Consider the following 57,671-nt stretch of genomic DNA (forward strand, 5'->3'; position numbering starts at 1 on the left):
TTAAGAGATTTTGCCTTGTTTCAGTCATTACTGCAACAAGGCAAATCAATTTATTTTGCGAACGGATGACGCAAAATAATCGTTTCTTTACGGTCGGGACCGGTTGAAATAATATCAACGGGCACTCCCGTTAGTGCCTCAATACGTGAAATATACGCAAGCGCTTGCGGTGGCAACTGATTATGTTCAGTAACGCCGACCGTGCTTTCCTGCCAGCCAGGCAATGTTTCATAGACCGGCTCTACCGCTTCATAGTCCTCGGCAGCCATTGGTGGGTATTCACTAATGGTTCCATCGGGTAGTTTGTAGCTGGTACAAATTTTTAATTCATCCAAACCATCTAACACGTCGAGTTTAGTTAGGCAGAATCCACTCACTGAATTGATTTGTACTGCGCGACGCATCGCGACCGCATCTAACCAGCCAGTACGACGCTTACGACCTGTCGTTGCACCAAACTCATGACCTTTAACGCCAAGATGCTGTCCCACGTCACAATCTAATTCAGTTGGAAATGGCCCGCTGCCTACACGTGTCGTATAGGCTTTAACAATACCCAGTACGTAGTCAATGTATCGAGGACCAAAGCCAGCGCCTGTCGCAACACCACCCGCTGTCGTGTTGGATGATGTCACGTAAGGGTAAGTACCGTGATCAATATCAAGAAGGGTGCCTTGAGCGCCCTCGAACATAATTTCTTCACCGCTCTTACGCGCTTTATCAAGCAATGCCGGTACGTCGGCAACCATCGGTTTTAACAGCTCGGCAAATTCTCTGCATTGCTTTAATACTGCATCAAAATCAATCGCAGGTTCATCGTAAAGTTTGGTGAGTGCAAAATTGTGGAAATCGGTTAATTCTTTAAGCTTGTCTTCTAAACGCGCAGCATTAAATAGGTCACCCACGCGCAAACCTCTACGAGCGACTTTGTCCTCATACGCGGGACCGATACCACGACCTGTGGTACCTATCGCTTCCTTACCTAGCGCACGCTCACGCGCTTGGTCTAAAGCGATGTGGAAAGGCAAGATTAATGGGCACGCCTCACTGATACGCAGACGTTCTTTTACTGGCACATTCCGCGCCTCTAACATCTCCATTTCTTCCATTAAGGCTTCAGGCGAAAGTACCACACCATTACCAATCACACATTGTACGTTGGTGCGTAGTATGCCCGACGGAATTAAGTGAAGTACGGTTTTTTCACCATCAATAACCAATGTATGACCGGCATTGTGACCCCCCTGATAACGCACCACGAGCGATGCTTTATCTGTCAGTAGATCAACAATTTTACCTTTACCCTCGTCACCCCATTGGGTGCCTAGAATCACGACGTTTTGACTCATGTTTGCCCCGCTTAAAAAAAATCGACGTAATTTTACCCTGTTGCGTTCGGTTTGTATATGGACATAAAAAAGCCCGCGATGACGCGGGCTTCAATTTGTTTGAGCTTACTCTTTCGGCTCGCCTTGAAGATCCTGAAGGTAGCGGAAGAAATCACTCTCCGCATCAAGCACCAGTACATCCGATCCCGAACTGAACGATTCGCTGTATGCTTGCATGCTACGAATGAATGCAAAGAACTCTGGATCTTGTTGATAAGAGTCCGCATAAATCTTCGCAGCTTGCGCATCACCTTCACCTCTTAGTTGGCGAGATTGACGCTTAGCATCCGCTAACATAACGGTTACGCGTGCATCCACATCAGCACGGATAATTTCCGCCTGCTCGCGACCCTCTGAACGGTGCTCAGTCGCAACAGCTTGACGCTCAGCGCGCATCCGCTGGTAAATAGACTGACTTACTTCATCTGGTAAGTTAATCTGCATCACTCGTACATCGACGACTTCGACACCCAGGTCAGACGCGCTTTCAGCCCCTTTAATAAGGGCTTCACGCATCAGTTCATCACGCTCACCAGACACGATATCGGAAATGGTGCGGCTACCAAATTCACTACGTAAGCCACTGTTAATCCGTCGAGTCAGCAAGGCCTCAGCCTGCATCTTATTACCACCATTGGTACTCAAGTAGAAAGTAGAAAAGTCATTGATGCGCCACATTACGTACGTATCAACGATCAAATCCTTTTTCTCACTGGTAACAAAACGGTCTGGATCACCATCAAGCGTTTGTAAGCGAGCATCTAAGCGTTTTACTTGCTCGATAAATGGTATTTTAAAGTGCAAGCCAGGTTCAAAAACCATCGCCTCGCCAGTCTCGGCATTACGCTCAACCTTACCAAATTGAATAAGAATGGCACGCTCACCCTCTTTAACAACATAAAGAGACGACAAACCCAAAGCGACGAGTACTACTACAATAATTGCGATTAAATTTTTCATAATTATCGACCCCCGCCACGCGTATTTGTACGACCCGAATCAGTCGAATTGCTCGAGCCATTTGCGCTGTTGCGCGATTGATTCATGTTTGAGTCGGTTGGTACACGCAAAGGCGATAGGTCATTGACCTTTCTTCCTTGCTTTTCAAGAATCTTGTCGAGCGGTAGGTACATCATGTTATTGCTACCCTCAACATCGACCAACACTTTCGGTGTTTTTGCGTAGAGGTCTTGCAAGGTATCTAAGTAGATACGCTCACGCGTTACCTGCGGCGCGTTTTCGTACTGCGGTAACAGTTCGTTAAAGCGAGCCACTTCACCTTGAGCCTCTAGGATGATCTGCTCTTTATACGCTTGCGCTTCTTGCAGCATACGACGTACTTGACCACGTGCCAAAGGCTCGACTTCACGTGCATACGCTTCCGCTTCACGGATAAAGCGTTCTTCATCCTCTTGCGCAGCGATTGCGTCATCAAATGCTTCTTTAACCTCTTCTGGCGGACGCGCTGGGAGCAGGTTAATATCTACGATTTGCAGACCCATTGAATACGGGTCGATGGTACGTTCAAGTAAGTCAAGCGTACGCGCACGAACATCCTCACGACCGCGTGTAAGGACTTCATCCATGGTCGTGTGACCCACCACGTAACGTAACGCACTGTCCGTCGCACGCGACAAGACTTGATCCGCGTTATCAACGTTGAACAAGTAGTTACGCGGATCGACGACACGGTACTGCACGTCCAGTTGTACTACCACGACGTTTTCGTCTTGGGTCAACATAAAGCCTTCGGTGCTATCAGAGCGAATGTTGTTAACGTCCACATGCTCGACTGTATCAACGAACACAGGGCGCCAATGCAGACCCGACTCGACAAGCGTATGGAAGTTGCCAAAACGCAATACAACGCCTCGATCAGCCTCTTTTACTGTATAAAAACCTGCAATAAACCAGATGATGACAGCGAGTACTGCGATAATGCCGATGCCCTTCGCTGGGATGCCCGACTTGCCACCACCACTGCCTTTATTTCCACCAAGACCTAACTTGGCAAAAAATTTTCGCAGCGCCTCATCAAGATCTGGGGGGCCCTGATCGTTCCCCCCTTGGTTTTTCCATGGGTCGCGGTCTTTGTTACCGCCATTCCCCGGTTGGTTCCATGCCATGGATGACTCCGTTAAAGTTAAAAAAATCGTTTACTGAATATAGTTATCGAGTCGATTGTCGTATTCTTTCTGTAATTTATTCCAATCAACTATCGACATTTTAATGTCGAGCTCTAATTCGCCTTGTTCATCTATTCGTTCTGCCGAAACGCTATTGAGTTGATACAGCGTACCACGCAGTTTACCCATAGATGGTGGCAATTTTAAGCTTAAATTGACCATTTGCGGTCCGAGTCGCTCTTTCAGAGCCTCGAAAATAAGCTCGGTGCCGATATTGTCTTGCGCTGAAACCCAGACTCTAACGGGCTTCCCTTCATCGTCTCTATCAATACGCGGCGCAGAGTCCTCCAGTTTATCAATTTTGTTGCAAATCATTAACTGCGGTACTTCACCTGCACCAATTTCATCCAGCACTTCACTCACTTGTTCAATATTGCTTTGTTGATGCTCATCGGCGACATCAACAACATGCAACAGAATATCCGCTTCCTGCGTTTCTTGCAGCGTTGCTTTAAACGCAGCGACTAAGTCGTGCGGTAAATGACGAATAAAGCCCACAGTGTCAGCAAGAATAATGCGCCCAACATCTTCTACTTCGAGCTTTCGTAACGTTGGATCGAGTGTGGCGAAGAGCTGATCCGCAGCATACACCCCCGACTCTGTCATGGTATTGAACAAGGTCGACTTACCTGCGTTAGTATAGCCAACAAGACTCACGGTTGGAATTTCTGCTCGTTGGCGCGCACGACGCCCCTGCTCTCGCTGCTTTTGTACCTTCTCAAGACGGCGCAAAATATTTTTAATACGCCCCCGGATGAGTCTTCGGTCAGTTTCTAGCTGCGTTTCACCGGGCCCTCTTAGCCCAATGCCACCTTTTTGTCTTTCTAAGTGTGTCCAACCACGTACTAGGCGAGTGGATATATGGCGCAGTTGCGCTAATTCAACCTGCAACTTACCTTCGTGAGTCCGCGCGCGTTGCGCAAAAATATCGAGTATTAAGCCGGTACGGTCTAAGACTCGACACTTACAAATTTTTTCGAGGTTTCGCTCTTGAGTGGGTGATAACGCGTGATTAAAAATGACAATATTGGCGTCCAACGCCTGCACCTGCTCAGCAATTTCTTCTGCTTTACCACTTCCCACGAAGTACTTAGGACTAGGCGCGCTGCGAGAGGCCGTCACCACTCCAAGCGGTTCGACACCTGCTGAGCTAGCTAAAAGATGAAGTTCAGAGAGGTCTTCTCTATCGACTTCGGCGGGCAAGTCCATATGGACCAATACGGCATAATCGCCACCTTCATATCTGTCGAACAACGTTTCTAGACCTCCTCAATATTGCTTATTCTTCAATGTCACCTTGGTTGTGCACACCTTGCTGAGGCAAATAGTTTTGCGGAATACGAGCAGGCACAACGGTTGATATTGCATGCTTATAAACCATTTGGCTCACCGTGTTTTTTAATAACACAACAAACTGATCAAACGACTCAATCTGACCTTGCAACTTGATTCCGTTTACAAGGTAAATTGAGACGGGTACTCTCTCGCGACGTAACGCGTTTAAAAACGGATCTTGAAGCGTTTGCCCTTTCGCCATGGCGGATTCCTTTTTTTGTTATTAATATCCAAGTCAATGGGGTGGCCAGTTAAATGGTAGAACCTATTAATCACCCTAGACCAACGGTAAAATTTTGCAACTTAAACATGCCATAACATACGCTGCATTCCCAGTCTTTGATCTTAGGGCGAATCTTTATTTTTCAATCTTTTACCGAAAACTTTTCGGTTGGCTGTTGCAACCGCGATCGAACCTGATCGAGTTTATCATGGGCGAAAGTATCCAGCCAGTGCACATCTGGCCAACCGCGTAGCCACGTTAACTGCCGCTTTGCAAGCTGTCGTGTCGCAATAATCCCGCGCTCTTTCATCGCCTGATAAGTCAATTCACCCGTTAAATAGTGCCACATTTGACGGTAACCCACACTGCGGATAGCGGGTAAATCCGGATGTAAGTCGTTACGCTTGAACAGCGCTTCTACTTCTTGCTGAAAGCCCTCCGCTAGCATTTGATCAAAACGCTGAGCAATGCGCTCGTGTAATAGTGCGCGCTGCTGTGGCGCAACCGCAAATTGGTAAATAGGATAATTTAAGGCACCTCGCCGTTGTTGAACTAGCTGCGTCATTGGTTTGGCAGACAACTGATAGACCTCTAAAGCACGCAATGTACGTTGCGGGTCATTGGGATGAATTCTCGCAGCCGCCTCAGGATCGACTTCGGCTAACCTTTGATGAAGTGTCGCTAAACCATGCGTATCGAGTTCAAACTGCAGTTGCTGGCGAACATTGGTATCGGATTCTGGCAAAGCCGACATGCCTTCCAACAGCGCTTTAAAATAAAGCATCGTGCCACCGACCAAAATAGGAGTGTGACCGCGTGCTAGAATCTTTTCGATTAAGCTCGTCGCATCTCGCTGGAACTCCGACGCTGAGTAAGTTTCTGCGGGATCACAAATATCAAGCAAATGATGTGGGATACCTTGCCTCTCGGCGAGACTGGGCTTTGCTGTGCCAATATCCATCCCGCGATAAATCAACGCTGAATCGACTGAAATAATCTCGCCGTCGAGTTGCTTTGCAAGTTCAATGGATAAGGCCGTCTTACCCGCGGCGGTTGGTCCGTATATGCATATCACGGCTGGACAGGTATTAAGTTTCATTGACTTCTGGCACCTTAATTTGTTGAAGCAATGTCGATGTGCTGTCTAACTGAGTCTGCCACTGCTGACACCAGTAATCCGCTTGTGACTTTGACAACATCGTGTCGACTGCAGCGTCAGCAAGAAACTCGATAATCGCCTGGTCGCTGAGTTTGCACTGTTCGAGTAACGACAGTACGCTGCTTGCAATATGCTTGCGTCGTAACATGGAGGGCACCTGAGTTACGATAAACGACGCGCCTTGCCAGTAGAAACTAACACCTGATTGAGCAAGTTCAGAACTGTACTGTGAGACCTGCTTTTTAGTCCACTCTGTTTCCGATAAGTTGATTTTTTGCTCGACAAGCAGCGGTTGCCCAGCCATGCCCTGCTGATATTGTTGCTTTATCTGTGGCTCGAGTAATCTTCTTTGAACATTAACTAAATCTAGCCAGGCTGGCTGTTCGTCGCGCCTAATGAGCGCAAAACGCCCATGGAATACATCAACAATTCGCCACTGTCGAGCGTCGACCGTAAGCTCCACCGCATTGGGTAGTATCGACGCGCCTAATCTTGACCGGTTCGCCGTATTGGATTGAGCGTGGGCACTATAGTCTCGAACAGATGGATTTGACGTTACGTGCTTTTTTGAACCACCCGTTTGGTATAAATGGCGCGGTTGCTGAGTTGCGTCTTCCACACGGTCCGACGCGCTATTCGTATCCTCTTGATGTTGGCCCAGTAATAATTGTTTGACGGTATTGAGAACGAAGTCATGCACTTGCCGTTGCTGATGAAAGCGAACCTCGTGTTTGGCGGGATGCACATTCACATCGACTTGATCCGCCGGTACCGTCAGATAAATTGCAAATGTGGGTACCCGCTCCGCCGTTAAAAACGAATCATAAGCTTGACGAATCGCATGATTGATAAGCTTATCTTTCATCATCCGCCCGTTTACAAAGCTGTACTGTACGTCGCCTTGATGTCGGCATTGTTCGGGCGCCGCAAGCCAACCCTCGATATGTATATCATGTGCGTGCTGTTGAAAGTACAACGCATCTTGAGCAAAGCCTGAGCCACAGACTTTTGCTAATCGGCGTCGCCAATGCAGTTGATCATGTTCGCTAACCGCAGGGTAGTATCGGACACGTTTGCCATTGTGATTGAGAGTAATATCAATATCCCAACGGCTCAATGCGATACGCTTAATGACTTCATCAATATGGCCAAATTCAGTTTTATCTGTACGCAAGAACTTTCGTCGAGCCGGTGTGTTGTAAAAGACATCTTGGATATCGACGGTCGTACCATCAGGGTGTGACGCAGGTTCGATGCGTACCTGCATATCTTTGCCTTCCGACCAGGCTTGCCACGCCGCCGACTGTTCGGCCGGTTTGGATACCAAGCGCAGCCGCGATACCGAGCTAATACTCGCCAACGCTTCACCGCGAAAACCTAAACTCGTAATCGCTTCTAAGTCATCAATGTCAGCTATTTTACTGGTGGCATGCCGACTGAGCGCAAGCGCTAACTCGTCACGCGGAATGCCGACACCATTATCTCTTATACGAATGCGCTTGGCGCCACCTGACTCAATATCAATGACTAATTCTGACGCCTTTGCATCGAGCGCGTTTTCAACCAGTTCTTTGACGATTGAAGCAGGACGCTCAACCACTTCACCTGCAGCAATTTGGTTGGCTAGTTCAACCGGTAATTGTTTAATTGGCATTAGTCTCTCGGAATCGTCAGCTTCTGCCCAATTCTAACCACGTCACTTCGCAACTGGTTTTCACGCTTGATAGCTTTAACCGTTGTTCCATAACGTTCAGCAATTTCAGATAGGGAGTCACCCGATTTCACGGTGTACTCCATCGATGCTTGCTGAGCCAACAACGTGTTTTCGATTGGGTTATTGATAAAGTAACGTCTAATGCCGTTATAAATTGCACGAGCTAGCTTTTGTTGATGAGCGTTGCTCAGTAGTAACCTTTCTTCACTTGGACTAGAAATGAACCCGGTCTCGACCAAGATGGAAGGTTTATCCGGCGACTTAAGTACTGCAAGGCTAGCGGCTTGAGGGGCTGTTTTGTGCATTTTTGTCACACTACCCATTTCATCAATAATATGGCGAGCCGCACTGTAGGCTCCGGCAATCGACCGGTCCATTGACATATCGAGTAACGTTTGTGCCAAAAAAGGCTCGTGGCTATTACTTTGAATGATGGCCTCAGCGCCGCCGAGCAATTCAGACTGACGCTCTCGCGACTCGAGCCAACGACCGATTTCTGAGTCTGCGCGACGTTTCGATAGCACCCAAACAGAGCCGCCTCTGGGTTGAGGTGTTCGAAACGCATCTGCATGCACCGATACAAAGAAATCCGCTTTTGCATCCCACGCTTTTTGGGGCCTATCGTTTAAACCTAAATAATAGTCCCCCGTTCGCACTAAATAGGCCTGCATACTCGGATCGTCATTAATCATTTTTGCAAGTGCTCGGGCAATTTTTAGCACTACGGTCTTCTCGTAGGTTCCGCTAGGTCCAATAGAGCCGGGATCATCGCCGCCATGTCCAGCATCGACGGCAATCGTAATTTTACGATCTTTAAGTTCCTCAATCGACTTAGCAGGGCCACTGCGCTCTATCGATTTACCTTTAATATCAACCACCAGACGATCGTTATAGCGGTCGTTAGCCGGCAACGGAAAAACCTCAAACTCTGCTTGCTTATTCAGTTCAATGACGATGCGCGTTGACTGCGAGTTTTTAGGGCTACTTGTGCGTACTTTGTCTACCAACAGTGATTCGTTGGCTAAGTTTTCTAACTCAGCATTGAGCTGAGTCGCGTTGAAATCGATCACAATTCGATAAGGTGTACCCTGGTACAACTTAAAGTAGCTATAATCCGGCGCTTGGCTTAAATCAAACACAATGCGCGTCTTATCCGGAGACGGCCAGACACGGACACTCTCAATTGCATTCTGACTCGCCCAGACCGGAGTTATTAGGCAAAAAAGTAAGACAGCAGTGATCGAACGATATAGCGTTTTTATCATTATTTTAGTTGCTTAACAATGTGTTCACCGATAGGCGTACGAGCAATACATTCAAGCTGGCGGCCCTCGTTTTCATAAGCTACATTAATCACAATATCGGCTTTCGGCAACCATCCCTCGCCACGTTCTGGCCATTCGATAAGACTCATACTTCGTTGTGAGAAATAATCACGAATGCCCATAAACTCGAGTTCTTCTGGATCAGCGAGTCGATATAAATCAAAATGATATACCGCAATGTCTCCCAGATCGTAAGGCTCTACCAGTGTGTAAGTCGGGCTTTTCACAGCGCCTGCATGTCCTAATGCTTGAATAAATCCTCGACTCAACGCCGTTTTACCCGCGCCAAGAGGACCATTTAAGTAAATCACCAAAGGCGCTTTCGCCAACTGTGCTAGACGTTTAGCCCACGTTTGCGTAGCGGCTTCATCAGCTAAGTATTGTGTTAATGTTTGATTCATGGTCTACGACTACTCCGGTATCCAACCGTTCACTAATTTACGAATAATTGGCATTAAGTCACTCGCTAAAGTACCCCGTGGCGCTTTTGAGCCGGCCACCTCTCCCGCGACGGCATGCCAGTATACTCCTGCGGTCAGCGCCTGTGCAGGTGCTAAACCTTGTGCGACTAAGGCACCTATTAATCCAGCCAAACAGTCTCCCATGCCGCCAGAGGCCATTGCCGGCGAGCCGCGGTCGATCAGCCAATTGCCCCGGGTTGAACTGATTAAACTGCCTGCGCCTTTTAATACGATCTGTGCATGATACTGATTATGCAGCGATAACGCATGTTCGAATCGGTTGGCCTCGATATCTCGCGTGTTGCATTTTAGTAAGCGCGCGGCTTCTCCAGGGTGAGGCGTTAGAATCAGCTGCGAACTATGCACAGGGTCTTGCGCCAACCAGTATAGCCCATCGGCATCAATAACTTTGCAGGTGTTGACGGCCATGCATGCTTGGTAAATTTTATACCCCCATTCATCACGCCCAAGTCCCGGGCCGACAACCAGCGAGGTTGCTGCGTTTAAAAGGTGGTTAAGTTGCTCTGGCGCTTCAACGCCGTGCACCATTGCTTCCGGTTGTTGACTCGCGATAATACCTACATTACTCGGATGACACGCAACTGACACTTTACCTGCGCCCGCTCGTAACGCCGCAACCATAGCTAGGATAGCCGCACCGGGCATACCAGGGCCGGCACCGACAATCAGCACATGACCATGCGTTCCCTTATGAGAGTGGGCAACACGATCACCTAACCAGCTGTACGGATTTTCTGTCACACGTCGCCACGCTGGCTGCTCTAATCGTTCAAAGTACTTACCAGCCCCCAAATCTGCTAACACAATTCGTCCGACGTGACCTGGGCTGGCGCCCGTAAAGAGCCCTCGTTTGTACGCAATCATTGTGACCGTAACCTGCGCGACAATTGCCTCACCCATAATACAGCCACTATCGGCATTAATGCCTGTTGGAACGTCAATCGCAAGTACTGGTACGCGAGACTTGTTAAGTGCTCTGACCCATTCCGCGAGCGCTCCTTCAACAGGTCGACTTAAACCAATGCCAAACACCGCATCGACAATCAGGTCGTAATCATTTGCTGTGCAATCAGTTAGCGGTCTTTCCTCAAGTCCCAGCTCACGACACGCGCGTCGCGCTTGCACAGCAGGCTCATGGCTAGTCTGCTTCAGCTCAGCTTTTGCATTCAATGCATACAGAGACACTTTGTAGCCTGCTTGATGGGCTAAACGCGCAACGATATAACCATCGCCACCGTTGTTGCCCTCTCCACAGCAGATTGCAATAGAAGCCCCAACGCTCACTATTCGCTCGAGTTCCTCAAACACAGAACGACCTGCCAGAGACATCAACTGCCCCAGGCTGTATCCTGCTAACTCGCCAGCGCGCGCTTCACTGCGTTGTAGCTGTTCTGCACAGTATAGATTCTGTGCTAAGCTGATGGATTGTGACGTTTCCATGCTAAAGCTCCCAACATCATGTCGAATTCTTCAATGTATTCTAGTTTGTCTTACACCGAACTTGAACAATTAGCCCAAAAAATCAAGCAATGGGGCCGAGAACTAGGCTTTCAGAAGGTCGGCATTGCCGATCTTGATTTACAAAAGCACGAGGCCACTCTACAGAACTGGTTAGATAAAGGCTATCACGGAGAAATGGGGTTTATGGAGCGCCACGGGATGCTACGCGCACGACCTGCTGAACTTCACCCAGGTTCTGTCAGAGCCATTTCAGTGCGTATGAACTATTTACCGGCCGAGGCAGGCTTTGCAAAAACACTCAATAATGACCGACTGGGCTATATTTCACGCTATGCGCTCGGCCGCGATTACCACAAATTACTACGAAAACGCCTCAAGCAATTAGGCGATAAAATAAAGGCAGAATTCGCTGACACAGATTTTCGTCCATTTGTCGATTCCGCACCCATAATGGAGCGCCCTCTCGCCGAAAAGGCGGGATTAGGCTGGACTGGCAAACACACTTTAATACTCGATAAAGACAGCGGTTCTTGGTTCTTCTTGGGGGAGCTATTAATCAACTTACCACTTCCCACTGATAGTCCAGTCGAGGAGGCGTGTGGTAGCTGTTCGGCGTGTATGACCATTTGCCCTACCCAAGCCATTGTCGCCCCTTATGAACTCGATGCTCGACGCTGTATTTCTTATTTAACTATCGAACTAAAAGGTAGCATTCCTGAGGATTTGCGCCCGCTGATGGGAAACCGTATCTACGGTTGTGATGATTGTCAGCTTATCTGCCCATGGAATCGCTACGCACAACTGACTGACGAAGCGGACTTTAATCCACGCCATTATCTGCACACACCGGAACTGCTTGCGCTGTGGCAGTGGGATGAGGAGACCTTTAACCAACGATTACAGGGGTCTCCGATTAGGCGTATCGGTCACGAATGTTGGTTACGTAACATTGCGGTTGCGCTGGGTAATGCGCAAGCAAACGCTGACGTTATTGAAGCGCTCGAATGGCGCAGTGGTCAAGTCTCGGAAATGGTACAAGAGCATATTGATTGGGCGCTCGACCGGCAACGCAGCGGCGCAGCGCAAGTGACACAACAACTTAAGCGTTTAGTGCGAGCCGTCAGTAAAGGACTACCTCGCGACGCTTAACTTACTCGGGCTTAAATACACCAATCACTTGATCGAATTCGCGCTCGCTCCCCGTGCCCTGCTGCTTGGGTTCACTAAAGCGGTGTTTACACTTCACGCACTCGACTTGTTCAACATCGTTCTCAATGAACAGCATCAAGGTGTCCATACTGTCGCACTTGGGACAGGTCGCACCGGCAATAAATCGTTTCTTTTGACGTGCCACGACAGCTCCTATGTCATAAACTACTCGGTCAATGTTACCATAGTTAAGTTGGTCAGCCCATGAAATTGGCAGACTCCCATTCACGCTCGCAGTTGAGGATTGAATAGACATTAACCATGATAAAAGCCAATCACATTTCATTAATGCGCGGCGGAAAAACGCTGCTTTCGGATACCAGTTTTACGATCTTTCCCCAACACCGGATCGGCCTGATTGGTAAAAATGGCTGTGGTAAATCCTCGCTATTTGCGCTTTTTCGTGACGAGTTACAACTTGAAGAGGGCGAGTTGCAACTACCCAACGAATGGCGAATCGCTAGCGTTGCTCAGGAAACCCCCGCCCTAGCGCGTTCAGCTATTGATTACGTGATGGACGGCGATCAAGGTTTTCGGGCGGCCGAGCAAGCTCTGCAAGCAGCCGAAGCTAAGGGAGATGGTCATGCCATTGCGCATAGTCATGAGCAATTGGCTCAACTCGGCGCGTACGATATTCGTTCGCGCGCAGCGATGTTGCTCGATGGCTTAGGCTTTCTACCAGAGCAGATTGAGCAGCCGGTAAGTGCCTTTTCAGGTGGTTGGCGCATGCGTCTGAACTTAGCGCAAGCGTTGATTGCGCCATCTGATTTGATGTTATTGGATGAACCTACCAACCACCTGGACGTTGATGCTATTTTTTGGCTCGAGTCATGGCTAAAGAGCTACTCAGGTACGTTGGTTATTATTTCTCACGATCGTGACTTTCTAGATAATGTCGCCACTGATATTCTCCATGTGGAAAATCAAGTCATCTCGAGTTACACCGGTAACTACTCACAGTTTGAACATCAGCGTGCCGAACACCTCATGCAACAGCAAAGTGCATACGAAAAAGCACAAGCCATTAAAAAACATATGCAGGCTTATGTAGACCGGTTTCGTTATAAAGCGAGTAAAGCCAAGCAAGCACAAAGCCGCTTAAAGGCGATTGAGAAGCTGTCAGTCCAAGCCCCCCTGCAGGCCGAGCGGGGTATTGACTTTGAATTTTTACCGCCGGCTAAATTACCTAACCCGTTGATCAATATGCGCGAAGTGAAAGCAGGTTATGGTGACACCGTCATTCTTGAGAACATTAAACTCAATCTAGTGCCTGGCACTCGAATGGGGTTGCTTGGGCGTAACGGAGCGGGTAAATCGACCTTAATTAAAACGCTATCTGGCGCGCTCGAACCGCTTGCAGGCGAGCGAACCCTCAGCCAGGGTGTCTCTATCGGCTATTTTGCCCAGCATCAACTCGAAGCACTTGATCCCGAAGCATCGCCTTTATTGCATTTACAGCGTTTGGATAGTCAAGCTACAGAACAACAATTGCGAGACTTTATTGGAGGCTTTGGTTTTTCAGGTGACCAAGCGCTAGCACCTGTCGCTCCCATGTCTGGAGGCGAAAAAGCAAGGTTAGCTCTGGCGCTTATCATTTATCAAAAGCCCAACCTTCTTTTACTCGATGAGCCCACCAACCATTTAGATATTGGTTTACGCGACGCGCTCGTTAACGCTTTGCAAGCGTTTGAGGGAGCACTTATTGTAGTATCGCATGATCGTCACCTACTCCGCACTACGGTCGACGAATTCTATCGCGTACACGATGGAAGCGTAGAGCCATTTCCAGGCGACTTAGACCAATACCACGAGTGGCTCGAGCAGCAAGCGAAACAACGACGTGAAAAAAGCACGAGTAACACGAGCACGCACAACGATACTAAGCTCGATCGCAAAGAACAAAAGCGACGCGACGCCGAGTTTCGCAAGGAGACAAAGCCCCTCCGAGACACTATCGCTCAATCTGAGAAACAGCTAGAAAAAATCGCTGAAGCATTGGCACAGGTTCATCAGTCACTCTCCGAGAGTACGATTTATGAGACCGAAAATAAGCATAAGTTAAACAAGTTACTTGATGAGCAACGTAATTTACAGACCGAACAAGACCGACTCGAATCGCGCTGGATGGAAGCTGAAGAAGCGCTTGCTGAAATGACTGAAAGGTTTGAACAGGACACGCACGGATGAGCACTATCGAATCATTTAACCCAAGTGCCTGGCTGCGACCGCCACATATTCAAACATTACTTCCTCGCTTGGTTTTCCGTTGCCGCCAATGGTACGGTCAATGGGAGACTTTTGCGCTCAACGATGGTGACTTCATCGAGTTGTGCTGGCATCCCCACGCAACCCCTGATAGCCAACGACCGCTGGTGGTGTTGTTTCACGGTCTCGAAGGGTCTGTAGACTCCCCCTATATTTGGCAAACGATGGAGGAGCTTGCGGAGCACGGCATCGACTCAGTTGTTATGCACTTCCGTGGGTGTGGTAAAACACCGATTAATCGCTTGCCGCGAGCTTATCACTCGGGTGATATCGGCGACCCAACAGCCGTCATCGTGGCATTGAGAGAGCGCTATCCTAACCGGTCAATACATACTATCGGTTTTAGCTTGGGCGGTAACATGCTTGTACAATTGATGAGTACCGAATTGGCTGATGTCCTGACCAGCGCTGCGGTGTGTTGTGCCCCACTTGACTTGATGAGCTGCTCAAAGCGAATTGATCGCGGTTTTTCACGGCTCTACCGAAAATACCTGCTGACTCCACTTAAACAGAAATTCACAATTAAACAGCAACGTGGCATGTTCAAGGATTGTACGCAGCTTAACAGCCTAGATGTGAACAAAATGACGAGCTTTCTGGAGTTTGATGATAAGGTGACGGCACCACTGCATGGATTTAGTGACGTTGAGGATTATTATCATCGCGCCAGCGGAAAACAGTTTCTTAAACAAATTAGGAAGCCGACATTGATTGTGCATGCCAATGACGATCCGTTTTTAGGTCCCGATGTCGTGCCTCATATAGACGAAATGAACCCGCACGTTACTTATGAAAAGCATCCACATGGCGGGCATATGGGGTTTATTAATTATCAACATCGGTTTTACAGTTGGCTTCCAACAAGATTAGTGAATTGGGTGAGTGAAAAAGAGGCAGAACAATTATGATGATACCGTGGCAGGAACTCGACGCCGAAACGCTCAACAACATTATTGAAGCCGTTATTTTGCGAGAAGGCACCGATTATGGTGAGCGCGAACTTAGCTTAGCAACCAAAGTTGAACAATTGCATTCGCGCCTAAAAGAAGGCCAAGCAGTACTGGTTTATTCAGAGCTTCATGAGACCGTAGACATTGTCGATAAAGACGCTGTCACCGGCGATCTCAACGAAAGTTAGGTGGGTGAGCTATAAACACAGCTTGCCAGTCCACCTCAGGATCGCCCAAAACGTAAAAGTTAGGGTTTAGTAAACTTTCAGTTTCGTTATAAGTAATCGGCTCGAAATTTTCATTTAATAAACTGCCTCCTGCCTCAGTTACAATGACTTGAGACGCAGCAGTATCCCACTCACCGGTGGGTCCTAACCGCAAAAAGCAGTCTGCTTTTCCCTCAGCAATAAAGCAGGCTTTTAATGAACAACTCCCTGTTGGCAAAGGCTGAATATCGCGTTCGGTTTGAACACGCGCCATCACTTTGTGTCGCGGCTGACGGCGGCTTATAGCTAATATCAGGGGATCATGTTGAGGATCGTTCAGCTTTCGGACCGAAATCGCCTGCTTTTGTCCCAGTGCATGCTTGTAGGCACCCTGCTCTCTTATTGCTGAGTAGAGTGTTTCACCTGGTGGCCAATAAATAACGCCAATGCTGGGCTGCCTTTCTTCAATGTAGGCAATGTTGACTGCAAAGTCTCCAGACCGAGCAATAAACTCTTGCGTCCCATCAATGGGGTCAATTAAAAAGTAAGAGGACCAGCCTGCCCGTGTACTGAGCTTCTCATGACGACTTTCTTCGGATAACACCGGAATATTTGGAAATGCCTTTTTGAGGGAGGCAACAATGAACTCGCTGGCTTTGATATCAGCAGTGGTAACGGGCGACTCATCGGCCTTTTCAGCCGTTGCAAATGCGCCGCTATCATAGAGTTCCATGACGAGTTTACCGGCATCACGAGCGACTTCGGCGAGTTTTTCAGCAATCTCAGTTAAACTAAATTGCACAGTTCGTACCTTTATTTTTTTAATTGGCGTAAAGTCATCAATAATGCCGCGACACTTCGCGCTTCTGTGAAATCCGGTTGTGCGAGGAGCTCATCTACGTTATCGAGTGACCAAACAATTTGCTCAAGGGGTTCCGGCTCGTCGCCAGCAAGCTGCTCAGGATAAAGTGAGCGTGCAGTAAACAACGTCATCTTAGCGGAAAAAAACTGAGGGGCCATGGTGACTTCGGCAAGTCGATTAAGTTCTTCACAGCCAAAACCAATCTCTTCTTTAAGCTCACGTTGAGCGGCTTGCTCAGGTGTCTCGCCGGGATCGATGAGTCCCTTCGGAAAGCCAAGTTGGTAATCATGCAGGCCGGCTGCGTATTCCCGAATGAGCATAATGTGCTGGTCGTCAACAAACGGTACAACCATGACAGCGCCACGCCCGCTCCCCTGCATGCGCTCGAATTGTCGCTGCTCACCATTGCTGAATTTAAGATCGACGGCTTCGATACGTAGCAAGCGACTTTGCGCAACTACTTCGCGTTTAAGTACTTTAGGAACTTGTCGTGATGCCATGTACTGCTCCTCCTATGCTCCCCCTACTATAACGCCTCAAAACGCTAACGCTAGTATTAAACCTGACAAAAATATTCACATTAGGCGCATAACTGCCGCTAATGTTATGATATGGAAAGCATTTCAAGCAGGATCAGCAGTGAGGTGGAAGGTGACTAAACATAAAGCAACCGAAGCAAATTTTGATGTTGCCGTTATCGGGACAGGTCCCGGCGGCGAAGGCGCTGCTATGCAGCTTGCCAAAAATGGTAAGAAAGTCGCGGTCATTGAACGTCACGATTCTATAGGTGGAGGCTGCACGCACTGGGGAACGATTCCCTCAAAGGCGCTACGGCACTCTGTAAGTCGGCTGATTGAATACAATAATAGCCCATTATTTACTGGTGTGGGTTGGCAAAGTGGCATGACATTCTCGCAGATTCTGCATTACGCATCGGGCGTCATTCGCAAACAAGTTAAATTGCGATCTTCGTTTTACGACCGCAACCATGTCACCGTTATTCACGGTAATGCATCGTTTATCGATCAAAATCGCCTTAAAGTGACCAAAAATGATGGCTCATTCGATTTTCTGAATGTTGACCAAATCGTCATTGCCACAGGCTCACGTCCTTATCATCCAACCGATATAGACTTTGACCATCCACGTATTTACGATTCCGACACTGTTTTAAGCCTTAACCATGATCCTAAAAATATTTTGATTTACGGTGCGGGTGTTATCGGAAGCGAATACGCAAGTATTTTCCGAGGCATGGGCGTTAAAGTTGATCTCATCAACCAACGTGAGCGCTTACTATCGTTCTTAGATGCCGAAATATCTGACGCATTAAGCTACCATTTACGGAATAACGGTGTGGTCATTCGTCATAACGAAGAGTATGAAAGTATTCGTGGGTATGACGATAAAGTTATTCTTAAAACAAAATCTGGCAAAGTCATGCAAGCCGACTGTTTGCTGTTTGCTAATGGCCGCTCCGGTAATATTGAGGCGCTCAATTGCGACGCCGTCGGGCTAAAACCGAACTATCGTGGACAACTTGAAGTGGATGAAAATTATCGCACTCAGGTCGATAATATATACGCCGTCGGCGATATAATTGGTTATCCTAGTCTGGCGAGTGCTGCCTATGATCAAGGTCGCATTTGCGCCACCGCGCTATTACACGGTAGCTGCGATAAGGCGTTAATATCGAACATCCCGACCGGCATTTATACGATCCCGGAGATCAGTTCCGTTGGAAAATCTGAAGAAGAACTTACAGAAGCCAAAGTACCTTACGAAGTCGGTAGAGCACAATTCAAACACCTCGCGCGTGCGCAAATATCTGGTAACGATGTCGGTTGTTTGAAAATTCTCTTCCATCGCGAATCCCGTGAGATTCTTGGTTTGCATTGTTTTGGCGAGCGCGCTTCAGAAATCATTCATATCGGTCAAGCCATTATGGAACAGAAGAACGGTGGTAACACTGTTGATTATTTCGTTAATACAACGTTTAACTACCCAACCATGGCAGAAGCATACCGGGTAGCAGCTTTGAATGGTATTAACCGCCTCGGAAACTAACCCGAAAGGGCTTTGCGTAGCGGCAAATCGATACGCACGCAGAGCCCGCCTTCATCTTGATTCCGCAGTGTAATACGACCATTGTGGCGGTCGACGATGCGCTTAATGATAGCCAAGCCTAGACCAGATCCCACTCCACCGCGTGCTTTATCACCTTGTGTAAAGGGTTGGAACAAGCTCTGTTGTTGCTCTTCAGGAATGCCCGGACCATCATCAGCGACCGAAAACCACACGGTTTTACTCTGCTTGTCGTATCCCGACCGCACACAGGCCCTGCTGCGCCCATAACGCTCTGCATTTTCTAACAAGTTCACGACCACTCGTTTTATCGATAGCGGACGTACCCAAACAAGAGGGCAATCGCCCAAATCAGCACTGAACGTTTTCTCCCAACTATCGGGCAAGTTTGCCAGCGTTTGCTCGAGCAACTCATTTAAAGATTCACGCGATGCCTTTTCTTGCTGATCAAGCCGCACATAGTCAATAAACTGATCGATGATATCATTCATATCATCGACATCCTCGACGATTCCTCGCGCCAAGTAATCTTCCGATTCGGGCATCATTTCTGCAGCTAAACGAATGCGTGTGAGGGGTGTTCTTAGATCGTGTGAGACCCCTGCCATCAACAGGTTACGATCATTTTCCAGCTCTTTAATCCCACGCGACATCTGGTTAAATGCCTTCGTCACTGACATGATTTCACTGGCGCCTTTCTCACTCAACTGCTCTGGGAACTCACCTCGCCCCACCTGTTGAGCCGCGTTTTCAAGCGCTTTGAGTGGTCGATTGAGCCAATTCGCAAACAGAATCCCGCCCAGAACGCTAAGTACACCAATTACGACAAGGTAAATAACTAGCGGTGAAAATTCGCCAGAGTGAAGACTTTCTAATGGCACTCTTACCCAATATCGCGGCGCTTGCGGTGGCTTTACCCAAATGAAAAATGCTTGCCCCTGCGAGACGCGTACCTCTGCCGGTCCATTTAAATGCTTTGACATTAAACTAGATAAGTAACCGTAATAAGTCGTCTTTTCTAAGCCTTCAACTTCTGCTTGTTCATCTGAAAAAACACGAATGCCCGTAGCATTGTAAAACGCTACAGCAAGTGACTCATTTTGACTCGATAGAACGCGATCGCTAATAAACATAGTGCGTATTTGTTTAGCGACCAATTGCGACATTTGCTCAATAGACGGCTTTACAACGTAGTTACTTACCATCAAATACGACACTATTTGATTCAGTAACAAGACCAGTGCAAGCAAACCTACCGTACGGGCAAATGCCGATTTAGGAAATAGCTTCATTAATTTTTAAGCTTTCCATCAGGCACGAATACATAGCCTAAACCCCATACCGTTTGGATGTAGCGGGGTTTAGCTGGATCCGTTTCGAGCATGCGGCGTAGACGAGATACTTGCACATCGATAGAGCGTTCGAGAGCACTGTAGTCTCTTCCGCGTGCTAAGTTCATTAGCTTATCGCGCGAGAGCGGTTCACGAGGATGACTAACGAGCGCTTTGAGTACGGCAAACTCACCACTGGTCAGTGGCATCGGTGTATCACCGTCAAACATTTCGCGAGTGCCGAGATTAAGTCGATAGGTTCCAAAGGTAATTTCTTGGTCATCTTGTGAAGGAGCACCTGGTGCTTCTACACCTCGACGCCGCAGCACAGCACGAATACGCGCCAGCAATTCGCGCGGATTGAACGGTTTTGCTAAATAATCATCCGCGCCGAGCTCCAGACCAATAATACGATCGACTTCATCACCTTTGGCTGTCAGCATAATCACTGGAATCGTGTTATTCGTCTGACGTAGACGTTTGCAAATTGATAAGCCATCTTCGCCCGGCAGCATTAAATCAAGTACTAATAAATGATAGTTTTCTCGCGTTAACAGGCGATCCATTTGTTCAGCATCCGATGCAACGCGTACCTGAAAACCTTGTTCATTTAAGTAGCGCTCTAAGAGCGAACGTAAACGTGCGTCGTCATCGACAACCAATATTTTAAACGTTTCCTGACCCATGATGTTCCCTGACTTAAACCTTTCTAGACTGTTAAGATAGCGCGAGATCCATCACTAATGAAGCTCGCGTGTGTTAACAAATGTGTCAATCTTGCGCCAAAGAGCGGCTGTCTGCAAGCCAAGGGTAGAGTGCATAATAAAGTAAAGGCACGACCACTAATGTCAGTAACGTTGATACAGCAAGTCCAAAGATGAGCGATATCGCTAGGCCATTAAAGATAGGGTCACTCAGGATAAAGTAAGCCCCCACCATGGCTGATATCGCTGTTAAAGCAATCGGCTTTAACCTTACAGCTCCTGCGAGCACAACCGCCTTTTCCAATGCCATACCGCGGGCAATACGCTGTCGAATAAAGACCACAATCAGAATTGAATTACGCACAATAATACCTGCTAACGCAATCATGCCAATCATTGATGTGGCGGTGAACTCTTTATCCAGTAACCAGTGACCCGGCAGAATTCCGACTAAAGTCAGTGGTATTGGAGACATAATCACCAAAGGCATCAAATAAGATCGGAATTGTGCCACGAGCAGAACAAAAATCATAAATATGCCAACACTGTAGGCGATGCCCATGTCGCGAAAGGTTTCATAGGTAATTTGCCATTCACCTTCCCATTTGATGGCGACTGGGCCTTCGGCACTCGGCTCATTAATAAAATATTGCTCGGGCGCGTTCTCCAGCTTAGACACCTGATCGGCGATGGCTAGCATACCGTAAATCGGCGAATCCGTTTCGCCAGCCATATTACCCTGCACATAAGTTACGGGTCGCAAATCTTTGTGGTAGATACTACCTTGCCATTGCTGCTGTTCAAATTGCGCAAAGCTACTCAGGGGAATCGAATCACCTGCTCGGCTGACAATAGGCAGGCTCAACCAGTCGTTTTGACTCGCTCGCATTTCCGATGGTAGTTGCAGCCAAATCGGTACGGCATACTTCGCGTAGGGATCATTTAAATAGCCGGCTGGTTTTCCGCCACTCAGCGTTTCTACCGTTTGCGCTGCGTTCGCTTGTGACAGCCCCACTTTGGCCGCGGCGTCACGATCAATCGTCAATTGCCATTTAGGAGCCGACTCAGTTATCGAACTATCGACATCAACAACACCCGGTACACCCTGCATCAACTGAGTCAGTTTTTCTGCCAGCGCCGCTTGAGCGGCCATCGTGCCACCGTAGATCTCCGCTACAATGGGTGCGAAAACCGGTGGCCCCGGTGGCACTTCGACCACTTTGACACGACCGCCATTATGCTCAGCAATCTCTGTCAACGTATTCCGGATAGCTAAGGCGATAGTATGTGAATCACGTTCACGGTCTGACTTATGCTGTAGCTGAACCTGTATATCACCTTGATAGGGTGCGCTGCGTAAATAATATTGGCGTACCAAACCATTGAAGTTGATAGGACTTGCGGTGCCAGCGTAGCGTTGCCAACCCTCGACTTCATCGACAGTATCTAAAAAATCTGTCATTTCGCCCAGTACTCGCTGAGTCTCAAGCGCTGAGCTTGACTCGGGCATATCTAATACAATCTGAAGTTCAGACTTATTGTCAAAGGGAAGCATCTTAAGGATCACCGCCTGATTGACAGGCAAAAGAATACTTCCTATTAACAGCCCGAAAATACCTAATCCCAAGAAAAAACGTCGTTTGCGATATTGCGAACCTATAAATGCACCTAACACGCGATTAAACACATTTAAAACTTTATCGGGTGCACCATCCTCTGGGTCGGACGTATTATTGTTGTCATGACGCTGGCTCTTTAACAGACGCAGTGCTAACCATGGTGCAACGATGAATGCCATCAACTGGGAGAAAACCATACCGGCGGATGCATTAATCGGTATCGGGCTCATATATGGACCCATCAACCCTGAAACAAACGCCATTGGTAATAACGCTGCAATGATCGTTAACGTTGCCATGATAGTTGGTGAGCCCACTTCATCTACAGCTTGTGGAATTAACGTCTTAGCCGGCTGTTTTGAAAGCCCCAAGCGACGGTGAATATTCTCGGTGATGACAATACCATCATCGACTAAAATGCCGATTGAGAATATCAGTGCGAACAAAGATACCCGGTTAAGAGTGAAGCCCCAAAACCAGCTAAAAACCAGAGTAAACAACAACGTCACTAGGACGACAACACCAACAATTAACGATTGGCGCCAGCCCATGGTCAATAGTACAAGCACAATCACTGAGACGGTTGCCGAAATAAGATCAGTAATCAGCTTAGTGGACTTTTCAGCTGCGGTTTGCCCATAGTTTCGGGTAATTTGTACATCGACATCTGCCGGAATCAGTCGGTTTTGCAACTTATCCAAACTTGATTTAACCGATTCTGCTACATCGATTGCATTTTCACCCGGTTTTTTGGCAACTGTGATTGTGACTGCGGGTGCATCGACCGACCCTCCTGAGCTCAGTACTGAATGATGGACTTGCACATCCGAGTCACTCACATCTGCAACATCACTCAAATATACGGGCGCATTATCATAAGTGGCGACAACAACCTGTTTTAAGTCTTCGATTGAACTCAGTGGCTGGCCTACTTGTAATGGAATCGACTGACCGTTGGCTACAATACGTTGCTCTACGCTGACCATATTGCTCTGCTGTAAGGCTTGCTGTAACGACTCAATCGATACCTTGTAGCGCGCTAACGCAGCAGGTTGAATGGTTAAGTTGACTGACCGGGCTACGCTGCCAAGCGTTCTTATGTCGCGAGTGCCAGGGATCTGCTTAAGCGCGATTTCAAGGCGGTGTGCGATTGCTGTTAATGATTGAGCGCTTTTTACCGAATCCTTCCCACGCAAAGTCAGCGTCATAATCGGCACGTCATCAATGCCTTTCGGTTTAATGATAGGTTGTCCAATACCTAACTGCGTAGGAAACCAATCGGCATTTGACTGCACTTTATTATACAAGCGCACTAAAGCTTGCTGTCGCGACAGTCCAACCTCAAATTGAACAGTCAGAATACCCATCCCCGGGCTAGCAACCGAGTAAACATGCTCGACATCGGACATTTCGCTGAGAACTTGTTCTCCAGGAGTGGTAATCAGACTCTCGACTTGCTGTCGACTCGCCCCCGGGAATGCCACCATGACATCCGCCATCGTCACATCAATCTGCGGTTCCTCCTCTTTCGGCGTCACCCAAACAGCGATAACGCCCAATACAACAGCTAATAAGATAATCAGTGGTGTCAGCTGAGAATGCTGAAAAATACGGGCTATATGGCCCGACGGACCGAGAGAATCAGCGTTACTCATAATGGATCTGACTCCAATCTTCTAGCACACGTTCGCCCGCCTTGAGCCCGGCTTGAATCTCAACCTGTTGCTGATCCACACGTCCAGTGTACACTTGTCTTAATTGAGGACCTTTTTCGCTATCCATTACGTAGACCGCTCGCAGCTCGCCGTCGATACGCACGGCCGACCGGGGAACTTCAATAACGGTGCGTTCACCTATTTTTAACCACACATCAACCGCAGAACCGGGTAATACACGCAGGCCTTGTGATGGCATCATCATACGTAGTCTAAAACTATGGCTAGGCAGTTCAGCGTAGGGAAAAAACGTCAATTGATTTGCGTCGATAAACGCGCCGTCGCCCAAGGCAATTTTAGCAGTCGAGAAATTTCTGGCTGTGGCATTAAACTGCTGAGGCACCTCAACCACGACACGGAGTTGTTCGAGTGATAAACCAGTGATCAAACGCTGCCCCGGTTGTACCGACTCGCCCAATTCAACCCAACGATCCGTCACGATGCCGGCATAGGGCGCTTTTACCCGAGTATAAGAGAGTTGTTTTTGCGCTTCTTCAACCGCTGCCTTAGCTTGCTTTACAGCTGATTGAGCTCGATCAAGTGCGGTTTTGGCCTGATCTAACTCCGAGGTGGACGCGACATTCTGCTCAAATAGTTGCTGCACACGTTCATATTGCTTCCGAGTCTGGCTCAGTGTCGCTTCAGCACTGGATAACCCGGCTTCACGTTGTTGCAAGCGCGCTCGTTGTTCTGAGTCCTCTAGTCGTACTATCAGCTCGCCTTGTGGCACCATATCGTCGACATCATAAGGCAGCTCTACAACAGTTCCCGCTGTTTGTGCAGAAACCGTGGAGCGCTGCGTCGCTTCGACAACGCCATTTAATTTTAGCCACTCGGGCTGCTGTGTTGCGATCGCTTCTATCGATTGCTGGGCGACAGTAGTGAAGCTCAAAAATAGCGTAGACACTATCAAGACGAAACGTAGGCTGGTCATTTCAACCTCTTACAATATGTTTTTAGATATAATGATAATATCAGTCTTTTCGCCAATGCGCTAGCGGCTCAGGTCGTCCTAGATAGTAACCTTGGAGTTGCTTACAGCCCATTGCCACGAGTCTTTGTTGCTGTGCTTTAGTTTCTACGCCTTCAGCAATAGTTTCTAAGCCTAGGCCATCTGCCAAAGCAATTACTGTCTTAACAATCGCCTCATCACTGCGATCTGACAAGAGATCTTTGACAAAACCTTGGTCAATTTTCAACCGTCTAAGCGGCAATAACTTGAGATAAATCAGAGAGGAATACCCCGTACCGAAGTCATCAAGAGCAAACTGAATACCGATTGACGATATCTCTCTCATCAGTTGAGCAATTCCATCAATATCCTCAATCAATACGCTTTCCGTAACTTCCAGTTCGAGATGACGAGCAAGTCGAGGTTCAGTAGCAACGCGGTGCTTCAGATCGCTTAAGAAATCACTCGCTCTTAACTGGCTTGCGCTCACATTTATCGCCACTATCCAATCATCATGATCAAAGCACGTCGACAGGTTATCCATGTCAGCCATCACTTGGTTCATAACAACAAAATGAAGCTGTGACATTAAGCCATTAGACTCCGCAAGCGGAATAAAATCAGCGGGAGATACTTGCCCATGCTCGTCGTCATACCACCTGAGTAAGGCTTCAAAACCAATACAACGTGCAGGTCCTTCACCGTTATGTAAATATTGGGGTTGGTAATGAAGGGTCAACTGCTCGTGTGTTATTGCGCTTTTTAACGCGTCAAGAAGCAACTGACGCTGATTAAACTCTTGCTGCATATCTTCATTAAAGAATCTAATACACGCTCCACCTGAAACTTTCGCATGCTGAACCGATAAATCAGCGGCTTTCATGGCCTCAATGTAGTCCTTGCAATCGGCCAGGCGAACAACTCCGAAACTAAAAGAGACAAAAAGTTGAGTGTCATCCACTACGAATGGCGCACCGAGTTTAACTTCAAGTTGATTGAGCCACTCATCAAACCCGCTTAGGCGAGATTGATGACCCAGCGTTTGGCTCAGGCAATAAAACTCATCGGCTCCTAAGCGACCAACAAATTCCCCAGCGCGGCAGTGAGACCTGATACGTTCACCTACTTGCTTTAATAGTTGGTCACCAATGTCGTGACCGTAACGGTCATTAAATGTCTTAAACTGATCAATATCAATGAACATGAGCCAGTCGGTAGATTTCGAAGAGTGTTTTGAATAACGGTCGGATAAATGCTCGATTAACGTTTGGCGATTGCCTAAATTGGTCAGAGCATCGAACTTCGCAAGCTTATTCACCTGTGATTTTAGCGCCTCGTACTCGGACACGTCGGTAGCGATACCACAAAGACCATTCAAATGTCCGTCAGGTCCGATAAGGGGCACTTTAACCGACCAGAGCAAGCGTTCTTCGCCGGTTTTTGGATCAACATGTTGCTCTTGATACGCGAGCCGTTTGCGTGTGCGAAGAACATGACGGTCCTTTTCAGTTAAAAAGTCTGCCAGCGGTTCTGCAAACAGCTCGTAATCATTGCATCCATAGATTTGCTCGACCGGGATCTGCAATAAATCGGCACAACGTTGGTTTGCGTATTGATATTTAAGATCAAGATCTTTGATAAAGATACAGCCATCAACACTATTGAGAATGACTTCAAGTCGCTTTTCACTCACCGCCAACTGACGTGTTTTGTCAGCGACGCGGCGTGTCAACATACGGTTGAAGATAATAAATCCGACCGTGGATAACAGGAGTGCGGCTATTATGTACCATATCCAGTTGGGTAACTTGATAAAGCTTGCCGTAGGCGCGTACTGATCCAGTATCTGATAGTACGCTGATTTACTATTCGCTTTTAACGATTTGAGTCTGCTGTCTATCACCCTCAGTACATCTCGGTGTTGACCTTTCGGTACAGCGTAGTAAAGCTCAGTCGGCATAAATACGATTGGCGTGCTATCGAGCGCCTTATCCATCACATAGTTGTCACCAAAAAATTGGTTGCTCGCCACCGCATCCACTTCTGCATTTAGTACCTGTTCAAAGCCTTTCTCGAAGCTTTCCACGGGTACTAAGATAAGCGGTGTATCAAACCCCGTAGCGATATCTGTCAAATAGCTTTGCTGAACCGAATCTTCTACGACGGCAATCCGTTTATTTTCGAGATCAAAAATATCGCGAATATTGGCACCCGACCGAGTGTATATTTTTGACCAACTAAGCAACGCGGGTTCGCTATGGGTCGAAATGAATTGATTACGTGACGGCGTCATCGCCACGTCAGGCAAAATATCAATGTGTCCGGCTTCAAGTAGCGCTAAGCAGTCGGCGAATCGACACCTCACAGGTGTCAATTGCCAGTCCTGTTGCTGACTAATCTGAACGAGTAAGTCACCCAAAATACCTGAGATGTTACCCTCTTCTGTTAGCATAAGCTTGGGCGGATTGTCGTACACCCCAACTTTCAGATGCTTTACGGAATCAGCAAAGACATCACTTGCCGGAACGTATAAACTGAGGCCAATAAGAAACGTAAGTACTCTGCGCAACTGATAGTCCTTTGCTAAAGATTAGGTCGGATGACAACACGCATCTACAGGCAGCGTGCATACTTATTAATCTATATATAACATTCATTAAATAATTATGAAAACCAATCTTATCACTCGACGTGGCTTTGATATGTTGCAACGTGAACTCAACCAACTATGGCGAGTAGAGCGGCGCGAAACTGTGGAAAAAGTGTCGTGGGCGGCAAGCCTTGGCGATCGAAGCGAAAACGCCGATTATAAATACAACAAACAAAAATTACGCCGGATAGACAGTCGTATTCGCTACCTGACAAAACGTCTTGACCAACTCAAAGTGGTTGACTATTCACCTCAACAAGACGGGCAAGTATTTTTTGGCGCATTTGTTGAGATAGAGGACGAGCAAGGTACAATCCGTCGTTTTCAGATCGTTGGTCCGGATGAAATCTATGATTCGAAAGACGTTGTGTCTATCGATGCGCCAATGGCAAGAGCACTTTTAAAAAAACATGTTGATGATGAAGTCACTGTTGTGACCCCGAAAGGCGAACAATGTTGGTTTATCAACAAAATACAATATCATGCCTTTGATGAGTCGTGCGGCGACAATAAAGCCCCGAACTAATAAAGGTCCGTTGGATTGAGAAGTAGAGCACCTTATGGAACGAATTAGTCTGCAAATCGCGCAAGAACTTAGTGTGCAACAAAAGCAAATTGCTGCCGTCATCAAATTACTTGATGAAGGCGCGACCATCCCGTTTATTGCGCGTTATCGGAAAGAGCTTACGGGTGGTCTCGACGACACTCAGTTACGCCAAGCGCATCAAAGGTTGAATTACCTAACAGAGCTTGAGGAACGTCGGGGCGTAATCCTTCGATCAGTCGAAGAGCAAGGAAAGCTCAGTAACGATCTGGCGGCAAAAATTAATGCCGCGGAAACCAAAACTGAACTTGAAGACCTGTATTTACCCTACAAACCGAAGCGTCGAACTAAAGGCCAAATTGCGATTGAAGCAGGCCTAGAGCCTCTAGCCGATAAACTTTGGCAGAATCCCGACTTAACGCCCGATGAGACCGCTACCGAGTTTCTTAATGCAGAACACAAAATTAATGACGCGAAAGACGCCTTAGATGGCGCGAGAGCCATTCTGATGGAACGGTTCTCGGAGCAAGCCGAATTGCTAAAGCAGCTCAGAAACCATCTTTGGACGCACGCTCATTTGCGCGCGCAAGTGGTTAAAGGCAAAGAGACTGAAGGCAGTAAGTTCAGAGACTATTTTGACTTTACTGAAGCCTTTAACCATATACCATCTCATCGCGCCCTTGCGTTATTTCGCGGACGCAATGAGGGTATCTTACAACTATCGTTAGATCCTGCACCCACGTTGGAAACACAAAAAGATGCTGAGGTTGAGCAGATGATTGCCGATTTTGTCGGCTTTTCTGATCAACGTCGCCCCGCTGATGCTTGGCGTGGTCAAGTCGTACAGTGGACATGGAAGGTCAAACTATCACTCCACTTAGAAACCGAACTCATGGCGCGCGTGCGTGAACAGGCCGAAACCGCGGCGATTCAAGTGTTTGCTAATAACTTAGCGGATCTACTCATGGCAGCACCCGCTGGAGCGAAACGCACCATGGGACTCGACCCAGGGGTTAGAACAGGTGTTAAAGTCGCTGTCGTCGATGAAACGGGCAAAGTGCTCGATACAAATACGGTGTTTCCTTTCCAGCCACAAAATCAAAAAGATAAAGCAATACGCACACTTGCTGGGCTATGCAAGCAACACAAAGTCGAACTGATCAGTATAGGTAACGGCACTCACTCTCGTGAGACCGATAGCTTAGTCGCAGAGATGCTAAAAGGGAACGCTGACGTGAAAGCGACTAAAGTGATGGTCAATGAGGCGGGCGCTTCCGTTTATTCTGCCTCCGAACTTGCTGCACAAGAGTTTCCTGAGATGGATGTTGCACTGCGTGGCGCTGTCTCGATCGCCCGCCGTTTACAAGACCCTCTTGCAGAGTTAGTAAAAATAGAGCCCAAATCAATTGGTGTTGGTCAGTATCAACATGACGTGAGCCAAGCTCAACTCGCGCAAAGTCTTGATGCCGTTGTAGAGGACTGCGTAAACGCTGTCGGCGTCGACGTTAACCGTGCTTCAGCAGCGTTGCTGCAACGTGTGGCAGGTCTGTCGAAAACGTTAGCGAAAAATATCGTCGAGTTTCGTGACATGCATGGTGCCTTTTCTTCTCGTAAAATTTTAATGGACGTACCTCGCATGGGCCCTAAAGCATTCGAACAGAGTGCCGGCTTCATGCGAATAAATGAAGGCGAGCATCTACTCGACGCCTCGGCTGTCCACCCAGAGTCTTATCACATTGTTGAGGCGATGGCTGACAAAGCAGGCATTGCACTTGACCAGCTCGTTGGTAACAAGTCAGCAATAGAGCAACTCGATCTAAATGCCTTTGTCACCGATACCGTGGGCTTACCAACGTTGCGGGATATCGTGCGTGAACTCGAAAAGCCGGGACGCGATCCTCGCCCTGAATTCAAAACAGCACAGTTCAAAGAAGGGGTTGAAAAGGTTTCAGATCTCGAGCCCGGCATGACGTTAGAGGGTGTTGTCACAAATGTCGCTAATTTTGGTGCGTTTGTTGACATCGGTGTGCATCAGGACGGTCTGGTACATATTTCTGCACTTGCTGATACCTTTGTCAGTGATCCACGAGATATCGTCAAAGCGGGTGACATTGTTACCGTGCGCGTCGTCGAAGTCGATATCGATAGAAAACGTATCGGCTTGAGCATGCGTAAGGATGACCAGCCTGCGCCCGTGAAAAAACCGACTTCAAAGAATAAGTCGGGTGCACCTTCTAAGCCGAAGAAAAAGCCTGTCGACAACGCATCCTCCGCAATGGGCAGTGCGTTTGCAGATGCCTTTGCCAAAGCAAAAAAAGGTTAGGCAACAACTTGAAAGCCCGAGTCTACACTCGGGCTCGTTGCTCTCTGATACTTAGCCTCAACCACACGTTGCGTTGTTTCAGACGCTGCAACTGATTTCTCTTTGTCAGAGTCTTTATCTTCTGCCTCTGTACTCGGCTCTGTTTGACGCGACGATTTAGGTTTTGAGTTTTGTTGATTCAATTCCGCGCGTGCTTGAGCCTCTTTTTGTGAAGCCTCAGCCGCAATAGCCCTATCAGCGCTAGACGGTTGTGCAGGTGCAAGTGCAGCACGCCTTACAACCGCCATTTTTTCGATGGTTGCTTGTGGGTCGCCTTCGACGACGCTGACATCAATCTGAACCTCTCCGGCGACAGCGTAGGACTTTCCATTACTGCCGCGCTCGTATTCATAGCTAGGGGCGCCAGCATAACGACCTCCTATGGCCGCATGCGCCTGCTCGTGCACTCGGACTTCTTGGTCTCGTCGCTCCAGTCGCTGCAGTTCTTCAAGCGCCTGAATCTCCTCATGACTTGAGCGTTGATTTACCCCTTGCTGGACATCATCACGCTTACCCTCAGCCTGTGGCTCGGTACCATGCTCACCTTGAGTCGGTTCAGGTTGAGTAACCGCGGGACGCTGTTGGTTGTCTCCTGCTAGTTGCTCTCTGGCTGGAGGAGATAAAGGAGGAAACGATGGCAGTGCAGGTGAGATATTCAAAAAATGATCACACCTTAGTGTCTATCATTGTACCCAACATTTCATCAGCGGTTTGCACACTTTTCGTGTTGGCTTCAAAGCTTTGCTGCCCTTGCTTTAGCGAGACGAGGGCATCGGTTGCCGTATTGGCGGGGACACTATTAAGTGTTTCACTCGCGGTTTCCGAACCAGACGCTACATCTGCGGCACTCTGTTGCCACCGCTGATTCGTTTGTTGGGGATCGGCAAGTTCAGCGCTTGCTTCAGTCACTTGCTGACTTGAACGTTGCATGCCTTGCATGCCAGCTGAAAGTACGTTGCTAATTTCCATGAGCACTCCTCGAAAAAACCCAAGCAGTGCTCATTATTGTTTACTTTTTACTCAATATCAAGCGTAACGCTTTATTTCTGATAATAGCGAACGCCAATGACGCTGTTGCTCATCAAGATTCTGTTTAAGCTCATCAATACGATCTTGTAAGCCGTCAAAATGTACCTGCTCTTTCAGTTGCTTAGCTTTAGCATCTAGCAACTTTTTGCGAGTTTGATAATACTCGCGTAAACAGGTCGCCATTTGCTGATAATGCTCGTGTGCGCTATCAATCAACACTTGAGGCGCCGACTTCGCCTTTTTGGACGCTCGCGTCAGCTGCATCGTCAATTTCGCCCGCTCAATCTGATACCCCGACGTACGCTTCAAGTCGGTCGTCAGCTTCGCGTAGGATAACCCTCGAATCAACCACTTGGTTGGGTCGAATTGATACCAACGGATGCCATTTCGATAATCTGCCGAAAAAATATGATGGTAGTTATGATAACCCTCGCCGAAGGTCAAGAAGGCGAGCACACCATTATCGCGCGCAGTATTTTTATCAGTATACGGTTGCGAGCCCCAAATGTGGGCAAGCGAATTAATAAAGAACGTCGTATGGTGATTCAGTACAAGACGCAATACGCCGACAACCAATAAGCCACCTAGCACATCGCCCACCATCCAGCCAAATAATAGTGGCCAACCAAAGTTAGTGAGCAAGGTGAGTGACAGATAGTGCTTGTGTTGCCACATGACAATCGGATCTTCTTGTAAATCTTTAACGTTGTTGTAATCACTATAGCGACTGGCTTGATACTCACGTAGCATCCAGCCAATGTGCGAATACCAAAAACCACGTTTCGCTGAGTAGGGGTCTTTGTCATTATCGTCGACATGTGTGTGGTGTACACGATGGTCACTCGACCAGTGCAGCACACTATTTTGCAACGCAACGGCACCACCAATTGCAAACAGGAAACGCACAATAGGGTGCGCTTTATAGGCCTTGTGGGACCATAAGCGGTGATAACCGGCGGTGATCGAGATGCCTGCAAAACAGGCGGTTCCTATCATTGCCCACCAAAGACTGGAATCAATGCCATGTACATAGGCATAAACAGGTACACCGATCGCTGCAATAGCGAAGGTGATTGCGAACACCCAAACGTTTAACCAGATGATTGGGGGTTTTGCATTAATCGAATTCATTCGTAACTCACATTTAGTTAATTCTTACCACGCCAAGCATTTTTTGATCCTTTTGACTGATCAGCTAACACTTGTACGCTGAATTCTACTTCTTTAATAAAAAAACTCAAGCGATGATTGTCTTTTAAGCTATGTTATTATCTTGAATCAGATATAAAGCACAATTTTGGAAAAAATTTTGGCAAAATCTCAATCGATTGGTGTGCGCGCGCAACAAAAAGAGAAAACAAGGCGTGCTCTCATTAACGCAGCGATGAATCAATTAAGCGCGGAAACTGGCTTTTCGAGTCTGAGTTTGCGTGAGGTTGCACGCGAAGCCGGTATCGCACCGACCTCATTTTATCGGCATTTCCGTAACATGGATGAGCTCGGACTCACCCTGGTCGACGAGTGTGGCTTGACTCTTCGACAACTGCTCCGACAAGCGCGACAACGTATTGATAAGGGTGGCTCGATTATTCGTGTTTCAATAGAGACCTTCATGCAGTTTGTAGCTGATAATACGGCTATTTTTCGACTGCTATTACAAGAGCGAACAGGTCGCTCCCGCGAGTTCCGTAAGGCGGTTGAGCGTGAACTAGAACACTTCAAAGCTGAACTTATCGAGTATTTACGCGATGAACAGGGCTTCAACGCTGCGCTCGCCGATCTGCAATCGGATGCAATCGTAAAAATCGTATTTAGTGCAGGCGCTGACTGTTTCGACGTCGATAATACACAACGCTTACGAATAGCGGAGCAAACAATACAACAAGTGCGTCTTGTCGCTCGCGGTGCAGAAGCCACTCGACGTGCTAGAGTAGAATAAATTACAACAACCTTAACTGGAGAACACCATGATAGCGAGAACGCTCGGAGTTGTCAGCTTGCTTGGCTTAGCCGTCACTGGCCAAGCGCGCGATATGACACTAATGGAAACCGTGACTGCACAATCAGTTGTCGATGTTAATTTGTCACCTAACGGTCAATTCACGGCTATTACCAAGTATTACCCTGCGCGCCCGTATACCGATAAAGAAGACAGCGGTAAAACTGAGTTAGTTATTCGCACCGCGAACGGCAAAGAAACGGTTTATTTAAGCAAAGAAGAGTCTTTCTCTGACGTTGAGTTCGGTCCTAACAGCGAATATATTTATTTTACCGCTAAGCGAGACGGCGATGATTACAGCGAACTCTATCGTATCCCGCTCGCAGGTGGTGGCGTCCAATCTGTTTACGAATTCGATGGTTCAATCACAGCCTATGATTTAAGTTCAGATGGCCAGTCATTGATTTTTCTATCAACGGGTAGTCGCGATAAAGACGCCAAAAAAGAGGCTGAGTACGGTTTCAAAGCAGAAGTCTATGAAGAGGATCTTACCTACCGTCATTTATACCAAGTCGACTTGAGCCAAGCCGATGCAGAAGCCAAGCAAGTGACGGCTGATGATGTTCAGGTCATCTCTGCTCAATGGAGTCCAAACGACGAACAACTGCTGGTGCGTACTGCACCCACACCGTTGATTGATGACTACTACATGAGCAGTCAGTACCACATCATGTCTTTAAATGGTGAGACTGTTGCGAGTATTCCTACTGAAGGAAAGCTGGGCAAAGCTGAATTTTCACCAAACGGTCAGTATGTTGCATTGATCAGTGCCGCTGATTACAACGACCCATCAGCCAGCGTACTCAAGGTCTACAATACGCAAAACGCTACCATCCGTCGTGTATTACCTGATTACCAAGGTTCAATTCAAGACTTTACCTGGCGTACTGAGCAGGAGTTAGTTTGGTTAGGTCACCGGGGCACCGAATCAGAAGTCAAAGCGTTAACTCTTCAGTTCCTGGAGAATCGCGACTTGATCGACGCGGGTGAAGCGATCTTTACCGGTTTAGACGGCTCTGCTGGCGTGGATAAAATTGTGTTACGAGGCAACCGCCCTGCCCATCCTAATGAAGCATTTGAGTTGACCTCGCGTGGTTTAGACCGTTTAACCGTTTCTAATCCATGGTTAGAAGAAGTGACGATGCCTAAGCAGGAAACTATCACTTATAAAGCACGCGATGGTCTTGAACTCGAAGGAATCCTTGTTTATCCAACTGACTATCAAGAAGGTGAAAAATACCCTTTGATTATGGTTATTCATGGAGGTCCTGAGTCACATTATTCTAATGGCTGGCTGGATCGTTATTCATCGCCAGTGAAACATGCTGCCGCACAAGGCTATGCGTTATTCTTCCCTAATTACCGTGGCAGCACAGGCCGTGGTGTTGAGTTCTCTAAACTCAGCCAAAATGACTACGCAGGAAAAGAGTTTGACGATATTGTTGATGGCAAGCAGCATCTGGTCGATATGGGTCTAGCTGACGAGACTCGCGTTGGGATAACGGGTGGCTCTTACGGTGGTTATGCTTCGGCTTGGGGCGCGACCGCTCAAACTGAACACTTTGCCGCAAGCGTGATGTTTGTTGGTATCAGCGATAACCTCTCTAAGTTTGGTACGACCGATATTGCCAAAGAAATGAACGCGGTACACGCTCGCAGTTATCCGTGGGACAAATGGCAGTGGTACCTCGAGCGCTCACCCATTTATCATGCGGAAAAAGCGCGCACGCCTATCCTTATTATGCACGGTAAGGAAGACACCCGTGTGCATCCTTCGCAGTCAATGGAGCTTTATCGTTACCTTAAGACGCATGGCAATGTGCCCGTCCGCTTGGTGTTATACCCAGGAGAAGGACATGGTAACCGTCATATGGCGGCGCAACTCGATTACAGTATTCGTCTGATGCGTTGGATGGACTCATTCTTAGTCGAGCAAGCAGAAGAAAAGCCACCTTTTGCTATCGACCATATTAAGCAAATCAAGTAAGTCTTGAGTCTCATAAAAGACGCCGCATTCTGCGGCGTCTTTTTAGTTTAAGTATTAACCTCGTATAGCATTCCAAATATCTTTCCAACTGGGCTCTTTACCATAGAATTGTATTCCCATCGTAAACAAACGAGCCGCAACGTTCCGCATCCAGATAAGACTGACCACTAACAACGCCAAACTGAGGCCTATTTGCCACCACGCGACATCAGTTTGCGCCAAACGCGCGGGCATCATCATGAATGATGAAACGGGTAAAATACTCATAATTTGTGCGAGCGTACCGTCTGGACTATCGACAACGCTGAAACTTAGGAATATCGGCAATAACGGGATAAGCATAAATGAGCTACGTGATGAATGGTTGGGATCATCAATCGTGGCCGAGAAACCTGCCAGCATTGCATTAATCATCAGTAAGCCGAGCAACACAAACACAAACGATACGATCACAACAAAGGGATCAAAAGTAAAACTTATGGAACCCTCGCTACTAAAGCTTGCAGCAAGCAGTGCGATAGCGCCAAAGAATAAACCGATGAATACCATCGCCTTCAAACTGTGTAAGGTGATCCCAACAATTTTCCCATCCATCCACTCGCGTGGCGAAATAATCGTTAGTAGTTGCTCAGTCACTCGCTGCTGTTTCTCCGCCGTAATCGACATCATCATCAAACCAAAGCCGGTAAATACGCCGACAGAGATGCCAATACCTAAGAACATTCCCAGCTCGCTACTCCCTTCGTCATCAGTTGCCGACTCATCAACGTCGACTTGCGCAATATCAAGCGTTACTTCGGGTTTAGAGTCGAGAACTGCACGCTGCTCATCGGTAAGCGCTAATCCAGCAACGCGTAACGTTTGTAAGTAACTTTGTAGTGAGTCGGTTAAATCGCTTTGCCAATCGTCACGTTTATGCACGCGCAGTGTCGCTGTGTTATCAGGATGAACGATCACCACGACATCGAGCGTTTCCGGTAGCTGCGACTTCCACTTCTCAATTTCCATCGAGCCTGCGTCACGCAAAGTGATATCTTTAGGGGCTTCATAGTCGCCGGGGTTAGCGCGTTGCTCGAAATAAATTGCGCCATTATATTGCTCTTCGAATACGGCACTAATCGCTCCCCACCCCGTACTTACAGCCATGATGACAACCAGTAGGCCGATAGAGATAAGCTCTTGCTTCCATTTAAAAAAGCGACGGAACTCCCACCACGCGATTTTCGATACTTTGCTACTAAGCAGACTCATGCTGAACATCCTTTGATTTGTTATTGTTTTGCTCAATGGTGTTGAGGTACAACTCATGCAATCCAAGCTGTAGCGGTGAGAAGCTGCGCATGGGTACATGCTGATTTAACTCAGGCCATAAATGCTGAACATCAACATAAGGGTCCACCGTCACATGCGCTAGATCGGTGTCGACCACAGACACATCAACGATTGCCTCGTGCTGACCCCATTGGTTGCGAGCCACTTCAGCGTCACATTCGATACGATAAACCCGCTGAGGCTGAAGTTTGGCGCGAATTTCCGCCAACGTACCCTGCGCTAGCGCGCGACCATGTGACATTAACAACATCTTATCCGCAAGACGTTCCACTAATGCCATTTGATGAGCGCTCAGTAATACCGTTTTCCCCCTTTGCTTCAAATCGGTTAACACGTTCATCACATGTTCTTGGTTCACCGGGTCAAGACCTGAAAATGGCTCATCTAAAATGACCAAATCGGGATCGTGTATCAATGTCGCGATCAACTGAACTTTTTGTTGGTTACCTTTAGAAAGCTGTCGCATGGGCTCCTTTTTGCGTTCAGTAAGGTCAAAGTAATCCAACCATTGGTCAATGCGCTGCTGCGCCAATGATTTATCCAGACCTCGTAGTTCGGCAATAAAACCCAGATTATCCAGAATCGTTCGATCTTGATATAACCCTCGGTCTTCGGGTAGATAAGCAAAGTCCTCAGGGCTGAGCTGAGGACGAGGACCGCTAGCATCGGAAATTTCAATACTGCCCTCGTCAGCTTGGGTCAGCCCCACCAACATACGCACTAAAGATGATTTGCCGGCGCCGTTGGGTCCGAGCAATGCGTATATTTCACCTGAGTTGACCGTAAGCGATATATTGTCAACCGCGGTGACGGTTTTATAACGCTTGGTTAGGTTTGTTATTTGTATATTCATGATTCTCGCAGCGTTTAGATAAATGTAAAAATTAAGTAACCAATTGAGTATATATTACAGAGCAAAAAAAACCCGCAACAGCCGTTGCGGGTTTTTATTTTGTTTCAATTTGTAAGTTGTGTGTTTACTTAACACTCGGTCCTGCAGCGACTAACGCTTTGCCGTTTTCTGTATCAGTGAACTTCTCAAAGTTCGCTACAAAACGCTGCGCGAGATCTTTCGCTTTTAAGTTCCAGTCTTCTGCATCCTCGTAAGTATTACGTGGATCGAGGATAGCGCTATCTTCAACACCCGCCAATTCAGTTGGCATAGCCAAGTTGAAGTATGGCAACTGATGGAATTCAGCATCTTCAATTGAGCCGTCGAGAATGGCATCGATGATCGCGCGCGTCGCTTTAATCGAGATACGTTTACCAGTACCATTCCAGCCGGTATTTACCAAATATGCCTCGGCGCCAGCTGCTTCCATACGTTTTACTAATACTTCAGCGTATTGGGTAGGATGCAATGTCAAAAAAGCCGCGCCAAAACAGCTTGAAAACGTTGGCGTAGGTTCCGTAACACCACGTTCAGTACCCGCCAATTTGGCCGTAAAGCCCGATAAAAAGTGATACTGCGCCTGCTCTTTAGTGAGTTTCGATACTGGCGGCAACACGCCAAACGCATCGGCAGTTAGGAAAATCACTTTCTTCGCGTGGCCCGCTTTTGAAACAGGTTTAACGATATTATCGATGTGATAAATAGGATAAGAAACGCGCGTATTCTCGGTTTTGCTATTGTCATCAAAATCAACGCTGCCATCTTCGCGCACGGTCACGTTTTCTAATAACGCATCGCGGCGAATGGCGTTATAAATATCAGGTTCCGCTTCTTTCGACAGGTTGATCGTTTTCGCATAACAACCGCCTTCGAAGTTAAATACGCCATCGTCATCCCAACCGTGCTCATCATCACCGATAAGGGCGCGCTTTGGATCCGTCGACAATGTTGTTTTGCCCGTTCCCGATAAACCGAAGAACACTGCCACATCACCGTCTTTGCCCACGTTAGCCGAGCAGTGCATAGAGGCCATGCCTTGTAGCGGCAAGAAGTAGTTCATCATCGAGAACATACCTTTCTTCATCTCACCGCCATACCATGTACCGCCGATTAACTGAATTTTTTCGGTCAGGTTAAACGCCACGAAATTTTCTGAGTTAAGACCTTGCTCTTGCCAATCTGGATTAATGCATTTTGCTCCGTTCATCACCACAAAGTCAGGCTCAAACGTTTCTAACTCTTCGCCTGAAGGACGGATAAACATATTCTTCACAAAATGCGCTTGCCACGCCACCTCAGTAATAAAGCGCACCGCTAAGCGTGTATCTTCATTAGCACCACAATAGGTATCAACGACGAACAAACGCTTGTTTGATAGCTGGTTAGTCACTAATCCTTTTAAGTGGGTCCAAGTTTCTTGTGACATCGCCTTGTTGTCATTTTTGCCTTGATCTGCCCACCATACAGTGTCCCGTGTCGTGTCATCTTTAACGATGTATTTATCTTTTGGTGAACGACCGGTAAAGATACCCGTGTCGACTGCAACGGCACCGAGCTTGGTCACGGTTCCTTTTTCAAAACCATGCAGGTCATTGCGAGTTTCTTCCTCAAATAACACATCATAAGAGGGGTTATGAACAACTTCTTGGACATCATTGATGCCGTAGCGGCTCAGATCCAAATTTGGCATGACAAGGGCTCCTGAGATACGGTCTTGCATTAAACGAACGTTACTTCTTGCGGCACACGCATTAATCCCTTTACGCACTCGCCACAAGCATAAAATTTGGTCGCGAATGTTACCTTTAATTGACAAAAAAAGATAGGGCAAAATTTTCTCAGTCCGTTAGAATGCCCCCTCTTTTACTTAATATTTAACTAAAGTTGTTTTGTCCTTATGCGTGACTCATTTAAGTCAAGAATCGGATTTGTGCTGGCAGCAGCAGGATCGGCTGTTGGTTTAGGTAACATTTGGGGGTTTCCAACCCAGGTTGCTAACCATGGTGGCGGCGCTTTTTTGCTGGTTTATTTGTGTGTGATTTTTGTCCTTGCTATTCCCGCGCTTTATAGCGAAATGCTGATTGGTCATCATGCCCAAGCCAACCCTGTTCGCTCGCTCAAACAACTTAGCGAAGGACGCATGCGCCCTGTTGGTGCGACGATGGGACTACTCAACGTCATTGGCTCATGTTTAATGTTAAGTTTCTATCACATCGTTGCCGGTTGGATGTTAGTTCACGCACTAGGCTATCTTGCCACAGCCATGGGCTTGTCAAGCGTTGCTGAATTTTTACTTACCGGCAGCATGGTACGCGATTTAGTTTTTACTTCGGTGTTTTTGGTTCTCACCGCATCCGTCGTACTTAAAGGTGTCGAACAAGGTATCGAACTCTGGTCAAAACGCTTAATGCCGCTTCTGGTTATTCTATTAGTCGGGCTCATCGTTTACATAGCCAGTTTACCGGGTGCGGGTGAAGGTTTTAAAACCTATCTGATCCCAGAGGTTGAACAATTCACTGATCCCGATATCTATATCGCCGCCATGGGTCAGGCATTCTTCTCTTTATCGATTGGCTTGGGTGGCATGATGATTTACGGATCGTATTTGCGCCCCGGAGCACAGTTGGGTCGTTTAAGTTTATCTGTAGCCGCGTTAGATACGTTGGTCGCATTTTTAGCAGGCTTGCTGATTATTCCTGCATTATTTGTCGCTATTAAATTGGGCGTTTCCGTTGAACAAGGTAACCAGTTTATTGGTGAGGGACAGCTGATATTCGCTGTTTTACCGGAGCTGTTCGGCAGTATGGGCTTTGCCGGTTTATGGGTTGGCTTTGGCTTCTTTATTTTACTCAGCATCGCGGCACTCACATCGACTATGGCTCAGGCTGAGGTGCCCGTCTCTTATTTATTAGAAGAGCACGACTTACCTCGCCCAGTCGCCGTTGCCATTGCCATGCTCGTAATCGCGTTGCTCGCGCTATCCTTAGTGCTTTGGTTTGAGCCGCTGTTTGGCTGGGTAGTTACCGCTGTAACCCAATTCCAATTACCGCTGTCGGGATTGTTTTACTTGCTGGTTGTTGGGTGGTTCTGGAAACGTAGTAACCATGTTACAGCGCTGGCAGCGCAGGGCTTGCGCTACCGATTACTACGTTGGCACTTACGGTATATTTGCCCAGTCTTAATGGGGCTGGTTTTTTACCAAAGCGCGATTGCTTAGCTGATTAAGGGCGTTGTCCAGCAAATTTTTGTTGCAGCGCCTCAGCCACACGCCCATCCACAAACTCGCCAACGTCGCCGCCATGCAAAGCAACTTCTTTAACTAGAGTCGACGAAATAAAGGAGTTTTCTTCAGCGGGTGTTAAAAACACACTTTCCAGCTCGGGGAATAGTCGTCGATTCATATTGGCAAGTTGGAATTCGTACTCAAAATCCGAGACCGCGCGCAAGCCACGAATCAATACCGATGCATCATGGTCCTTAGCAAAATTAACTAACAGTCCTGAAAAACCCACCACACGCACATTGTCCAACTTCTCAGTCACTTGTTGAGCTAATAGTACCCGTTCTTGCAAGCTAAATAACGGCTTCTTACTTGGACTTTCCGCTACACCGACGATGATCTCACTGAACAGGCTTGCAGCGCGCTCGATGAGGTCGGCGTGGCCATTGGTTATGGGATCAAAAGTGCCAGGATAAATAGCTCTACGATGCATAGGTTCCTCGTTTTAACGTTGTGCAAACTTTACAGTACATCCTCAAAACTGGCTCATCTTTATAGCTTTTGCAAATTAGGGATGCGGCTTTCAGTGAACATGCGTAAAATACAGGGTAATGTTAAGAAAGCCAAATGACTGAACAGGATTTCGTAATGAACACAAATTTTTATCAGCACCTTAATGAGCAACTCGAACAGACCAAATCAGACGGTCTGTACAAAAAAGAACGTATTATCACTTCTGATCAAAGTTCTGAAATTACCGTTAATGGCCAACAAGTGTTGAACTTTTGTGCCAACAATTACTTAGGCCTTGCCAATCATCCGGACCTAATTAAAGCGGCTAAGCAAGGTCTTGATGAACACGGCTTTGGTACTGCGTCGGTGCGTTTTATTTGTGGTACGCAAGATATTCACAAAACACTGGAAACTAAACTGAGTGACTTTCTGGGTACCGAAGACACGATTCTTTATTCTTCGTGTTTTGACGCCAATGGGGGTCTATTTGAGACCTTGATGGGCCCAGAGGACGCTATTATCAGCGATGAGTTAAACCACGCCAGCATTATTGATGGCATCCGTCTTAGTAAAGCGAAACGCTACCGCTATAAAAACAATAACCTTGATGACCTTGAACAACAACTTAAACAAGCCGATGCTGATGGCGCACGTTTTAAGTTGATTGCGACCGACGGTGTATTCTCGATGGACGGTGTTATTGCCGATCTTAAAGGTATCTGTGACTTAGCAGATAAATATGACGCCTTGGTGATGATGGATGACTGCCACGCAACTGGCTTCTTAGGCGCTAATGGTAAAGGTACCCATGAATACTGCGACGTTTTGGGTCGCGTTGATATCATCACCGGAACGTTGGGTAAAGCTTTAGGCGGTGCTTCCGGTGGTTACACATCGGGCAAAAAGGAAGTGATCGATTGGTTACGTCAGCGTTCGCGTCCTTATTTATTCTCTAACTCGGTAGCACCGGCTATCGTTCAAGCATCCATCAAAGTACTTGAAATGCTTGAACAGGGTAACGAATTACGTGAACGACTCTGGAATAACGCAACCTATTTCAGAACCGAAATGGAAGCGGCGGGCTTTACCCTCAGCGGTGCTGACCATGCGATTATTCCGGTCATGATTGGCGACGCTCGCCTTGCTTCTGAAATGGCTGATCGTTTGCTCGAAGAAGGTATCTATGTCATCGGATTCTCGTTCCCTGTCGTACCTAAGGGCAAAGCGCGTATCCGTACGCAAATGTCTGCGGCACACACACGCGAACAACTTGACCGCACTATTGAAGCATTCACACGTATTGGTAAAGAGCTCGGCGTTATTTAACGCCGAGTCTGGGGACTGATTATGAAAGCACTAGCGAAACTGCATTCAAAGCCGGGTATTTGGATGACCGACGTCGAGAAGCCGGAATTTGGTTATAACGACGTACTCATCAAAATTAAGAAAACCGCGATTTGCGGTACCGATGTTCACATTTATAAATGGGACGATTGGTCACAAAAAACGATTCCAGTGCCTATGGTTGTAGGCCACGAATACGTGGGTGAAGTAGCCGCCATGGGTGATGGCGTGCGCGGCTTTGAAGTCGGTGATCGTGTATCCGGTGAAGGGCATATTACCTGTGGTCACTGCCGCAACTGTCGTGCTGGACGCCGTCATTTGTGCCGCAATACCTATGGTGTTGGGGTCAACCGCCCTGGTGCCTTTGCCGAGTACCTCGTTATCCCGGCTGACAACGCATTTAAGTTGCCGGACGACGTCACCGACGATATGGCGGCCATCATGGATCCTTTGGGTAATGCGGTACATACCGCCCTTGCCTTTGATCTCGTTGGCGAGGATGTTCTGATTACCGGCGCAGGTCCTATCGGTATTATGGCGGCGGCAGTGGCTCGCCATGTCGGGGCACGTCATGTAGTGATCACCGATGTGAATGAGTACCGACTTGAGCTAGCCAAAAAGATGGGTGTAACTCGTGCCGTTAACGTGGCTGAAGAGAGTCTCAAAGACGTTATGTCAGAGCTGGGCATGAAAGAAGGCTTTGACGTTGGGCTAGAGATGTCCGGTGTACCGTCAGCATTCTCGCAAATGCTCGCGACGATGAACCATGGCGGTAAGGTGGCAATGTTAGGAATTCCACCTGAAAACGTTGCCATTGACTGGAACGAAGTTATCTTTAAGGGACTGGTCATTAAAGGTATCTATGGTCGTGAAATGTTTGAAACTTGGTACAAAATGGCCAGTTTGCTGCAATCAGGCTTAGATATTTCACCTATATTGACCCATCAAATGTCAGTTGATGACTACGAGGAAGGGTTCGAAACCATGGTTTCGGGTCAGTCCGGTAAAGTTATTCTTAATTGGGACTAACGATGACTCAGTCTGTTCGTCATATTTCATTGGTAGAAGCCCACCAAGCATGGGCTTCGGATGCCTCTCCTGTGTTCGTTGATATTAGAGATCCGCAATCCTTTCAAGCGGGTCATATCCCCAATGCACAACCACTCAACAACGACAATATCAGTGACTTCTTAGCGAATACCGATAAAGACACGCAGGTCATTGTTGTGTGTTACCACGGTATAAGCAGTCAACAAGCCGCGCTGGTGCTGGAATCGCAAGGCCTCACGCAAGTGAGTAGCATGGATGGCGGCTTTACCGCTTGGCAAACGGCCTACCCAGAAGCGGTCGAGCAGGGCTAAATTAATGAAACGCTTACTCACAACTCAGGATGGTCCTTACCTTCAGCAGTTATATGCGTGGCTTCGTAGCCAAGGTATCCCTGTCAGTGTGAGTGAGCGAAATGGCAAACTAGATTTGTTACTGCATCAAAGCAGTTACGAGGCACGGGCTCGCCAACTTATAGACGAGTTTAAGGCTGACCCAGACATCATTGCGGTTCGTGAACAGACAAAAAATCGTGAATTGCTAAATGACCTGATGAAAAATACAGGTTGGTTAACCCGCATCATTGCCGTGGTTTGCGTGCTTATGTTTATAGGCATTATGGCGGGCGGTGATACTTTTGTTCGTTACTTTATCATTAGTGATAGCTTTTCTCAGCTCCCGCTCGATGCCCCTTGGCGATTTATAACGCCCGCCTTTCTTCACTTTTCCGCTACCCACATCGTTTTTAACTTATTTTGGTGGTGGTATTTAGGTGGTCGGATAGAGGTCTATTTAGGGACACGCTGGTTGTTTGCCTTGTTCGTACTTACCGCTGTCAGTGCTAACGTGATTCAATTTCAGGTAAGTGGTCCTAATTTTGGCGGGATGTCTGGTGTGGTTTACGGTTTATTGGGTTTTTGTTGGCTATATAGTGGGCAGCGCAATACTCCACTTAAACTGCCACCTGCACTCATTCTATTTATGCTGGGTTGGCTGATACTTGGCTACACCAATGTACTCTGGGTCAACGTGGCAAACGAAGCTCACCTAGCTGGGCTGATAGCAGGTTGCATTGCAGGGATCACCGTTCGCAAACTCACGCCCAAACCGCGCTATTGATAAATATATTTCGTGAAAATGACTTGCTTGATCACCGTACTGCCGGTCTCCTTCGCCATCAATCGCTGTGCTTGTTCAAAACACTTAAGTCGCAACTGATCTCTGCCCGTCATTGTTCTGATTTGCTGTTCACTCGCTGTACTTAGGATCTGAATAAAAGCATCTCTCAACAATGGAGCGTGATGCTCTACCACGCTCACATTTTGTGGATTATCGACCATGACCTCTACAGCAACCCGAATAAAGCCAAGTCGATACTCTTCTTTATCCTTAATAAAATTTGTAATGATATCTGGCTCAAATCCATAGTAAGCGACATCCTGAGCTCGCGCGGCGCTTGCCGAGAATAGCGTAAGACTGAAAAGTAACAAAATGCTGAACAACCAACGTTGCAAGGTCATAATTCATTAGCCTTTATAATGTTTAACGGCAGTGGCTTTGGTATGATAGCCAAAGAATATCATGAGCACCAATCACTATGTCTATTGAATTTCTCAGTACCGAACCTTGTTGTTGGCAGCGTGCCTCCGATATCCAACTAGAGCCAACCGTCCGAGATTGGTTACTAGACGAGAGTTCACTTACAGCCAAGTTACGTTCGTTACCAGGCTCTTTTGCGGTGGAACTCATCGGTCAAACTGCGGCATCACCCTTTGCCAATGAACGTTCAAAGTTTCCACAGCAAACTCTTTTTGTTGTTCGGGAAGTACTACTCACTCTAGACGAGCGTCCATTCGTATTCGCTCGTAGCGTTTTTCCTATATCGGCGGCAGACCGGCATAACCTTAATTTGGGTGAGCTCGGGACACAGTCGTTAGGTCAGTCATTATTTAACCAGCCCGATTTAACTCGCTCGACTTTTGAAGTTACTCAACTACCCTTAAACCATGGTATCAACGAAATTAATCAGCACTTTTACCAGCAAAAAGGCCCTCTTTGGGGACGACGGAGCCTGTTCGAAACCCAGGGACAAAGTGTTTTAGTAAGCGAGTTTTTCTTAAGCCCTGTACCGATATACTGAGGTAATCAATGAATAAACTTAACAGCTATTGGCGTTTAATGCGCGCTGACCGTCCTATTGGTACTTATTTGCTCGCATGGCCAACGTTATGGGCACTTCTTATTGCCGGTGACGGTAATCCACCGCTCAAAATCGTGGTCATATTTATGTTAGGTACATTTTTAATGCGCTCAGCAGGCTGTGTGATTAATGACTTCGCAGACCGTAATCTTGATGGTCATGTGGAGCGCACAAAATTACGCCCTCTTGCTGCCGGTGAGGTCAACAGCACCGAGGCCATCCTGTTATTCTTTGGACTTTTGATACTCGCATTTCTGCTGGTGCTTCAGTTTAATACACAAACCATTATGCTGGCTTTTGCCGCAGCCGGTGTGGCATCTCTCTATCCATTTTGCAAACGCTGGACACAACTTCCTCAAGTCGTGTTAGGTATCGCGTTTAGCTTCGGTATTTTGATGGCATTTAGTGCGCTGAATAGCGATCAATGGTGGCTTGCGGGTGGCTTATTTATTGCTAATATCGTTTGGACCATTGCCTACGATACCGAGTACGCTATGGCGGATCGAGCAGATGACCTCAAAGTAGGCATAAAAAGTACAGCCATCCTGTTCGGTCGTTACGATAGACTCATTATCGCTGTCTTGCAGGTTGTGACTTTAATTATTCTCGCCGTGGTTTGGCATCACCTCAATGTGCAGTGGTACGCTTGGCTCGGTCTCATAGCCGCCGCTTGTCTGTTTAGTTATCAACATTGGATGATACGAGAACGAGCACCTAAGGCCTGTTTCCAAGCCTTTCTGCATAATCACTACATTGGAATGGTTATTGGCGTCAGCCTTGCGCTTCACTACTGGTATTAATGAGTCGAGCGGATGGTCAACGCATTTAGTCTGCGCTGACCATCAACTGTTGCACCGATTGACGAATCGTCTGCAAGATTGTCGGATCGAGCAACTCATCTATGTCGTCACTTAATGGACCTATTTCAGGCGCAGCCACTTGATCGCCATCATCGTTGACTTGCAAGAGAGATTGGGCCTTAAGGCTTGCGATAAAACTTGTCATGACTTTCTTATCATAGAACTCTGGCGCATCAATGCCATGAATCGAGCTGAGTCGTTCAGCGAGCGTTATCGACTGACGCTCAAGTTCGGCACGCTTAATCGGCTGCGCTTGCTGCAACAACTCTAAAACGATTGCATAACGCTGTAACGTCTCGCTTGCGCTGCCCGCCAATAATTTAAGTTGTAACCACGCCGCCGTTTCGCGGTTTGCTGCGCGCACCATCTCACCATCAAGGCTAATAAGCTGTTGGCGTTCTAATTCTTCTACGATAGCACGCACCCAAGTATCTAAATCCTTGTCGCTGTGTGACAAAAATAACTCAGCCTGCAACATGGGGTATACCGCGCTACAACGCTCGATAATAGTTGTGACGTTCACTTTTTGCTTGGCATGAATCAAAGATGCAATCACACCGGGTAATATCATTAAGTGAAGTACATTATTTCGGTAATACGTCATTGCAATAGCATTCGCTGCGTGCAAGGAGATGACCTGCCCCATTGAGTCATCTTCTACGTCAAACTTATCGGTGCGTAGCGCCAACGACAACAGCTCTTCTGCTGACTGCTCAGGTACGTTGACGTGATGCGTATATGGCACCTCGCGTAGTAAATTCAGGTAAACATTGATTTGGGCAATCAGTTCTTCTCGCGTTAGCGCATTATGCTCCGAACTTAATAGCGCCAATGCCGTGAGATTAACGCTATTGGCAGCCGCACAATCATTGATACCGCGCATGACTTGCTCGGCTAAGCCATTGACCGTCGGTGTTAACCAACTGGGTCTTTCGGGCTCTTCTGCGCCTCGTGTGACAGAACGCTGCCAGTCATCAACATGGTCATCCATATAGGCTTTTAAATCGATGGGCGAGCCGAAAGTAACAAATCCCTGACCAAAGTTTTTCAGCTTAGTGACGGACTTCAAAACTTGGAACAACGATTCTTTCTCTTTATTTTTACCTTTGAGCTCTTTGAGGTAAGTTGCTACCTCCATTACGTGCTCATAACCTAAGTACACGGGTACAATCGAAATCGGTCTTTGCTGACCTCTCAACATACCTTGCACGGTCATGGCAAACATACCCGTCTTAGGCGGCAATAAACGCCCCGTACGTGAGCGTCCACCCTCGGTAAAGTATTCGACCGGGTAGCCTTTCTGGAACAACCAGCATAGATACTCACGAAATACAGATGAATAGAGCTTGTTGCCGCGAAACGAACGACGAATAAAGAATGCGCCGCCACGGCGGAAAATCGAACCCACAGGGAAAAAGTTTAAATTAACCCCTGCGGCGATATGCGGAGGTACAAGACCTTGCTTATAGATAACGTAACTTAACAGCAAGTAATCCATATGACTTCGGTGGCAAGGTACATAAATGATTTCATGCCCTTGCTGGGCAAGCTTACGCACTTCATCGGCGCCTCGCACATCGATACCGTTATAGATTCGACTCCACATCCATGTCATAAAGCGATCTAATACACGTACCAAGGTTTCGCTGTAGTTGGCGGCAATTTCGTTTAAATAGCCTTTAGCCTTTTTTAAGGCTTGCGCCTCATCCACTTTATTAGAGCGCTGCTCATCTTTTATCGCCTTTTTAAGCGCCGGTGTTTTTAGAAGCTGGTTCAAAAGCTCATTGCGATCGCTCAATTTAGGACCCGCAACCGCATAACGCATGCGTACAAAGTGGACCCGAGCCACACGCGCTAGTTTATGCGCTATACGATAATCGGCGCCACTTTGACGACTCATCTGGCCTAAGCTTACAGGACGCGACATGCGGCATAGAACTTGACGCCCGGACAACATGATCAACCAGAACTTACGCAAATGCCCCGGGTTATCTAAGTCACCGGTCATGGCATTTCCCGCGTGAGCCTCTTGTCCGGGCTTGCGACCCCAAAATATCCCCACTGGGAGTAATTGTACATCCAGTTCAGGATCGGCTTGATGCGCTTCTAGTAGCGCTTGAAATTGCGAAAGTGCTCGTGCTGAAGCGGCGTCATCGCGCTCCGGTAACAGTAGCACTCGATCAAACGACTTTCCGTTGATGTAAAGGGGCTGTTGCGGATCGGGTAGCTGATTTTCACGCGCGGAACGCTGCAAAATAGCGAAGTCAGACTTGGCATTTGAGCGCATCACGTACACTACAGGTGCTGCCGTGATATCCGCCTGATCGGCCTCAGGTTTATCAATTATGGTCATTGCTCGTGTCATCCAACGGATAGGATGTTTAAAGAGCGCGTAACTCCAACTCACCGCGGTCATGATATTCCTTGCTACCCTTGCGTTTAAAACAGTAAGACAATAATCATAACAATTCCGTTCGAAAAAGTCGTCGAATAAAATGACTTGCATCTCACCAATACCTGTATATACTCACAGTATACTGTACAGATAAACAGGTAATTGATATGCGTCCACTGACTCCCAGACAAGCCGAAATTCTTGAGTTAATTAAAGATAACTTACAAGCAACCGGTATGCCGCCTACGCGCGCCGAAATCGCGAGTCGGTTGGGCTTTCGCTCAGCCAACGCTGCTGAAGAGCATTTAAAAGCGTTAGCCAAAAAGGGCGTGATTGAAATCATGCCGGGCATGTCTCGCGGCATTCGCTTAGTGGCTGAAGATATAGAAGAAGAGCTTGGCTTGCCGCTCATTGGTCAAGTGGCAGCTGGTGAGCCCATATTGGCCCAAGAGCATATCGAACGCCATTATCAACTCGATGAATCAATGTTTTATCCCAGTGCACAATTTTTGCTTCGTGTTAACGGGATGAGCATGAGAAATATTGGAATTTTGGACGGTGATTTGCTCGCTGTCCATAAAACTGAACAAGCGCGCAATGGGCAGATTGTAGTCGCCCGCGTTGAAGACGAAGTCACGGTTAAACGGTTTGAACAAAAAGGTCGTCAAGTACTATTGCATCCCGAGAACGAAGAGTTCTCTACGATTGTTGTCGACCTTGCCCAGCAAGTATTTGCTATCGAAGGACTTGCCGTTGGCATCATTCGTAACGGAGCATCTTTATGAAAAGACTACAATCAAACAGCAGCAATCACCCTGGACTATGGACATACAACAATCAACAGCCCGAAGTGATTACGCCTAATGTTGTTCCGCCTAGTTTATCAGCGGCACTTGAAGCGGCAGTACACAGCATCGGACAGCGCTGGATTACAGTTATCGGCGGACAGGCGAGTTTTGTACAACAACTTGTTAACGCAGGTATTCCTCGCCAACGTATTCGTTGGCTACGCCCAGGCAAGACGGACGATCGCGCATGGGCACTCGAACAAGCCGTATTATCAGGAACCAGTGACGTTGTGGTCGCTTGGGTTAGTGGCTTCGACAAGCGCGCTGCGCAGCGTATTCGTCTATCATCTCGAGTGAGCCAAACCCAGAGCTTCATGTTTGAAGAGGATGTATTAACCCCCCACCTGCACTAATCCCCCAACAGGGTTAATACATTTCTGGCTGCTTCGGCAGCCTTTTTTTTAACATTTATGGACACTTTTTAACCATTTAACGTTTTTGATCTAGATCTTTGTGTAGATTTTAGTTAATAAATGATACTACCCAACTATATAAATTAGTATAACTTATAAACTACAACAAAGAGTTGGTAGAGAAAGTGATTTCTGGGGAGAAGCTGTTCCTTTTTCTGCTTACCTCTTTGTTCTTCCAAGCTAGCATTTTGCTCAAGCAGAGAAGAATGAGAGGAGAAGTCACGTGAAAATGAAGCCGTTATGGGCACTACCCCTGTTGTATAGTGCATCTGCGCTTTCCCAAGAGCGCAGCCTCAACCTCACGAAAGGTGTAACAGAAGTCAGTCGGGACGTTTACGACTTGCACATGACGATATTTTATATCTGCTGTGTGATCGGTGTTGTCGTTTTTGGACTGATGTTCTATTCAATGATTAGACACCGCAAATCCCGCGGTCGTGAGCCCGCGAAGTTCCATGAGAATGTAAAGGTTGAAATTCTTTGGACGCTGATTCCGTTCCTTATTTTGGTGGGTATGGCGATACCTGCAACATCGACCTTAATAGCAATGGAAGATACATCAGATGCTGACGTAACTATTCAGGTCACCGGATCCCAATGGAAATGGCACTACAAATATTTTGATCGCGAAGTAGAATTTTTTAGTCGCTTAGCGACTCAACAACAACAAATAGATAATAAGTTTGATAAGAGTGAAAACTACCTTAGAGAGGTCGATAACCCACTTGTTTTGCCGACGGGTCAAAAGGTTCGTTTTCTCGTCACTTCTGACGATGTTATCCACAGTTGGTGGGTACCAGATTTTGCCGTTAAAAAGGATGCCAACCCCGGCTTTATTAACGAAGCCTGGACTCGAATTGATGAACCCGGTATTTATCGCGGTCAGTGTGCCGAGTTGTGCGGCAAAGACCACGGCTTTATGCCCATCGTTGTAATTGCAAAGACCCCTGAAGACTACGCTAAATGGATCGACGAGACAGAAGCAAAGCAAATTGCCGAGCAAAAGCGCCAGCAAGAGTTGCTTGATATGGAAATGTCGATGGACGAGTTAATGGCGATGGGTGAAAAAATTTATAACAGTACGTGTGCTGCATGCCATCAGCCTAACGGTCAAGGCATTTCAGGCACCTTCCCTGCGCTTGCAGGCAGTCCGATTGCGTCTAAGCCAGAAAATATCGATAAGCACATTGATATTGTTTTGCACGGTGTCCAAGGATCAGCGATGCAAGCTTTTGCCCAGCAATTAACAATGCAAGAGCTGGCTTCTGTTATTACTTACGAGCGTAATGCCTGGGGTAATGATACGGGCGAGATGGTACAAGCCGCCGACATTAACGCAGCAATGAATAAATAAGGAGACGGTGATGAGCACAGTAGTGGACGATCACAATCACGAAGCACACCACGATCATAAGCCGTCTGGCATTACTCGTTGGTTGTTTACCACAAACCACAAAGATATTGGTTCGATGTATTTGTGGTTTAGTTTAATTATGTTTTTTGTTGGCGGTGCAATGGCGATGGTCATTCGTGCCGAACTTTTTCAACCGGGTTTACAACTGGTGGAGCCTCAGTTTTTTAACCAGATGACCACCGTGCACGGACTCGTTATGATTTTTGGCGCCGTAATGCCGGCCTTTACGGGACTTGCGAACTGGATGGTGCCGATGATGATTGGCGCACCTGATATGGCATTGCCGCGCATGAATAACTGGAGCTTTTGGATTCTTCCATTCGCTTTCGTGATTCTTTTGTCATCATTATTCATGGAAGGCGGCGGTCCCGACTTTGGCTGGACGTTCTACGCGCCGCTCTCAACAACGTACAGTAATGACTCCACAGCGCTGTTCGTATTCGCCGTACACATCATGGGTATTTCATCCATTATGGGCGCGATCAACGTTATCGTAACCATAATCAACATGCGCGCGCCGGGCATGACTTACATGAAGATGCCTTTATTTGTCTGGACGTGGTTAATTACTGCTTTTTTATTGATTGCCGTCATGCCTGTACTTGCAGGCGCTGTGACGATGGTCCTCACCGATAAGTACTTTGGCACCAGCTTTTTTAATGCCGCCGGCGGCGGTGATCCGGTCATGTTCCAGCATATTTTCTGGTTCTTCGGTCACCCCGAGGTCTACATTATGATATTGCCGTCTTTCGGCATTATTTCAGCGATCATACCGACTTTCTCAAGGAAAAAATTATTTGGTTATTCCTCGATGGTGTATGCAACCGCCTCGATTGCCATTTTATCGTTTCTGGTCTGGGCACATCATATGTTTACTACAGGTATGCCCGTTTTCGCCGAGCTCTTTTTCATGTACTGCACGATGCTAATTGCTGTACCGACAGGCGTTAAAGTCTTTAACTGGGTTGCCACGATGTGGCGAGGCGCGATTTCGTTTGAGGTTCCCATGCTATTCGCACTCGCATTCGTGATTTTGTTCACGATTGGCGGCTTCTCCGGTGTCATGCTTGCGATGACCCCTGTCGACTTCCAGTATCATGATACTTACTTTGTCGTCGCTCACTTTCATTACGTGTTGGTAACCGGAGCAATCTTCTCTGTCATGGCAGCAAGCTATTATTGGCTGCCGAAGTGGACCGGACACATGTACGATACAACATTGGCAAGGCTGCACTTCTGGTGCTCTCTCATCTCGGTTAATGTGTTGTTTTTCCCAATGCATTTCGCGGGATTAGCCGGTATGCCTCGTCGTATCCCCGACTACGCGGTGCAGTTCGCAGATATCAACCAAATCACCAGTATCGGCGGCTTCGCCTTTGGTTTATCACAACTCCTCTTTTTATGGTTGGTGATCAAATGTGCGCGTGGTGGCGAAAAAGCAACAGCCAAGCCATGGGATGGCGCGGAAGGCCTCGAGTGGACCGTTCCGTCACCAGCTCCCTATCACACGTTTGAGACACCACCCAAAGTGGAGTGATCTTATGTCTGATAAACGTGCTAACAATAGTAAAATCGTCAAACGCCTGCTACTCACCGTAGCAGGCATGTTTGCCTTTGGTTTTGCGCTGGTACCGTTGTATAACGTATTTTGCGAGGTCACCGGGTTTAACGGACGTACCAACAACGAACCTGCTGCGGTCAGTCAACATGAGGTCGATAAAAGTCGTACCGTCAGAGTGCAATTTATTACGCGAACAGCACAGGGCATTCCGTGGAAGTTCGAACCGGAAATTAAAGAGGTGCGCGTTCATCCTGGCGAAGTACGTGTCGTAAACTTTCTTGCCGCGAACCCAACGCCTGATGATATGGTCGCTCAAGCGATTCCTTCTATCGCGCCAGCAGAGGCATCACTTTATCTTAATAAAGTCGAATGTTTTTGTTTCAATCAGCAACCGCTGGCCGCCGGCAACGATGCCAAAATGCCAATGCAGTTTTATATTGACCCTGACATTCCAGCCCATATCACCACCTTCACCCTGTCATACACGCTGTATGATATGACAGCCAACGCGACGCCAGAAGCTCTGGCTTTGCTTGAGTCAACAGAATAAGGAATACGTCGTTATGGCAGAACAACAACAAAGTTATTATGTACCACCGTCAAGCATTTGGCCCATCGTGGGAGCGCTTGGCTTAGGATTAATTGCATGGGGCGCCGCCCATACCGTTATTGAAGCAACCAGCGATACGCAAGGTTGGGGGTCGCACGTTCTTTTCGCCGGATTTGGTGTCATTGCGGTGATGCTGTTCGGTTGGTTCCGCGATCAGATCAATGAAACAATGAGCGGACTTCATAGCGATCAACTCGACACCTCTTATAAGCAAGGTATGAGTTGGTTCATCTTCTCTGAGGTGATGTTTTTTGGTGCCTTTTTTGGCGCGCTTTTCTACGCGCGAATGATTGCGGTGCCTTGGTTAGATGGCGCCAGCAATAACGTCATGACAGGTGAAGTTTTATGGCCTCAGTTCGTTGCTCAATGGCCTCTCGTTGAAACACCGGGTGGAACCAAAACACAAGCGATGGGCTGGTACGGATTACCATTGATTAATACCGTCATCTTGATCACCAGTTCGATAACCTGCCATTTTGCCCACGTGGGCCTGGAGAAAAACAAACGGACCCAACTCACTGCAATGCTTGGCCTAACAATAGTGCTCGGCATGATATTTCTCTATTTGCAAGGCACTGAGTATGTGCATGCTTACGAGGAGTTGGGACTCACCTTACAATCTGGCGTGTACGGAAACACCTTTTATCTGCTAACAGGCTTCCATGGCATGCATGTCACGCTAGGCACACTGATGTTGATCATTATGTTTTTACGCGTGCTTAAAGGACACTTCACGCCACAAAAGCATTTCGCCTTTCAGGCAACCAGTTGGTACTGGCACTTCGTTGACGTGGTGTGGATTTGCCTATTTGTGATTGTGTATGTGCTTTAAGGCTTAATAGGGCCTTGGATGAAACGGTAAAAAGCCTGCATACGCCGCGATCACCATGAGCAGTAAAACGATCGCGGCGATACCCACCCGACGTCCTAAATAACGCGACATCGGCGGTTTTTCTGGGTCATTGCTCAACATCACGAACAGAGCGCGAAATAAATTAAAAATCATATAAAGAAGAAGCGCGACAATAATGAGTTTGAAAAGAAGTAACATAAAAATCCCCTTAGTAGCGTCAATAGTTACTGTGATTGCTATTGCCATTTTGGTCAAGTTGGGATTCTGGCAACTCGATCGCGCTCAACAGAAACAACAGCTGTTCACCGATTTTGCGCAGGCACAAAATCAGCAGGCTCGCCCACTGACAGACAGACTATCGGATCGCAACTCCCTAAACCGCTTCGAGTTAATTAGCGTTACAGGCCAAATCGATACTAAACGCTACTTTTTGCTCGATAATCAAATGGTTGAAGGGCAACCTGGTTATCACGTCATTGCTTTACTCAAAAGCACTCAATTAAGCGAGCTGTTACCTGTTAACTTAGGTTGGATAGCGGCGCCACGGTCCCGCTCAGAAATTCCAACCGTCGAGTTACCGCAACAGGAATTAACAATAGAAGGTTTAGTTCGCATCCCTCAGGCGAATCAATTTATTTCTCAAGTATTTGAGGAGCAACACACGAAATGGCCAAAACGCGTCCAAGAGTTTATCCCGCAAACCATTAGTGAGCACACGGGGATAGCGCTAAAACCTTATGAGCTATTGTTGGTTTCGCCACAACTGAAAGGTTTTCGGCAACAGTGGGAGCCTCAAGTCATGGCACCGGAAAAACATCAGGCTTACGCGGTACAATGGTTTTCACTCGCTATTGCCTGCTTAGTGGTATACCTTGTAGTGCTATACAAATTAAATAAATCAAAACAAGAGGAGACACCATGAGCTCCCTCACACGCTCACAACGCACGTTGCTCATTGTTATTGCAGTATTCGCTCTGCCCGTCATAGGCGCATGGCTGACCCTTAAAACACACTGGTATCAGCCCGCTACCAATAAAGGCGTGTTGCTTGAGCAACCGCTCACGTTATCGCAACTCGAAGTGTTACCGGAAGGTTGGCGCGTCGCTTATCGAATGCCGGACGAGTGCAGTCAGCAATGTAAGAATACATTATATGTGCTGGGTCAACTCGATGTGGCTTTGGGAAAAGATAGCGACCGCGTGACCCCCGTCGTGCTATCACCACACACGGTGTCCAAACAACGCGAGTTGCCTCATTGGCAGGATATTGTAGCCATACAGTCACCCGAGATCATAAACGCCGTTAAGGTCATTCCGTCAGATCATGTATTTATCATCGATCCACAAGGCCACGTCATGCTGCACTACCCCACTTATGCCGATCATGAAACGATGGTTTTAGAAGGCAAGAACATCTTGGCTGACCTTCGCAAAATGTTAAAGCTTTCTCGGATTGGGTAGGATTGACTCATGCGTACACTCGTTAAAATCAGTTTGCTTTTAGCATTTTGTGTAATTGTTCTCGGTGCTTATACCCGACTTACCGAGGCGGGTTTGGGGTGTCCTGACTGGCCTGGCTGCTATGGGTTTATGAGTGTTCCTACTCAAGAGCATCATGTTGCTGAAGCACAAATGCGTTTCCCTGATGCGCCGCTTGAACACCATAAAGCATGGAATGAAATGATTCATCGCTACTTTGCTGGCACGTTAGGTCTTTTAATTCTAGTCATCGCTGTCGGCTCAGTATTAAAGAGGCGTTCTACGTTCGACTCAAAGTCAACGCCTAAGAAGTTACCTTTGTTTATTTTGCTATTAGTCATATTCCAGGCAACGCTTGGCATGCTCACTGTCACAATGAACCTGCAGCCACTCATTGTCATGGGACACTTGCTCGGTGGCTTTAGCGTACTGTCGCTGTTATTTCTGCTATCACTGCGTTTAGAACCCTACCGATTGGGAGGAGGCGACCCGGAGCTACGCAAATATCGTGGACTGGCACTATTTGCGTTGTTAGTCGTTATCGGACAAATAGCGCTTGGTGGGTGGGTTGCCGCAAACTATGCGGCAGTCGCCTGTACCGAGCTACCCGTTTGTGAGGGTAATTGGACTTCTCAGCTCGATTTTGCGGGCGCGTTCAGTGTACCTGAGGCAACGAGTTATCAATTTGGCGCCCATGATTACGACGACCGAATGACGATGCACATCATGCATCGTTTTGGTGCGATCTTTACTACACTGGTATTAGCTTGGCTATTATTTAAATGTTGGCGCAAAGCTCAGTCTGGCTTTTTTAGACGCTCATTAGCTTGGGTAGCCTTATTACTCACAGTCCAGATCAGCCTTGGCCTTAGCAATGTAATTTACAGCCTTCCTTTACCGGTCGCTGTCGCACACAACGCTGTGGGTGCGCTACTACTGCTGTCACTC

The 57,671-nt window shown here is 47.5% G+C and carries 53 protein-coding genes (1 of these 53 running past the window's edge); 25 read left to right on the top strand and 28 right to left on the bottom strand.

From position 1 onward, the window contains the following. Positions 1-50: 50 nt before the first annotated feature. The 10 genes from OS145_RS00005 to OS145_RS00050 form a co-directional block, all read right to left on the bottom strand. Positions 51-1,349, bottom strand: coding sequence for an adenylosuccinate synthase (locus OS145_RS00005; protein WP_006953796.1), 1,299 nt, complete (start codon positions 1,347-1,349; stop codon positions 51-53). A gap of 105 nt (positions 1,350-1,454) precedes the next feature. Beyond that, a complete protein-coding gene (hflC, locus tag OS145_RS00010; protein WP_006953797.1) occupies positions 1,455-2,348 on the bottom strand; it encodes a protease modulator HflC in 894 nt (297 codons plus the stop codon). A 2-nt stretch (positions 2,349-2,350) separates the two neighbouring features. After that, complete coding sequence (gene hflK / locus OS145_RS00015) at positions 2,351-3,514, bottom strand: FtsH protease activity modulator HflK (RefSeq protein WP_006953798.1); 1,164 nt, start codon at positions 3,512-3,514, stop codon at positions 2,351-2,353. A 30-nt stretch (positions 3,515-3,544) separates the two neighbouring features. Then, the gene (hflX, locus tag OS145_RS00020; protein ID WP_040487455.1) at positions 3,545-4,828 is read right to left on the bottom strand and encodes a ribosome rescue GTPase HflX; all 1,284 of its coding nucleotides are present in this window, start codon (positions 4,826-4,828) and stop codon (positions 3,545-3,547) included. A gap of 25 nt (positions 4,829-4,853) precedes the next feature. Then, the gene (gene hfq / locus OS145_RS00025; protein ID WP_006953800.1) at positions 4,854-5,111 is read right to left on the bottom strand and encodes an RNA chaperone Hfq; all 258 of its coding nucleotides are present in this window, start codon (positions 5,109-5,111) and stop codon (positions 4,854-4,856) included. Between the two features lie 163 nt (positions 5,112-5,274). Next, positions 5,275-6,231, bottom strand: coding sequence for a tRNA (adenosine(37)-N6)-dimethylallyltransferase MiaA (gene miaA / locus OS145_RS00030; protein ID WP_006953801.1), 957 nt, complete (start codon positions 6,229-6,231; stop codon positions 5,275-5,277). Then, a complete protein-coding gene (mutL, locus tag OS145_RS00035) occupies positions 6,221-7,945 on the bottom strand; it encodes a DNA mismatch repair endonuclease MutL (protein WP_006953802.1) in 1,725 nt (574 codons plus the stop codon). The genes miaA and mutL overlap by 11 nt, the downstream gene beginning before the upstream one ends. Then, complete coding sequence (locus OS145_RS00040) at positions 7,945-9,270, bottom strand: N-acetylmuramoyl-L-alanine amidase (RefSeq protein WP_006953803.1); 1,326 nt, start codon at positions 9,268-9,270, stop codon at positions 7,945-7,947. The genes mutL and OS145_RS00040 overlap by 1 nt, the downstream gene beginning before the upstream one ends. Then, positions 9,270-9,731: a tRNA (adenosine(37)-N6)-threonylcarbamoyltransferase complex ATPase subunit type 1 TsaE gene (gene tsaE, locus OS145_RS00045; protein WP_006953804.1), complete on the bottom strand. Its 462-nt coding sequence runs from the start codon at positions 9,729-9,731 to the stop codon at positions 9,270-9,272. Before tsaE ends, OS145_RS00040 begins: the two co-directional genes overlap by 1 nt. Before the next feature lie 9 nt (positions 9,732-9,740). Then, positions 9,741-11,252 (bottom strand): bifunctional ADP-dependent NAD(P)H-hydrate dehydratase/NAD(P)H-hydrate epimerase, encoded by a 1,512-nt coding sequence (locus OS145_RS00050; RefSeq protein WP_006953805.1) that lies wholly within the window; start codon positions 11,250-11,252, stop codon positions 9,741-9,743. An 18-nt stretch (positions 11,253-11,270) separates the two neighbouring features. On the opposite strand from OS145_RS00050, the gene queG reads away from it, so the two are divergent. Continuing rightward, positions 11,271-12,422: a tRNA epoxyqueuosine(34) reductase QueG gene (gene queG / locus OS145_RS00055; protein ID WP_207328181.1), complete on the top strand. Its 1,152-nt coding sequence runs from the start codon at positions 11,271-11,273 to the stop codon at positions 12,420-12,422. A 1-nt stretch (position 12,423) separates the two neighbouring features. Here queG and OS145_RS13520 read toward each other — a convergent pair whose 3' ends face one another. Beyond that, the gene (locus OS145_RS13520; protein WP_040487456.1) at positions 12,424-12,627 is read right to left on the bottom strand and encodes a YheV family putative zinc ribbon protein; all 204 of its coding nucleotides are present in this window, start codon (positions 12,625-12,627) and stop codon (positions 12,424-12,426) included. A 116-nt stretch (positions 12,628-12,743) separates the two neighbouring features. On the opposite strand from OS145_RS13520, the gene OS145_RS00065 reads away from it, so the two are divergent. Genes OS145_RS00065 through OS145_RS00075 form a run of 3 tightly spaced genes read left to right on the top strand, consistent with a single transcriptional unit; the run spans position 12,744 to position 15,885 of the window. Then, entirely contained in the window at positions 12,744-14,669 is a 1,926-nt protein-coding gene (locus OS145_RS00065; protein ID WP_040487457.1) for an ATP-binding cassette domain-containing protein, read from the top strand. Next, positions 14,666-15,655, top strand: a complete 990-nt coding sequence (locus OS145_RS00070; protein WP_006953809.1) for a hydrolase — start codon at positions 14,666-14,668, stop codon at positions 15,653-15,655. The genes OS145_RS00065 and OS145_RS00070 overlap by 4 nt, the downstream gene beginning before the upstream one ends. Beyond that, positions 15,652-15,885: a YheU family protein gene (locus tag OS145_RS00075; protein ID WP_006953810.1), complete on the top strand. Its 234-nt coding sequence runs from the start codon at positions 15,652-15,654 to the stop codon at positions 15,883-15,885. The genes OS145_RS00070 and OS145_RS00075 overlap by 4 nt, the downstream gene beginning before the upstream one ends. Here the strand turns inward: OS145_RS00075 and cysQ are convergent. Then, the gene (cysQ, locus tag OS145_RS00080) at positions 15,872-16,705 is read right to left on the bottom strand and encodes a 3'(2'),5'-bisphosphate nucleotidase CysQ (protein WP_006953811.1); all 834 of its coding nucleotides are present in this window, start codon (positions 16,703-16,705) and stop codon (positions 15,872-15,874) included. The genes OS145_RS00075 and cysQ overlap by 14 nt on opposite strands. Positions 16,706-16,716: 11 nt before the next feature. Further along, positions 16,717-17,265: an ADP compounds hydrolase NudE gene (nudE, locus tag OS145_RS00085; RefSeq protein ID WP_006953812.1), complete on the bottom strand. Its 549-nt coding sequence runs from the start codon at positions 17,263-17,265 to the stop codon at positions 16,717-16,719. A gap of 151 nt (positions 17,266-17,416) precedes the next feature. On the opposite strand from nudE, the gene sthA reads away from it, so the two are divergent. After that, positions 17,417-18,832: a Si-specific NAD(P)(+) transhydrogenase gene (gene sthA, locus OS145_RS00090; protein ID WP_040487486.1), complete on the top strand. Its 1,416-nt coding sequence runs from the start codon at positions 17,417-17,419 to the stop codon at positions 18,830-18,832. Here the strand turns inward: sthA and envZ are convergent. The 5 genes from envZ to OS145_RS00115 form a co-directional block, all read right to left on the bottom strand. Then, positions 18,829-20,142: a two-component system sensor histidine kinase EnvZ gene (envZ, locus tag OS145_RS00095; RefSeq protein WP_006953814.1), complete on the bottom strand. Its 1,314-nt coding sequence runs from the start codon at positions 20,140-20,142 to the stop codon at positions 18,829-18,831. The genes sthA and envZ overlap by 4 nt on opposite strands. After that, entirely contained in the window at positions 20,142-20,867 is a 726-nt protein-coding gene (gene ompR, locus OS145_RS00100; RefSeq protein ID WP_006953815.1) for an osmolarity response regulator transcription factor OmpR, read from the bottom strand. Before ompR ends, envZ begins: the two co-directional genes overlap by 1 nt. 85 nt (positions 20,868-20,952) lie before the next feature. Continuing rightward, entirely contained in the window at positions 20,953-24,159 is a 3,207-nt protein-coding gene (locus OS145_RS00105) for an efflux RND transporter permease subunit (RefSeq protein ID WP_006953816.1), read from the bottom strand. Beyond that, positions 24,152-25,153: an efflux RND transporter periplasmic adaptor subunit gene (locus OS145_RS00110; RefSeq protein WP_006953817.1), complete on the bottom strand. Its 1,002-nt coding sequence runs from the start codon at positions 25,151-25,153 to the stop codon at positions 24,152-24,154. The genes OS145_RS00105 and OS145_RS00110 overlap by 8 nt, the downstream gene beginning before the upstream one ends. A gap of 40 nt (positions 25,154-25,193) precedes the next feature. Continuing rightward, on the bottom strand, positions 25,194-27,740 hold the full coding sequence (locus tag OS145_RS00115; RefSeq protein ID WP_006953818.1) for an EAL domain-containing protein: 2,547 nt from the start codon (positions 27,738-27,740) through the stop codon (positions 25,194-25,196). A gap of 97 nt (positions 27,741-27,837) precedes the next feature. Here OS145_RS00115 and greB point away from each other — a divergent pair, with 97 nt between their 5' ends. Together greB and OS145_RS00125 are read left to right on the top strand one after the other, a co-directional pair. Further along, positions 27,838-28,347: a transcription elongation factor GreB gene (gene greB / locus OS145_RS00120; protein WP_006953819.1), complete on the top strand. Its 510-nt coding sequence runs from the start codon at positions 27,838-27,840 to the stop codon at positions 28,345-28,347. Positions 28,348-28,381: 34 nt separating this feature from the next. Then, the gene (locus OS145_RS00125; protein ID WP_006953820.1) at positions 28,382-30,688 is read left to right on the top strand and encodes a Tex family protein; all 2,307 of its coding nucleotides are present in this window, start codon (positions 28,382-28,384) and stop codon (positions 30,686-30,688) included. Here OS145_RS00125 and OS145_RS13070 read toward each other — a convergent pair. The 3 genes from OS145_RS13070 to OS145_RS00140 are packed head-to-tail and all read right to left on the bottom strand — an operon-like array spanning position 30,685 to position 32,887. Then, positions 30,685-31,386 carry a putative metalloprotease CJM1_0395 family protein gene (locus OS145_RS13070; protein WP_006953821.1) on the bottom strand — a complete coding sequence of 234 codons (702 nt, stop codon included), beginning with the start codon at positions 31,384-31,386 and terminating at the stop codon, positions 30,685-30,687. The genes OS145_RS00125 and OS145_RS13070 overlap by 4 nt on opposite strands. A 7-nt stretch (positions 31,387-31,393) precedes the next feature. Further along, positions 31,394-31,696, bottom strand: a complete 303-nt coding sequence (locus OS145_RS00135; RefSeq protein ID WP_006953822.1) for a flagellar basal body rod C-terminal domain-containing protein — start codon at positions 31,694-31,696, stop codon at positions 31,394-31,396. A 57-nt stretch (positions 31,697-31,753) separates the two neighbouring features. Next, positions 31,754-32,887, bottom strand: coding sequence for a fatty acid desaturase (locus OS145_RS00140; RefSeq protein WP_006953823.1), 1,134 nt, complete (start codon positions 32,885-32,887; stop codon positions 31,754-31,756). 178 nt (positions 32,888-33,065) lie between these two features. Between OS145_RS00140 and fabR the strand changes: the two genes are divergently transcribed. Both fabR and OS145_RS00150 read left to right on the top strand, forming a co-directional pair. Beyond that, positions 33,066-33,695, top strand: coding sequence for an HTH-type transcriptional repressor FabR (gene fabR, locus OS145_RS00145; RefSeq protein WP_348671179.1), 630 nt, complete (start codon positions 33,066-33,068; stop codon positions 33,693-33,695). A gap of 28 nt (positions 33,696-33,723) precedes the next feature. Next, positions 33,724-35,742, top strand: coding sequence for a S9 family peptidase (locus tag OS145_RS00150; RefSeq protein ID WP_006953825.1), 2,019 nt, complete (start codon positions 33,724-33,726; stop codon positions 35,740-35,742). Between the two features lie 54 nt (positions 35,743-35,796). Here the strand turns inward: OS145_RS00150 and OS145_RS00155 are convergent, their stop codons facing one another. From OS145_RS00155 to pckA, 3 genes are all read right to left on the bottom strand, one after another. Further along, on the bottom strand, positions 35,797-36,993 hold the full coding sequence (locus OS145_RS00155; RefSeq protein ID WP_006953826.1) for an ABC transporter permease: 1,197 nt from the start codon (positions 36,991-36,993) through the stop codon (positions 35,797-35,799). Further along, positions 36,980-37,927, bottom strand: coding sequence for an ABC transporter ATP-binding protein (locus OS145_RS00160; RefSeq protein WP_006953827.1), 948 nt, complete (start codon positions 37,925-37,927; stop codon positions 36,980-36,982). Before OS145_RS00160 ends, OS145_RS00155 begins: the two co-directional genes overlap by 14 nt. A gap of 124 nt (positions 37,928-38,051) precedes the next feature. Continuing rightward, the gene (gene pckA / locus OS145_RS00165) at positions 38,052-39,656 is read right to left on the bottom strand and encodes a phosphoenolpyruvate carboxykinase (ATP) (protein WP_006953829.1); all 1,605 of its coding nucleotides are present in this window, start codon (positions 39,654-39,656) and stop codon (positions 38,052-38,054) included. A gap of 207 nt (positions 39,657-39,863) precedes the next feature. Here pckA and OS145_RS00170 point away from each other — a divergent pair, with 207 nt between their 5' ends. Beyond that, entirely contained in the window at positions 39,864-41,183 is a 1,320-nt protein-coding gene (locus tag OS145_RS00170) for a sodium-dependent transporter (RefSeq protein WP_006953831.1), read from the top strand. Positions 41,184-41,187: 4 nt separating this feature from the next. Here the strand turns inward: OS145_RS00170 and coaD are convergent, their stop codons facing one another. Then, positions 41,188-41,679, bottom strand: a complete 492-nt coding sequence (gene coaD / locus OS145_RS00175) for a pantetheine-phosphate adenylyltransferase (RefSeq protein WP_006953832.1) — start codon at positions 41,677-41,679, stop codon at positions 41,188-41,190. Positions 41,680-41,834: 155 nt separating this feature from the next. On the opposite strand from coaD, the gene OS145_RS00180 reads away from it, so the two are divergent. From OS145_RS00180 to OS145_RS00195, 4 genes are read left to right on the top strand one after another with little or no spacing between them, the layout of a single operon-like run. Continuing rightward, positions 41,835-43,025, top strand: a complete 1,191-nt coding sequence (locus tag OS145_RS00180) for a glycine C-acetyltransferase (RefSeq protein ID WP_006953833.1) — start codon at positions 41,835-41,837, stop codon at positions 43,023-43,025. 21 nt (positions 43,026-43,046) lie between these two features. Then, positions 43,047-44,072, top strand: a complete 1,026-nt coding sequence (gene tdh, locus OS145_RS00185) for an L-threonine 3-dehydrogenase, zinc-binding type (protein ID WP_006953834.1) — start codon at positions 43,047-43,049, stop codon at positions 44,070-44,072. A gap of 2 nt (positions 44,073-44,074) precedes the next feature. Next, positions 44,075-44,404 (top strand): thiosulfate sulfurtransferase GlpE, encoded by a 330-nt coding sequence (gene glpE / locus OS145_RS00190; RefSeq protein ID WP_006953835.1) that lies wholly within the window; start codon positions 44,075-44,077, stop codon positions 44,402-44,404. A gap of 4 nt (positions 44,405-44,408) precedes the next feature. Continuing rightward, positions 44,409-45,209: a rhomboid family intramembrane serine protease gene (locus OS145_RS00195; RefSeq protein ID WP_006953836.1), complete on the top strand. Its 801-nt coding sequence runs from the start codon at positions 44,409-44,411 to the stop codon at positions 45,207-45,209. On the opposite strand, the gene OS145_RS00200 is transcribed toward OS145_RS00195, so the two are convergent. Then, positions 45,203-45,610 carry a flagellar basal body-associated FliL family protein gene (locus OS145_RS00200; protein ID WP_006953837.1) on the bottom strand — a complete coding sequence of 136 codons (408 nt, stop codon included), beginning with the start codon at positions 45,608-45,610 and terminating at the stop codon, positions 45,203-45,205. The two genes, OS145_RS00195 and OS145_RS00200, sit on opposite strands and share 7 nt — an antisense overlap. Positions 45,611-45,687: 77 nt before the next feature. On the opposite strand from OS145_RS00200, the gene OS145_RS00205 reads away from it, so the two are divergent. Together OS145_RS00205 and ubiA are read left to right on the top strand one after the other, a co-directional pair. Beyond that, the gene (locus tag OS145_RS00205) at positions 45,688-46,230 is read left to right on the top strand and encodes a chorismate--pyruvate lyase family protein (RefSeq protein ID WP_006953838.1); all 543 of its coding nucleotides are present in this window, start codon (positions 45,688-45,690) and stop codon (positions 46,228-46,230) included. Positions 46,231-46,238: 8 nt separating this feature from the next. After that, positions 46,239-47,090, top strand: a complete 852-nt coding sequence (gene ubiA, locus OS145_RS00210; RefSeq protein WP_006953839.1) for a 4-hydroxybenzoate octaprenyltransferase — start codon at positions 46,239-46,241, stop codon at positions 47,088-47,090. A gap of 25 nt (positions 47,091-47,115) precedes the next feature. Here ubiA and plsB read toward each other — a convergent pair whose 3' ends face one another. Next, entirely contained in the window at positions 47,116-49,566 is a 2,451-nt protein-coding gene (plsB, locus tag OS145_RS00215; protein ID WP_006953840.1) for a glycerol-3-phosphate 1-O-acyltransferase PlsB, read from the bottom strand. Between the two features lie 146 nt (positions 49,567-49,712). Between plsB and lexA the strand changes: the two genes are divergently transcribed. The 6 genes from lexA to OS145_RS00245 all read left to right on the top strand — a co-directional run bounded on the left by lexA (position 49,713) and on the right by OS145_RS00245 (position 55,223). After that, positions 49,713-50,330 (top strand): transcriptional repressor LexA, encoded by a 618-nt coding sequence (gene lexA / locus OS145_RS00220; RefSeq protein ID WP_006953841.1) that lies wholly within the window; start codon positions 49,713-49,715, stop codon positions 50,328-50,330. After that, positions 50,327-50,746: an ImuA family protein gene (locus OS145_RS00225; RefSeq protein ID WP_006953842.1), complete on the top strand. Its 420-nt coding sequence runs from the start codon at positions 50,327-50,329 to the stop codon at positions 50,744-50,746. The genes lexA and OS145_RS00225 overlap by 4 nt, the downstream gene beginning before the upstream one ends. Positions 50,747-51,035: 289 nt before the next feature. After that, complete coding sequence (gene coxB / locus OS145_RS00230) at positions 51,036-52,160, top strand: cytochrome c oxidase subunit II (protein ID WP_040487493.1); 1,125 nt, start codon at positions 51,036-51,038, stop codon at positions 52,158-52,160. Positions 52,161-52,170: 10 nt separating this feature from the next. Then, positions 52,171-53,757 carry a cytochrome c oxidase subunit I gene (gene ctaD, locus OS145_RS00235; protein WP_006953844.1) on the top strand — a complete coding sequence of 529 codons (1,587 nt, stop codon included), beginning with the start codon at positions 52,171-52,173 and terminating at the stop codon, positions 53,755-53,757. A 4-nt stretch (positions 53,758-53,761) separates the two neighbouring features. Beyond that, positions 53,762-54,331, top strand: a complete 570-nt coding sequence (locus OS145_RS00240; protein WP_006953845.1) for a cytochrome c oxidase assembly protein — start codon at positions 53,762-53,764, stop codon at positions 54,329-54,331. Positions 54,332-54,344: 13 nt separating this feature from the next. Beyond that, a complete protein-coding gene (locus OS145_RS00245) occupies positions 54,345-55,223 on the top strand; it encodes a cytochrome c oxidase subunit 3 (protein ID WP_006953846.1) in 879 nt (292 codons plus the stop codon). A gap of 3 nt (positions 55,224-55,226) precedes the next feature. Here the strand turns inward: OS145_RS00245 and OS145_RS00250 are convergent, their stop codons facing one another. Continuing rightward, on the bottom strand, positions 55,227-55,442 hold the full coding sequence (locus OS145_RS00250; RefSeq protein WP_006953847.1) for a DUF2909 domain-containing protein: 216 nt from the start codon (positions 55,440-55,442) through the stop codon (positions 55,227-55,229). Between OS145_RS00250 and OS145_RS00255 the strand changes: the two genes are divergently transcribed. The 3 genes in view from OS145_RS00255 to OS145_RS00265 are tightly spaced (at most 9 nt apart) and all read left to right on the top strand, a layout consistent with a single transcriptional unit that may run on beyond the window. Beyond that, positions 55,420-56,166, top strand: coding sequence for an SURF1 family protein (locus tag OS145_RS00255; RefSeq protein WP_040487462.1), 747 nt, complete (start codon positions 55,420-55,422; stop codon positions 56,164-56,166). The genes OS145_RS00250 and OS145_RS00255 overlap by 23 nt on opposite strands. Next, positions 56,163-56,705, top strand: coding sequence for a redox-active disulfide-containing membrane protein (locus tag OS145_RS00260; protein ID WP_006953849.1), 543 nt, complete (start codon positions 56,163-56,165; stop codon positions 56,703-56,705). The genes OS145_RS00255 and OS145_RS00260 overlap by 4 nt, the downstream gene beginning before the upstream one ends. Before the next feature lie 9 nt (positions 56,706-56,714). Continuing rightward, positions 56,715-57,671 carry the 5' portion of a COX15/CtaA family protein gene (locus OS145_RS00265; protein ID WP_006953850.1) on the top strand. Its footprint extends 36 nt past the window's final position, so only the first 957 of its 993 coding nucleotides appear in the window; its start codon is at positions 56,715-56,717; its stop codon lies beyond the right edge, outside the window.

The sequence above is a fragment of the Idiomarina baltica OS145 genome (assembly GCF_000152885.1).
GTDB classification, from domain to species: domain Bacteria; phylum Pseudomonadota; class Gammaproteobacteria; order Enterobacterales; family Alteromonadaceae; genus Idiomarina; species Idiomarina baltica.

Bases quoted from the DNA above. Each gene is read 5' to 3' on its own strand.
- greB (WP_006953819.1), top strand. From the start codon at position 27,838: ATGAAAACCAATCTTATCACTCGACGTGGCTTTGATATGTTGCAACGT.
- OS145_RS00170 (WP_006953831.1), top strand. From the start codon at position 39,864: ATGCGTGACTCATTTAAGTCAAGAATCGGATTTGTGCTGGCAGCAGCA.
- OS145_RS00065 (WP_040487457.1), top strand. From the start codon at position 12,744: ATGATAAAAGCCAATCACATTTCATTAATGCGCGGCGGAAAAACGCTG.
- OS145_RS00200 (WP_006953837.1), bottom strand. From the start codon at position 45,610: ATGACCTTGCAACGTTGGTTGTTCAGCATTTTGTTACTTTTCAGTCTT.
- OS145_RS00250 (WP_006953847.1), bottom strand. From the start codon at position 55,442: ATGTTACTTCTTTTCAAACTCATTATTGTCGCGCTTCTTCTTTATATG.
- hfq (WP_006953800.1), bottom strand. From the start codon at position 5,111: ATGGCGAAAGGGCAAACGCTTCAAGATCCGTTTTTAAACGCGTTACGT.
- OS145_RS00240 (WP_006953845.1), top strand. From the start codon at position 53,762: ATGTCTGATAAACGTGCTAACAATAGTAAAATCGTCAAACGCCTGCTA.
- OS145_RS00260 (WP_006953849.1), top strand. From the start codon at position 56,163: ATGAGCTCCCTCACACGCTCACAACGCACGTTGCTCATTGTTATTGCA.
- OS145_RS00005 (WP_006953796.1), bottom strand. From the start codon at position 1,349: ATGAGTCAAAACGTCGTGATTCTAGGCACCCAATGGGGTGACGAGGGT.
- envZ (WP_006953814.1), bottom strand. From the start codon at position 20,142: ATGAAGCTATTTCCTAAATCGGCATTTGCCCGTACGGTAGGTTTGCTT.
- OS145_RS00150 (WP_006953825.1), top strand. From the start codon at position 33,724: ATGATAGCGAGAACGCTCGGAGTTGTCAGCTTGCTTGGCTTAGCCGTC.
- coxB (WP_040487493.1), top strand. From the start codon at position 51,036: ATGAAGCCGTTATGGGCACTACCCCTGTTGTATAGTGCATCTGCGCTT.
- OS145_RS00075 (WP_006953810.1), top strand. From the start codon at position 15,652: ATGATGATACCGTGGCAGGAACTCGACGCCGAAACGCTCAACAACATT.
- OS145_RS00135 (WP_006953822.1), bottom strand. From the start codon at position 31,696: ATGGAAATTAGCAACGTACTTTCAGCTGGCATGCAAGGCATGCAACGT.
- OS145_RS00105 (WP_006953816.1), bottom strand. From the start codon at position 24,159: ATGAGTAACGCTGATTCTCTCGGTCCGTCGGGCCATATAGCCCGTATT.
- OS145_RS00110 (WP_006953817.1), bottom strand. From the start codon at position 25,153: ATGACCAGCCTACGTTTCGTCTTGATAGTGTCTACGCTATTTTTGAGC.
- OS145_RS00125 (WP_006953820.1), top strand. From the start codon at position 28,382: ATGGAACGAATTAGTCTGCAAATCGCGCAAGAACTTAGTGTGCAACAA.
- OS145_RS00050 (WP_006953805.1), bottom strand. From the start codon at position 11,252: ATGGAAACGTCACAATCCATCAGCTTAGCACAGAATCTATACTGTGCA.
- OS145_RS00070 (WP_006953809.1), top strand. From the start codon at position 14,666: ATGAGCACTATCGAATCATTTAACCCAAGTGCCTGGCTGCGACCGCCA.
- nudE (WP_006953812.1), bottom strand. From the start codon at position 17,265: ATGGCATCACGACAAGTTCCTAAAGTACTTAAACGCGAAGTAGTTGCG.
- pckA (WP_006953829.1), bottom strand. From the start codon at position 39,656: ATGCCAAATTTGGATCTGAGCCGCTACGGCATCAATGATGTCCAAGAA.
- OS145_RS00225 (WP_006953842.1), top strand. From the start codon at position 50,327: ATGAAAAGACTACAATCAAACAGCAGCAATCACCCTGGACTATGGACA.
- OS145_RS00140 (WP_006953823.1), bottom strand. From the start codon at position 32,887: ATGAATTCGATTAATGCAAAACCCCCAATCATCTGGTTAAACGTTTGG.
- tsaE (WP_006953804.1), bottom strand. From the start codon at position 9,731: ATGAATCAAACATTAACACAATACTTAGCTGATGAAGCCGCTACGCAA.
- glpE (WP_006953835.1), top strand. From the start codon at position 44,075: ATGACTCAGTCTGTTCGTCATATTTCATTGGTAGAAGCCCACCAAGCA.
- ompR (WP_006953815.1), bottom strand. From the start codon at position 20,867: ATGGGTCAGGAAACGTTTAAAATATTGGTTGTCGATGACGACGCACGT.
- ubiA (WP_006953839.1), top strand. From the start codon at position 46,239: ATGAATAAACTTAACAGCTATTGGCGTTTAATGCGCGCTGACCGTCCT.
- queG (WP_207328181.1), top strand. From the start codon at position 11,271: ATGTCGAATTCTTCAATGTATTCTAGTTTGTCTTACACCGAACTTGAA.
- OS145_RS00180 (WP_006953833.1), top strand. From the start codon at position 41,835: ATGAACACAAATTTTTATCAGCACCTTAATGAGCAACTCGAACAGACC.
- hflK (WP_006953798.1), bottom strand. From the start codon at position 3,514: ATGGCATGGAACCAACCGGGGAATGGCGGTAACAAAGACCGCGACCCA.
- OS145_RS00245 (WP_006953846.1), top strand. From the start codon at position 54,345: ATGGCAGAACAACAACAAAGTTATTATGTACCACCGTCAAGCATTTGG.
- coaD (WP_006953832.1), bottom strand. From the start codon at position 41,679: ATGCATCGTAGAGCTATTTATCCTGGCACTTTTGATCCCATAACCAAT.
- OS145_RS00195 (WP_006953836.1), top strand. From the start codon at position 44,409: ATGAAACGCTTACTCACAACTCAGGATGGTCCTTACCTTCAGCAGTTA.
- OS145_RS00155 (WP_006953826.1), bottom strand. From the start codon at position 36,993: ATGAGTCTGCTTAGTAGCAAAGTATCGAAAATCGCGTGGTGGGAGTTC.
- lexA (WP_006953841.1), top strand. From the start codon at position 49,713: ATGCGTCCACTGACTCCCAGACAAGCCGAAATTCTTGAGTTAATTAAA.
- OS145_RS00160 (WP_006953827.1), bottom strand. From the start codon at position 37,927: ATGAATATACAAATAACAAACCTAACCAAGCGTTATAAAACCGTCACC.
- OS145_RS00255 (WP_040487462.1), top strand. From the start codon at position 55,420: ATGAGTTTGAAAAGAAGTAACATAAAAATCCCCTTAGTAGCGTCAATA.
- hflC (WP_006953797.1), bottom strand. From the start codon at position 2,348: ATGAAAAATTTAATCGCAATTATTGTAGTAGTACTCGTCGCTTTGGGT.
- OS145_RS00205 (WP_006953838.1), top strand. From the start codon at position 45,688: ATGTCTATTGAATTTCTCAGTACCGAACCTTGTTGTTGGCAGCGTGCC.
- mutL (WP_006953802.1), bottom strand. From the start codon at position 7,945: ATGCCAATTAAACAATTACCGGTTGAACTAGCCAACCAAATTGCTGCA.
- tdh (WP_006953834.1), top strand. From the start codon at position 43,047: ATGAAAGCACTAGCGAAACTGCATTCAAAGCCGGGTATTTGGATGACC.
- miaA (WP_006953801.1), bottom strand. From the start codon at position 6,231: ATGAAACTTAATACCTGTCCAGCCGTGATATGCATATACGGACCAACC.
- OS145_RS00040 (WP_006953803.1), bottom strand. From the start codon at position 9,270: ATGATAAAAACGCTATATCGTTCGATCACTGCTGTCTTACTTTTTTGC.
- ctaD (WP_006953844.1), top strand. From the start codon at position 52,171: ATGAGCACAGTAGTGGACGATCACAATCACGAAGCACACCACGATCAT.
- plsB (WP_006953840.1), bottom strand. From the start codon at position 49,566: ATGACCGCGGTGAGTTGGAGTTACGCGCTCTTTAAACATCCTATCCGT.